The sequence below is a fragment of the Pseudarthrobacter sp. Hb11 genome (assembly GCF_059383655.1).
This window is the reverse complement of the sequence record NZ_JBWZCM010000003.1, coordinates 336,823-393,297: the sequence shown is the minus strand read 5'-3', so window position 1 is coordinate 393,297 and position 56,475 is coordinate 336,823. Positions and strand designations below refer to the sequence as shown.

Genomic DNA, 56,475 nt, shown 5'->3' with positions numbered 1-56,475 from the left:
ACCACCCGGACGCCATGGTGAAGGAGGTCCTGTCGGTGCTCGCCCGTAAAAGGCTCAGAAGCTGAGGAGTGGTGTCACTTTGATGGTGTCTCCGGTGACGTCCAGGCGGGTGGTGAAGCTGAAGTCCACTTCTTCGTCCAAGGGGTACCAGGCGCCGGTGAACAGGTTCTGCTGTAGCGCCTCCACTTTCGCCTTGCCGTCCAGCGGCGCCACCACCCAGCGCCCGTCAAAGGGCTCGATGGCCACGTTGGGATATTCAGTCACGGACCATTTGATGCTGCCGTCCTGGACCCGGTTGTTGCTGGCGTAGTAGAAGGGGCAGTCCGGCTGGAGCTTCTGCTCCTTGACAGCCTGGGCCGCACAGCCGTCCAGGAACTCCTTGACCTTCGCCGCCACGTCCGTCTTCAGGCTGTCCGTGGCCTGGGTCAGCAGATTGAGCGGCGCCACGGGGACGTCACGGGTGGTCACGGTGGCACGGCTGGCGGGCGCAGAGAAGTATTCCCCGTTCACCGTGGCCTCGTATTCGCCCGGGTAGAAAACAGCGAAGGAGTTCCGGCCATTCGGCATGTTGACGTCCACGCCGTTGACCGTGGCCTCGCTGGAATTGACCACCGTGACATCGACGGTAGGCAGCCGGGACGGAACAAACGCCCAGGTGTTGAAGAAGATCCACTCGGTTCCGGTCTTCTGCAGCGCGAACTCGGTGCGCAGCCGGCTGCCGTCGATGGTGTATTCCATCGGCACCATCACCTGGCCGCCGGGGCGCTCCTCAGCCTCTCCGATGCTCACATTGGTAAAGCGGGACGCGGCGGTCTGCAAGGCTGTACCGTCGAGCATTGCGGCGTTGCTGGGCGGCACCGTTGCCCGCAGAAGACCCAGCGCCTTGCCGCCGTCACCGCTCTGCAGCGCGTCCAGATACTCGCGTACCGGCTGCTGCGGGCTGGCCACAGTATTGTTCACGAGGTTAATGGCAACGATGGCGCCGGCCACAGCAAGCATGAGGCCCAGCAGCCATCCGGCCGCTATCCTCACCAACGCTTGACTCATTTGCACGTTCCATACGTTACCTGCCATGCGCCCGACGACGGCAGTTGAGTCAGCTGTGAGCGGTACCTGTCAGCGGCGGCGGCGCCGGGACGACGTGCCGAAAACACCTCTCAGCAGTTCGCGTCCCAGCTGCGTTCCTATGGACCTGGCCATGCTCTTCAACCCGCCTCCGAGGGCGCCGCCAAGAACGCCGCCGAGGTCGCCCATCATGCCGTCTCCCGGCTCCGGGCTGGTGGTGCGGGGTGCTTCTGCGCGGGCGCGGCCCGAACTCTGCCTGGTGGACGTTGGCTTGGGAGCAGGCCTGCTGCTGGGCCGGCCCAGGATCTCCTCTTCGATCCGCCGGGCCTCGGCATCAATGTCCGCACCACCGGCGGTTGCCAAGCCTGAATCGCCCCCAGGAGCACCAGCGCCGGCGGGAACAGGCGGTTGGCCAGGCGCGGCGGGTCCGGTGGGAGCCGCAGCCTTGCCCGTGAGCTTCTCGTACGCGGAGGGGTTGTCCACAGCGGTCCCGTACTTGCCGAGCAGGGCCGACCCGGCCACGGTGCTTCGAACCAGGGCCTCGTCGCTGGGCCCCATTACGGATTCAGGGGCGCGCAGCCGGGTCAGGGCCACGGGGGTGGGCGCGCCCTTCTCGTTCATCACGGTGATGACGGCCTCGCCAATGCCCGCCGACGTCAGCGTCTCTTCCAGGTCGTAGTCGCTCATCGGGAACGTGGAGACCGTCGCCTTGAGCGCCTTTGCGTCCTCCGGGGTAAACGCGCGCAGGGCATGCTGCACCCGGTTGGCGAGCTGGCCGAGAACGTCAGCGGGAACGTCCTTGGGGGTCTGGGTGACGAAGAAGATCCCCACACCCTTGGAGCGGATGAGCCGGATGGTGGTGGTGATGGCCTCAAGGAAGGCCTTGGACGCGTTACTGAAAAGGAGGTGGGCCTCGTCGAGGAAGAACACCAGTTTGGGTTTGTCCAGGTCGCCGGCCTCGGGCAGGTCCTCGAACAGGTCGGCCAGCAGCCACATCAGGAAGGTGGAAAACAGCATGGGCTTGGTCTGCAGGGTGGGCAGTTCCAGGCAGGTGACCACACCGCGCCCGTCCGGAGCGGTCCGCAGGAGCTCGGCGGTGTCAAACTCCGGTTCGCCGAAGAACTTCTCCAGCCCCTGGGCCTCGAGGTTCACCAGTTCGCGCAGGATCACGCCGGCGGTGGCCTTGGACAACCCGCCGAGCTCCTCCAGCTGGTCCTTGCCCTCAGCGGAGGTCAGGAACTGGATGACCGCCCGGAGGTCCTTCAGGTCGATCAGCTCCAGGCCGTTTTTGTCGGCGAAGTAGAACACGAGCTGCAGGCTGGATTCCTGCGTGTCGTTCAGCTCCATGATCCGCGCGAGCAGGATGGGGCCGAAGGACGTCACGGTGGCCCTGACCGGGATGCCGTTGCCGTCCCCGCCCAGTGCCAGGAACTCGACGGGGAAAGCTTTGCCCTGCCAGGCCTGGCCGATGCCTTCGGTGCGGGCCGCCAATTTCTCGCTGCCGGCGGCCGCAGTGGCCAGGCCTGAGAGATCGCCTTTGATGTCGGCCAGAAAGACCGGAACGCCCGCGGTGGACAGCTGTTCCGCCATCATGTGCAGCGTGACGGTTTTGCCGGTGCCGGTGGCGCCTGCCACCAGGCCGTGCCGGTTCATCATTGCCAGCGGCAGGCGGACCTGCGCCTCTTTATGGAGTTCACCGTCCACAATGGCGGCGCCCAGTTCGATGGCGGGCCCGTCCAGCGTGTACCCCTGCTGGATGGTGGCAAGCTTCTCTGCTGTGGTTTTGTTGGCCATGCCGCTAGCTTAGCGGCGGCAACGTCCAGCGGGCTGGGTAGGAATCGTCAGTTCGGCGGAACCTCTGGAAGCTCCTTGGTGAACGCCAGGAACTTCAACGTCTCCGGGTCCGCGTGCAGATCGAACTGCGGCTGGTAGCCGGTGGTGAGGTAAAGGTGCTTTGCCTCCGGTTGACGGGGACCGGTGGTGAGGTAGAGCCTGGTGTACCCTCGGCTGGCGGCGAGGGCTTCCAGCTCGGCGATGACCCGCTTTGCCAGGCCGCGGCGGCGGTGGCCCGAGTGGGTCCAGATCCGCTTGAGTTCGGCGGTGCTGGCGTCGTAGCGGCGGAAGGCTCCACCGGCAATTGACTCGCCGTTTTCCTGGATCACCAGGAGCGCGCCACCCGGGCCCGCGAACTCGTCAGCCGGGTAGCGGTTCAGCTCCTCCGCCGCCGCTTTCCGTCCGAAGAGGCCGCCATAGCGGGCGTCGTATTCGACGGCGAGTTCGTCCAGCAGCGGCTTGGCCCGCGGATCGTGCATGGGGAGTTTCAGGACCGTCAGCGCCGCCGGATCAAGCGGTTGGCGCGCGAGGTCAGGTTCTGCAGTCACGGTTCAATTCTTTCCGACGGCGGTTGGTTCTGTGGGCATGGCGGTGGACTCCTGGGCGGCGAGGTCACGGACAGCGGTAAGGATGTTCCGGGCCAGTGCATCGTTTTCGCGAAATGGCGCCGCGTTTGTGCAGGGGCGGGCGAAGGCTCCCGCGCCCCAGCCCGAGGTGGCGGGGCCGACTCCGAAGAGTGTCGGCTGCGGTCTTCCCTCGGCGCTGACCAGCTGGTGTTGGCTGGAGATCAGCAGCTTGCCCGTGGAATGGATCCCGTCGGCGGTCAGCAGTTGCTGCTCCGCACCGAGGCCGTTCCGGTGCAGGGATTCGAGGACCGGGTTGACCGACCGTGCCACAGTGGGCGAAGGCAGTCGGGCTTCGATCAGGGCCTTCGCCGCCACAGAAGTGCCGGATCGCAGCGAGCCGGCATGGAACAAACCGGTGGACTCGTCTGCCGTCACTTCCACGTCCGGGCCGAGGAACTGCAGCAGCCCGGCACGGTGCAGTGCCAGCATCTGGCGGAGGCGGTGCGGGGGAGGCCCGGAGTCAACGAAGCTGAAGAACCCGTGCCACCAGCCGTGAACCACCTGCTGGGACCGGGCATTGAGGCGCTCCGGCGGAACCACGCGCCCCACTTCCATGTACACGTGGAGCAGCGCAAGGAAAAGGGCGAGGGTTTCAGGGTGGTCGGGGCTGTCCCGCAGGACGAGATCGTGCTCGATGTACTCCACCACCGCATCCTGTACGTCCTGATGCCCGGCAAAGCGGTGGCCCGCGAAGGGCCGGTCCAGCCGCTCCAGTTCAAGGTGCAGGGCGGCGTCCGGCACGGCCGCGGCCACGAGTTCCTCGCGGGCGGTGCTGTACCAGTCCAGGTCCGAGTAGCAGGCGGCGAACTCGTCCCAGCCCATCGCGGCCCGGCCGGAGCTGCCGGTCAGCAGTTCCCGGTAGTAGCCGTACCCGGCCTCCTTCGCGATCAGCGGCCACAGGTGGCCGCGGAAATCCAGTTCCCCGTGCCGTTCCAGCAGGGCGCCCACGGCTGCGGCGGTCAGGAAACGCAGCGGCCCCGGCGCCTCGCCCTGGAGGGTGGCCGAGATCTTCGAGTGGTACGGCACTCCCCGCCGCGAACCGGCCCACAGCCTCGGTTCCCTGCCCGACGCAAGGTACTTCAGGCCGCCGTCGGGAGTTCCAACAAAGCGTCCGCCACGTCCTTCCATCAGGAGGACCAGGAGGTCAACGAAGGCCAGGCCCATGCCGGAAACGATCACGTCCTGCCCCGGGGCGATGGGTGAGTAGTCGACGTCGGTGGTGTAGCTGGGTGCCGCGTGGTAGCCGCCGTGCCGCCCGGCGAAACCGGCCCAGGCGGCTGAGGTGGCGTCTGGACGGGAGTCAGTGTGGCCCAGGGCGGTCACCACGACGTCGGCCAGCAGGGTCCGGCCGTTGGCCAGCTCCACGAGGTGCTTGCCCGGGCCCTCCGCAGGATCGGCAGGGAAAGCCTCCTCAACTGCCCGCGTGACCGCAATGGCCGTGGTCCGGTGAACCGTGACGTTACGGCCCAGGGACCTGGCCGTGCGGCGGAAGAACCATTCCAAGTACTGGCTCTGCAGCTGGCGCGTGGGAAAGGTGACGCCGGTGAGGGACCGGAGCTGATCCCACAAGGAGCGGGGGAAGTCCGGCACGTCGGTGATGGAGCCGTCCACCACTCCCGCGGCCCAGTCAACCAGGTTCGGGCCATGGCTCGCCGGTCCCTCGCAGGCCACCGACTCATCAGTGAACATGGTGATGTCCGCGGCGGTGGAATTCAGCAGGAGGCCCGGATCCTGGTCGTAGCGCCAGATACGGCCGGAACCCGGCACGTGCGGCTCTACGACGTGGATCTCCAGCGGCCCGCTGAAGACCTCGCGACGGTTTGCGGTGATCCGGTTGAGGACGCCGGCCGTGCGGGGTCCGCCGCCCACGAAGACGACGGCCGGGATGTGCGCTGGCATGGGGGCTCCTGGTGGCGGCGGTGGGGGGCGGTCGGAGTGCCATGCTAGGCAGCGTTTCCGACGGCGGTCGAGCGCCTGGTCACGCCCGTTAATTCCGCGTCACACCCCGTCAAAGGACGCAAAAAACCGACTCATGACGCAGTGCGAACTCCGGTGAAGTTATGCAACCTGCTGCCTTGCTGGGCCCTTCCGGCCGGTTCTAGATTTGCAGCCAGTTACCGGGGCAATCAGCTCCGGCCCAACCAGTGAAGCGGGGTGGCGCATGAGTTCAGCAGCAACTACGGCGGCGCAGTCAACACAATCAGCAACAGCACAGACAGCACAGCCGGCTGCCGGGCGGGCGCCGGACGTCACTGCAGCGGCGGCGGCTTTCGGGTCGGCCGGGGTTCCGCCGGAGGACGGGACGGCGCGGGTGGCCACTGACTATTCCTCTTACCGTGTGGTGGCCGCAAAGCATCCCTGGCGCTGGGTGGGTACCGCAGTGGTGGCGCTTGGCGTCCTTGCCGTCGCCTGGTCCCTGGCCACCAACCCCCGCTGGGAGTGGGGGGTCGTAGCGCAGTGGTTCACCGCCCAGTCCGTCATCAACGGGCTGATCGAGACCCTGAAGCTGACCGCGATCTCCGGCATCCTCGGCTTCGTGCTGGGCTTCATCCTCGCGCTGATGCGGCTGTCCGCCTCGCCGCTGCTGGTCTCCGTTTCCTGGACGTTCTCCTGGATCTTCCGGTCCACGCCGCTGCTGGTCCAGATGCTGCTCTGGTACAACCTGGGGTACCTGTACGAAAAGATCAGCCTGGGCATCCCGTTCACCGACGTCCGGTTCTTCGAGGTGCAGACCACCACACTCATCAGCCAGTTCGCCGCAGCAGTCCTGGGCCTGACCCTGAACCAGGCAGCGTATTCCGCGGAGATCATCCGCGGCGGCATCCTCTCCGTGGACCAGGGCCAGCTTGAGGCCGCCGCCGCGCTCGGCATCCCGGCGTGGCGGAGGTCCACCCGGATCGTCCTGCCACAGGCCATGCGGGCCATCCTGCCCACCGCCTTCAACGAGATCATCGGCCTGGTCAAAGGCACGTCCATTGTGTACGTCCTGGCCTACTCCGAGCTGTTCTACACCGTGCAGGTCATCTACAACCGCACCCAGCAGGTCCTCCCGCTGCTCCTCGTGGCAACCCTCTGGTACGTGGTGATCACCTCCGTGCTCAGCGTCTTCCAGTACTACATCGAACGGCACTACTCCAAGGGCGCGGTGCGTAACCTGCCCCTGACGCCCCTGCAGAAAGCCCGCAAATTCTTCGCCACCCACGCTGTCGCCAACAACCGGGCAAGGAGCCTCTGATGACCACCGCTGCAACTGCCACCAGGGGCCTGGTGGAAATCACCAAAGTCCGTAAATCCTTCGGTGCCACCGAGGTGCTCAAAGGCGTCAGCCTCACCGTTGAGCCGGGCGGCGTAGCCGTTATCGTCGGCCCTTCCGGATCAGGGAAATCCACGCTGCTGCGCACCATCAACCACCTGGAAAAGGTGGACGGCGGCTTCATCTCGACCGACGGCAAGCTCGTGGGCTACGAAATCCGCGGCGAACGCTTGCTCGAACTGCGCGAGAAGGAGATCCTGAAGCAGCGCACCGAGATCGGCATGGTGTTCCAGAACTTCAACCTGTTCCCGCACCTCACCGCACTCGAAAACGTTGCCGAAGCGCCCGTTGTCGCCCTGCAACCCGGCAAAGGGCGCCGCTCCAAGGAAGAGGCACGGCGCCGCGGCCTGGAACTGCTGGACCGGGTGGGCCTCAAGGACCGTGCCGGCGCCTACCCCCGCCAACTCTCCGGCGGCCAGCAGCAGCGCGTGGCCATCGCCCGCGCCCTTGCCCTCGATCCCAAGATCCTGCTGTTCGACGAACCCACTTCCGCCCTGGACCCGGAACTGGTCAACGAAGTGCTGGACGTCATCCGCGAACTCGCAAAATCCGGTACCACGCTGATCATCGTCACCCATGAGATGGGCTTCGCCCGCGACGTCGCGGACACCGTGGTGTTTATGGACGAAGGGCAAATCGTGGAACAGGGCAGCCCACAGCAGATTTTCACCAACCCGCAGGAACCACGCACCAGGAGCTTCTTCTCCAAAGTGCTCGAACCGGCTTTCAACATCTAAAGGATCTCCCCATGGCACTTTTCACTGGCCTCTCTCCCCGCTCCGGCCGCGCGGGCACCCTGGCGGCGCTGCCCGCCGTCGTCCTTCTCGGAACTGCGGCGCTCGCCGGCTGCGCTGATCCCGGCGCAACAGCCGGCGGTCCCGCCAGCGGCGGAGCCGGGACGACGGCGGCACGCAACGGCGTGGCCTACAACACCGCCCCGGACCAGCAGCGCCTCCGTGCAGAGAAGGATGCGGCACTCGCCGCCAAGGTTCCCGAACTGATCGGCAAGGACGGCAAGCTGACCATCGCCACCACTGCCGGGTCCATTCCTTTGTCCTTCCACGCCACGGATGACAAGACACCGATTGGATCCGAGCTGGATATTGCCCAGCTGGTGGCGGACGAGCTGGGCCTGGAGCTGGATGTCCAGGTGACGTCGTGGGAAAACTGGCCGCTGAAAACCCAGTCGGGCGACTTCGAGGCTGTTTTCTCCAACGTGGGCGTCAATAAGGACAGGGTGAAGCTGTTCGACTTCGCAAGCTACCGTGCGGCGTTTATGGGCTTCGAAGCCAAAAAATCTGCCACTTATGACATCAAGGGCGCGGACGACATCTCCGGATTGAAGGTTTCCGTGGGGTCCGGAACCAACCAGGAAAAGATCCTGCTGGCGTGGAACAAGGAGCTCGAGGACAAGGGCAAGGCGCCTGCCACCCTGCAGTACTACTCCTCGGACGCCGACACCATCCTGGCGCTGTCCTCCGGACGCACCGACCTCAACATCGCGCCCTACCCGTCCACCGTCTACCGCGAAAACACCCGTGACGACCTGAAGGTAGTGGGCAAGGTTAATGCCGGCTGGCCGTCCGAAACCCTCGTAGCCGCCACCACCCTTAGGGGCAACGGCCTGGCACCGGTGATCACGGAAGCCCTGAACTCGGCAATCAAGGACGGATCGTATGCCGAGGTCCTGGAGCGCTGGGGCCTGTCCGAAGAAGCGCTGCCTGAGTCCAACACCATCAACGAAGAAAACTTCGCGGCCTCCCGGGCTACCCCCACGCGAACGTCCAAAACCTCATGAAGTTCCAGGTCCCGGACCTCATCCCGCACGCATCCACCCACCCCAGCAGGAGCCACTATGCCTACGCACACTGAAACTGCCCGCCCGGAGGCCTTCACCGCTGCCTGGCAGGAGTGGCACACCGCCCACGAACGCCACCGCGCCCACGCGCACGGCTTCCTGGCCGTCACGCACCTGCACTGGCTGGGTTCGGAGCCCGTCGCCCTGGACGGTGTGCCCGGAACGTGGAGCGCCGCCAATGACGCCGTCACCGTGGTCCTCGAGCCCGGCGAGGTCCTGGAACTGGAGCAGCAGCCCCTCCCGGCAAGCGAAACGGTTATCGGCCCCATCGCCGAGCGCGGCGGCCTGAACCTCACCTCCGGGGAGACCGTCATTGAGGTGGCCAAGCGCGGCGGCGAGTACATCGTGCGGCCGCGCCACCCGGAGAACCGATTGCTGCGCGAATACCAGGGCACGCCGGATTACTCACCGGATGCGGCCTATGCCGTCCGCGGGACTTACGTGCCGTTCGAGGCGCCCCGCCCCACGACGGTGGGTGCCGCCGTCGAAGGCATTCAGCATGTCTACGAGGCGCCCGGCGAGATCCGCTTCAAGCTGGCCGGCCGGGAATTGGCGCTGACAGCGTTTAACGGCCACGCGCCCGGTTCGCTGTCGGTGCTGTTCACCGACCAGACCTCCGGCAAGACAACCTATGCGGCCAACCGCTCGCTGTCGGTGGTCCCTGCCGCGGACGGGTCCGTGGAGCTCGACTTCAACCGGGCCGTGAACTTGCCCTGCGCTTACACCGACTTGGCCACGTGCCCGCTGCCGCCTGCGGAAAACCGGCTGCCGGTGGCCATCGAAGCCGGCGAGAAGATCCCCTACGAACGTCAGGACCAGCAGTGAGTACAACCGAAGACCGCACCGAAGCGGGACAAGCCGGATTCCTGGCCATCGAGCTTGACGGAGCAGGCTGGGATGGCGGCGACTTCGCCAGCCTTACCGAAGCCGTCCTCGCCGCTGAATCCGCAGGGTTCCATGCGGCCACCTTTACCGATGCGCCGGTTGCGGGCCGTGCCAATGCACTGCAGCGTGCCGCCTACGCCGGGCCGGTCACGCGGACCATCGCCCTGGTTCCCGAGGTGGATACCGTTTACACCGAGCCGTTTCATGTCGCCACGCAGCTCGCGAGCCTGGACTACGTCTCCGGCGGACGGGCCGGGTGGATCGCAACCGCAGCGGAATCACCCGAGGCAGCAGCCGCCGTCGGGCGTTCTTCCGTCAGCGGCACTGCCCTTGCTCAGGAAGCCGCCGCGTCTATTGAGGTGTCACGCCGGCTCTGGGACTCCTGGGAGGACGACGCCGTGATCCGGGACGTCGCCACCGGCCGGTACATCGACGTGGACAAACTCCACTACGCAGACTTTGAAACTCCGGCCGATTTTGCCGGGCCCGGCTACTCGGTCAAGGGCCCGTCCATCATCCCCAGGCCCCTCCAGGGCCAGCTGCCGGTGCTCGCGCCCGCGGCGCTGTTAGGCGAGGGGCAGGTTCCAGCGGACGCCGTTGACGCCGTCCTCGTCACCGCGCCGACGCCCGAACTGCTCGCTGCCGAAATCAGCGACGTCCGGGCCCGGCTGGGAGCGTCCGTGGCAGTCATCGCCGAGCTCGACGTCGTCCTGGACTCCCGCGGGCAGGCTGCCGCCGAGCGCGTGGCCACTTCGGAACGTGGCCGCGCCCAGTACGCCGGCACTGCAGCCGGCCTCACGGACCTCCTCGAATCGCTGCTGGCGGAGGCCGACGGCGTCCGTCTCCACCCGGCGTCGCTCGCCTTGGAGCTGGACGAGCTTAGCCGGCTGGTCCTTCCTGAGCTTCGGCGCCGGGGCGCCCTCCGGCCGCCGGTGCAGGACGGTACCTTCCGCGACCTGCTGGGACTGACTCGCCCGGCCAGCCGCTACGCAGACTCAGCCGCGGCCGCAGCCGCAGCCGCCGGAAACTAAGGGGAAGACCATGACGCAGCACAGCAGTGCTAAATCCCACACGTTCACGCCGAGCGGCAAGATCCAGTTCGGGGTCTTTTTCCAGGGCGTCAACTCCGGCACCATCTGGAAGGCGGCCGAATCCGGCTCGCAAACCGACTTCGAATCGTTCCGCCGGATCGCGCAGACCGCTGAGCGCGGGCTGTTTGCGGCCTTCTTCCTGGGGGAAGGCCTGCGCCTGCGCGAGCACCTGGGACGCCCGCACGCGCTGGACGTAGTGGGAAGGCCGGACGCCCAGACCATGCTGGCCGCCCTGGCATCTGTCACCAAAAACATCGGCCTCGTGGCCACCCAGAACACCACCTACAACGATCCCGCGGACTTGGCGCACCGGCTCGCCTCCCTGGACCTCATCTCCGGTGGCCGTGCCGCCTGGAACATCGTGACCACGGACAACGCGTGGACCGGCGCCAACTTCCGGCGCGGGGGATACCTGGACCACGCCGACAGGTACAAGCACGCCGAAGCATTTGTTGAGACGGCCAAGCACATCTGGGATTCCTGGGAAACCGCGGAGGGACCCGCACGCCGGGTCCGCTACGAAGGCCAGCACTACACCGTGGACGTGACGCCGCGCCTGCCCCGGAGCGCCCAGTACCGGCCCGTGCTGTTCCAGGCGGGAGACTCCCCGGAAGGCCGCGATTTCGCCGCCCGCCAGGCGGATGTCATCTTCTCGGCCCACCCGAAGTTCGAAGCCGCCGTGGAATTCCGCAAGGATCTCGTGGCACGCTCACTGGCTGCCGGCCGCGGTGCCAACGCCGTGCAGATCATGCCTGCAAGCGAATTCATCCTGGCACCCACCGTGAAGGAAGCTGCCGCAAAGAAGGAGTGGGTGCGCAGCCTGCAGATCGGTCCGCAGCAGGCCGTGGCGTACCTGGAGCAGTTCTGGGGCCGCGAGCTGTCCGGGTACGACCCGGACGGGCCCCTCCCGGAGATAGATCCCGTGGTGGAGGAGACTTCCGAGACCCGGGGCAGCGGCTTCCACGGCGCGAAGGCCCGGCAGCTGGCGGACCAGTGGCGGGCCGAGGCCAAGGACAAAGCCCTCTCCATCCGCCAGTTCGTCACCTCCCGCACTGCCCGCGTGGACGCCACCTTCACCGGGTCCTACTCCGCAGTGGCAGACCAGCTGGCTGAATACGCCAAGGTCGGGGCGGTGGACGGCTTCAACATCTCGCCGTGGCTGGTTCCCTCCGGCCTGGATGACATCGTGAACCACCTGGTCCCGGAACTGCAGGAACGCGGCGTCTACTCCACGGAGTACCGGGGCAGTACCCTCCGGGAGAACCTCGGGCTGGAGGTCCCGGTGCGCTCTGCCGATGAATCAGCTGAGGCGGTCCGCGCGTCATGAGCGCGGACCGCCTCGGCGGGTGGTGGCAACGCCTGCTGGGGACAGTGCGCTGCCGCTTGGGTGGGGTGTTCGGCGGCGGCGGAGCGAGTGCCGCCGTCGAGCCTTCCGACGTCGGCCCTTTCGGGTCTGTGAGGCTCCAGCTGACCTTGTGGGACCAGAGGCTTTAGGGTGCTTTGGCGCCCGCCCCGTGCGGGCAATGCTTCTCTGGATGGATGCCTCGTCCACACCAAGCAGCGAGGTCAGCCACATGCCGTTCTGTACCACAACAATGTCGGCCGCCCGGTCCCTGCATTCCTGCCATGGGAGTTTGGGGTTGGCGTTGGACACGAGTGCCGCGAGCCCGTCAAGATACCGGTTGAAGGCTGCGGCATTGATCTCGGCATAGCCTTCATCGGCCTGCGCGAGGGCCCACAGGTGCAGGCGCAGGGTCCCCATCTGGCCACACTATGGCCAAATCCGGATGGGCGCACTTTCCAGGCCGGGGCTGCCCGGCATTGCCTCTTACTGTGGGTCTCGCCCGGCCTCAGCCGGAGTCCATCCCAGGGCGGGACCCAGTCTGCCGGCGATGTCGGTAAGGATCTGGATGTAATCCTCATGGTCAAAGCTGAAGGGCAGTGCGAACGCCACCTCGTCCACCTCCTGGAAACCTGCGTGTGCGTATAGTTGCCCGGCGATCTCATCGCTGGTGCCGATGAGATCCGGGGCGAACAGCATGCCCTTTGGCCCCTGGGGCGCCCGTGTGCGGGGAGTGCGTTCATCAACGTACCGCTGGTACTTCTCCCGCTGCCCCTGCGACGCCGAATCGGTCGGGATCACCACGAGGCCCTGTGACACACGGGCCGGTCCATGCGCCTGTGCTGACGTTGCTGCGGCCTCACGGAAGGCACGAATCTGCGATTTCTGAATTTGCGCGAAATCCGGGTCCTCATCAGTTTCGGGGAAGACCACACTGCTGGAGAGCAGATTGAACCCGTTTGCCCCGGCCCAGGCCGCCGACTTCCTGCTGCCTGCCCCATACCAAAGGCGATCCCGGAGCCCGGGAGAGTGCGGCTCGACGCGGTTTGAAAATTCCTCGACCACACCTTGCCTGCCGGAAAAGTCCCGCACCGCTTCCCCTGCGATCAAACGAGCAAGCCGATCCACACGGGCATAGCTGAAGTCCTCCAACTCTGCGGAGTCCGGGTACAGTTCGTGCTTTACGGTGCCGTAGTGCATCGGTTCCCCCACGCTCAGCCCCGGATTGATTCGTCCCCCGGCGAGGAGATCCAAGGTTGCCAGATCCTCGGCCAGACGCAATGGATTTTCCCAGCCCAGCGGGGTCACAGCGGTTCCAAGCTCAATCCGGGAGGTGCGCTGGCTGGCAGCGGCCATCACCGCGACGGGGGAGGAAATTCCAAACTGCAGATGGCGGTGGCGCAGCCAGGCACTGTCGAATCCAAGCCGCTCGCCCTGTTCGATGATCTGCAAAGTGGACTCGTGGCCCGAGGCAGGATCCGCCGGATCGAACAGGCCGATAGTGAGGAATCCGAGCTTCCTCAAGGGACGTGTGGAGTCGGGCATGGGGATCCTTGAAAGTCGGGGTGCGGCTCCGTCTTAGGATATGCGCACGGACGTGGCGGTTCTGTTGGCAAAAGCGTGATGAATCCCCGCCTTGCCGAAGCAAGGCAGGGATTCATTCGTCGGCAGGTGCGCTACTTCTTGGGCAGGCCTGCCGGGTTCAGTTCGGACTTCTGGATAGCCTCGGAAGACAGGCCCCAGCGGTCCAGGATCCTGGCGTAGGTGCCGTTCCCGATCAGCTCGTTCAGGGCAGCCTGGGCGGCAACGGCCAGTCCGTTGTCCTTCTTGGTGGTGAACGCGATCTCTGCCGTGAGTGGCCACCCGCCGTTGAGGGTCCCCACCTGCTTGCTCTTGCCGTCCTGGGCTGCCTTATAGGCGGATCCGGCGTTGGGCCCGAAGGTCAGGTCTGCACGGCCCGACTGAAGCGCCAGCGTGGAGGCGGAGTCGTCGTCGTAATACTGGAACTCAACCGGCTTCAAGCCGTTCTTTTTGTTCTCCTCGTCCCAGCGCACCAGGATGGCCTCCTGATTGGTGCCGGAGCCGACGATGATGCGTTTGCCGGCAACATCCTTGGCTTCCTTGATCTCGCCGATGCCTGAGTCGCTTTTGGCATAGAAGCCCAGAAGGTCGTTCCGGTAGGTGGCGAAATCGAACTTTTCCTTGCGCGCCTCGGTGACCGTGACGTTGGATAGCACGGCCTCGTACTTGCCCGATTCGACGCCCAGCGGCCAGTCGGCCCACGCCACCGGCAGGACTTCGACCTCCAGTCCCAAGGTCCCGCCCACAGCGTAGGCGATGTCCACTTCGCTGCCGATCACTGTCTTGTTGTCAGTTGCGAACAGGCTGAGCGGGGCGGTGCCGCCGGTGGATACTACAGTCAGCTTGCCATCGGCCTTGATGGCTTCGGGGACCAGCGCGGCAGCGGCGGAATCAATTTCCACCTTGAAACGGTCCTGCTCCGGGGACAGGTCGAAGGTCTTGCCTTCCGCCGTGGCAGCGGACGACGACGGTGCTGTCGCCGCCGTCGCCCCGGGATCTGCGCAGGCAGCGAGTCCCAACAGCGAGGTGATGGTGAAGGCTGCGACGGCGGCCGGTTGTGCCTTGATGAGGGCCATTTTTCCTCCTTGGTGGCGGTATCGGATGCAACGGAATGTGCTCGTTGCAGCAACTATCCGGCAGCGCGAGCAAGGGAATCAAAGGCCTTCGCAACCCGGGGATACAGGGAGTAACGGCGGTTAACCCGGCGACCGCGATGGTCACAATCGGGGCTGCAGTAACTACCCGAGCGCCTTGATCACTTCCTTGGCAACGTCCTCGCTGGACTGCGGGTTCTGCCCGGTGATGAGGTTGCCGTCGCTGACGACGTTGGACGTCCAGGCCGCCGCGTTGTCGATGACTGCGCCCTTCTCCCTCAGCGCATCCTCCACCAGCCACGGCGTGTTCTCGCCCGTGCCCCCGCCCAGCTCCTCCTCGTTGCTGAACACCGTGAGGCGGCGTCCGGCGAAAACGAAAGCGCCGTCGTCGTCCGTAGCGCTCAGCAGGCCTGCGGGGCCGTGGCAGAAGGGCGCTACAATCTTGCCCTCACGGTCCGCGGCCACCAGCAACCGGCCCAGGTCCGCGTCCTTGTACAGGTCTGCCATCGGGCCATGTCCGCCGGGCAGGACGACGGCGTCGTACGGGGAGATGTCGGCGTCGGCCAGCACCAGCGGGTGCGCGAGCTCGGCGTCGATGGACGCCAGGTAATCCCGGAAGCCTTTCGGCCGCTCCTCGCCGCCTGCGGATTCGGGAGCCAGGCTCACTTGGTCAACCGTGGGCCGGGCCCCACCCGGGGTTGCAAGGTGGACGGTATGTCCGGCGCCGATCAAAAGCTGGTGTGAAACCACCAGCTCCTCGGCCCAATAGCCGGTGGGGTGCTCGCTGCCGTCCTTCATGGTGAGCGAGTCTGCTGCTGAAACAACCATCAGTATGTTTGCCACGGTGCTGATCCTGTCTGTGCCGGTGGGTACTTAGGGGCGGCAACCTCATAAGGGTGCTGAGTATTCCGGAAGTCACAGAAATAAGACGGGCACCGCGGTGGTTATGCAATGAGTGCCCGCCGCGACCCGGCCGGCGAACTCTACGTAACGTTCTGAAAGGTCGGCTCCCACCGTGGCTCTTCCCCTCTCCATTCTTGACCTGGCAACCATCGGCAAGGGCCAGACGGCGGCAGAGAGTTTCGCGGGCAGCGTGGCCATGGCGCAGAGCGCCGAGAAGCTTGGGTACCGGCGGGTCTGGTACGCCGAACACCACAACATGTCCTCCATCGCCTCCTCCGCCACCAGCGTCCTGATCGCCCACGTCGCCGCCCAGACGGAGAGCATCCGGCTCGGCGCCGGCGGAGTTATGCTCCCCAACCACTCGCCGCTGACCATCGCGGAGCAGTTCGGCACCCTGGAGACCCTGCACCCCGGCCGGATCGACCTCGGCCTCGGCCGCGCCCCCGGCAGCGACCAGAACACCATGCGCGCCCTCCGGCGCGACCCCATGTCCGCCGACAGCTTCCCACAGGACGTCCTGGAACTTCAGGGCTACCTCACCGGCCCCACCCGGATCCAGGGGGTTGAAGCCACCCCGGGCAAAGGCACCAATGTCCCGCTCTACATCCTGGGATCTTCCCTGTTCGGCGCCCGCCTGGCCGCCCAGCTTGGCCTGCCGTACGCCTTCGCCTCCCACTTCGCCCCCAACGCGCTCCAGGATGCCGTGGCCATCTACCGCCGCGAATTCAAGCCCTCCGCACAGCTGGATGCGCCGCACGTCATCGCCGGCGTGAACGTGATCGCCGCGGATTCGGCCTCCAAAGCGCAGGCGATGATGCAGGCCACCAAGCGCGCCAGGGTCTCCCTTTTCTTCGGCAGCGGCCGTGAATTCACCGATGACGAAGCAGACATGATCCTCGACTCCCCGCAGGGCCAGCACGTCGCGCAGATGATGACCTACTCTGCGGTGGGAACGCCCGACGTCGTGATGGATTACCTGGAAGGCTTCGGCGCGCACGCCGATGCCGACGAACTCATCGTCGCCCACCAAAGCACCGGCACCGAGGCGCGGCTGCGTTCCGTGGAGCTCCTCGCTGAAGCCGCCGGACTGGCCCGGGTTTGATGGCCCCCACCAGCGAGGGCGTGGGGTTCCGCTCCAAACGCGGTCCCATCCTCATTGCACTGATGCTGTCCACCGGACTGGTGGCCATCGATTCCACCATCGTGGCCACCGCCGTTCCGTCAATCGTCCGCGATGTTGGCGGGTTTGAGTCATTCCCCTGGCTCTTCTCCGCCTACCTGCTGGCCCAGGCAGTCTCCGTTCCCATTTACGGCAAGCTTTCGGACATGGTTGGCCGCAAGCCGATCATCCTGGTTGGCATCGGGCTGTTCCTGCTCGGGTCAATCCTCTGCGGCATTGCCTGGAGCATGCCCGCCCTTATCGCTTTCCGGGCGCTCCAGGGACTCGGCGCGGGTGCCGTGCTGCCGGTGTCCATCACCATCGCCGGCGACATCTATTCGGTTGAGGAGCGTGCCAAGGTCCAGGGCTACCTGGCCAGTGTGTGGGCAATTTCCTCCGTGGTGGGGCCCAGCCTCGGCGGCATCTTCTCCTCGCTGGGGATCTGGCGCGGCATCTTCCTGGTCAACGTTCCGCTCTGCCTGCTGGCCGGGTGGATGCTGCTCCGGACCCTGCACGAGAACGTTGACCGCGCCAAGCACAAAGTGGACTACACCGGCGCGGCACTGCTGGCGGTTTCACTTGGCCTGCTGATCCTTGGCGCCCTCGAGGGCGGCCAGGGGTGGGAGTGGAATTCCCCTGTCAGCATTGGCATCTTTGCCGTCGGCGGCTTGCTGCTGGCGCTGTTCCTGGTGGTGGAGCGGGGCGCGGCGGAGCCTGTCCTGCCGTCCTGGGTTGTATCGCGGCGGCTTCTTGGCACCACTGCGCTGGTGTCCTTCGGAGTAGGGGCGGTAATGATCGGGCTGACCTCCTACGTGCCCACGTTCCTGGAAGGGGCGCTGTCCACGTCGCCCCTGATTGCCGGCCTGGCTCTCGCAGCGCTCACCCTCGGGTGGCCGATCAGCGCCTCGCAGGCCGGGCGCCTCTACCTGCGGATCGGGTTCAAACCCACAGCGCTCATCGGTATCTCCATCACCGTGGTTGGCCTCCTGGCCCTGGCACTCACTGCGGCCACTCCCAATGTAGTGCTGGTCGCTGCCAGCTGCTTCGTGGTGGGACTCGGCCTGGGCTTGGTTGCAACGCCAACGCTGATCGCTGCCCAGTCCAGCGTGGAGTGGAATGAACGCGGCGTTGTGACCAGCACCAACATGTTCGCGCGGTCCATCGGCAGCGCACTTGGTGTGGCCGTGTTTGGTGCCGTGGCCAACGCAATCTACGCGAACACGGCGGGGGAGGGTGACGCGCCCGCCGTCGTCGCCGCTTCAGGTGCCGTCTTTCTGGCGGCGCTGGCAGCAGGCATCCTCACCGTGGCGGCAGTGCTGGCAATGCCCGCGGTGAAGGCGGGGGAGTCAGGCCAGGCCGACGCCGAACCTGTCCCCAGCGATGCCGAAGGCAGCCCCCGGCGCTGAGCGTGGCGTGGGCTAGCGGGATGCGCGGAAAATTTCCGGGGCTGGCCGGTTGCCGGTAGCGAGGTCCGCGAGGATCCGCCCGACAACGGGAGTGAACTTGAACCCGTGCCCGGAGAACCCGGCGCCGATCACCACGGGCCCGATCCGGTCCAGGATGAAGTCCTCATCCGGGGTGGTGGTGTAGGTGCAGCTGATGGCCTCGAACGAGTCAGCGTCGACGCCGGGCAGCCACGTCCGCGCATAGTCCTGCAGGGCGGCAAGCTGGGCGGGCTCCGGCTGGAAGGAGCGCCGGTCCGGGTCCACCACCGGTCCCACGCCGTGCCAGCCGGCCTTGATGCCTTCACCCGGAGTCTGCATTCCGTACACGGGGGAGTACCAGTCCTTGTACTGCACGCCTGTGCCTGGCATGTGGTTGAACCCCGGCCACGCGGCGCCCTGGTCCACCACGCGGAAGTGCGCCGGCTGTTCCTGGGTGACCCGCAGCTTAGGAATCCGCAAGCCCGTGCTTCCGCCGGCGCCGGCCAGCAGCTTTTCGGTCCAGCCACCTGCGGTAACAACCACCTGCCCCGCAGTGACCACCTCGATGCCCGCGGCCGACTCCAAAGTGAGCCGGACGTCGTCGGCCATCACCTGGAGCTCAACCACTTTGGTGTGGTGTCGGATCTCGGCGCCCCGGGCTGTGGCGAGCCGCTGCAAGGCGGGCAAGGCAGCCTCCGGGTTGAGCTGGCCGCCGTCGGGCATATGCAGCACCTGCTGGTCGAAGCGGATGCCGCGCCAGCGCTCGCCAGCCTCCGCCGGGGACAGGAGCTCAGCCGGGATGCCCGCCTGGTTCAATGCCGCGGCAACTTCCGGCAGCCGGGGGTCCGGGCCGTGGTTGACGATTCCCGTCCGGGCCAGCAGCCGTTCGCCGCTCTCCTGCTCCAGGTCCTCCCACAGGCTCAGGCCTTCGGCCAGCATGGCCACGTATTCCGGCCGATGGTAGCCGGGGTTGAGGTTGCGGGTGCTGCCGTGCGAGGCCCCGATCTTGTGTCCCGGCCCGAACTGCTCCACCAGCGTCACCTGGCGGCCGCGGCTGGACAGCGCCCAGGCTGCGGCCGAACCCATGGCTCCGCCACCGATCACCACTGTGTCCAGCATTGTTCCCATCAATCTCCCATCACGTCAGCAGCAGCGCCACGCCAATCATCGCCGGAACCGCCACCACGGTAGTAATCAGCACGGTGTCCTTGGCGACGGTAAGGCCCGTTTTGTAACGGCTGGCGGCCACAAAAACATTCTGCGCCGTCGGCAGCGCCGCGGTGACCACAACGGCGAACAGGACATGGCCGTCCAGCCCCAGCGCGAACCGTGCGAAGAGATACGCCAGCGCCGGCTGGACTGCCAGTTTGAAGGCACTGGCCAGCAGGGTGTCCACCCGGCGGGCCGCGGAGGCCTGCAGCGGGCGGCTGCCGTTCAGGCTCATGCCAAAAGCGATCAGCATCGCCGGGATTGCCGCGCCGCCGATCAGGTGGATAGGCTCCATGACCAGCGGCGGAACCTGCCAGCCGGTGCCGGCTACCAGCAACCCCAGTGCGGAGCCCACGATCATGGGGTTCTTCAGGATCATCACCACAAAGCTGAGGGGCGTGGTGCGGTGCGAGCTGGTGCTTGAATCCAGGATCATCAGGAACAGCGGCGTGAAGAAGGCCAACTGAAAGATCAGCAGCGGCGCCACGTAGCTCGCATCGCCCAGGACGTAAACCGCGATGGGAATACCCAGGTTGGCCGAGTTGACCAGTGAGGCAGCCATCGAGGACATCAGGGACTCGGAAAGCGGGCGTTTCAACCCGAACCTGGCGATCGCGAAAAATATGGCGGCGGTGGCGATGGCCGAGACGGCAGCCACCAGCAGCGGAGCTGCGAAGACTTCGGCGAGGCGCGCCTTGCTCAGCGTTTCAAAAAGGAGCGCCGGGCTGGCCACAAAGAAGGTGAGGGAGCTGAGGACCTGGCGTGCGTTATCGCCCAGGATTTTTTGCCGGCCCACGAACCAGCCCACCAGGATGATGCACCAGACCACAAAGAAGCCTGCCAGTACCCCTAACAAGGGATAAGCCGCTGCGGATTAAACCACAGGGCGCGGCGGAGGCAGGTTCCGGGACGCACGCTCCGGGTTAGAGAGCAGCGTTGTTAAGGGCAAACGGGGGGCGCATCATCCCCGGAGTGAGGCCCTCGGCTGGATCGTTGCCCAGCTGGATCACCCGGTTGTTTTCGTCCACGTGGACCACCTTGGGCTCGTAGGCCTTGGCCTCTTCCGTGGTCATCTGGGCGTAGGTAATCAGGATGACAAGATCGTTTTCGTGCATCAGATGAGCGGCTGCACCGTTGATGCCGATGACACCGGAACCGCGCTCACCGGCAATGGTGTACGTTTCCAGCCGGGCGCCGTTGGTGATGTCCACGATGGACACAAGCTCGCCGGGAAGGATGTCGGCAGCATCGAGCAGGTCCAGGTCCACGGTGACGGAACCGACGTAGTGCAGGTCAGCATGCGTGACGGTGGCCCGGTGGATTTTGGACTTGAACATTGTTCGATTCATAACGGCATCAGTCTAGCGCCGGGGGCCCGCCCGCGCAGTGACGCAGGGAACACCAGGAAGTGCCTCGCTCAGGGAACGGAAGCGTACGACGGCGGCTGGTCACCCGGCGTCGTTCCCCGCCACGGCTTCTGCGGCGGCAGCGAGCGTTTCCCGGGCGGCGAGGATGGCGGGCCGTTTGGCGCTGGAACGGCGCACGGAGGTGAAGATGGTGCGGTGCGGTTTGCCCGCAAGTTCCAGCAGCCGGGCGGTGGTGCCGCGGCCGGTCCACACCAGGTCCGGCATCAGCGCCACAGCATTGCCGGACTCGATCAGGCGGATCTGCGCCTGCAGGTCAGCCGTTTCGTACCGGACGTCCGGCTCGAACCCCGCGCTGCGGCACGCCTGCTCCGCCCAATGGCGGGAGGCGGCACCCCGCGGTTCCATGACCCAGGCAAGTTCCGCGGTGTCTTCGAGCGAGCGGACCGCGGGTCCGCCGTCGGACTCCGCCGGGACTGCCAGCCGGATGGCGTCCGTGGTCAGCTTGATCCGGTCCAGCTCCGGATAACGCGGCGCCGCGTGCCCCGGATACTGCTCGGCGATCACCAGGTCGAAGTCGCGTGCCCACGTCTCATGCAGCGCTGTTTCAGGCTCGCGCTGGATCATCTCGATGCGGACCTCCGGGTAGGCCTTGGCCATCCTGGTCAGCGTGTCCGGCATCAGCGCAAGGGCCGCTGACTGGAAAACCGCGATCCGGACGGTCCCCGTGACGGTGGTCAGGGAAGCCGCCAGGTCCGCTTCCGCTTGTTCCATGGTTTCCAGCAGGCTCGCCGTGTGCGCTACCAGCACTTCTGCCTGGGGCGTGAGCTGCACCCGGCGCCCGGTCTTCCGGAGCAGCTCCACGCCCACTTCCTTCTCAAGCAGGGCAAGCTGCTGCGATACCGACGACGGGCTGTACTGAAGTGCGTCCGCCACCTCCGCGAGCGTCCCCCGGATGCTTAATTCACGGAGCAGCCGGAGACGGCGGACGTCGAGCATAGGGAATTCCTAACTGAAACTAACGAATATAGGTTAGAAGTAGTCACTTTATCTAATGCAAGCATGCTTGCATACTGTTGGGATCGAGTTACCCCCGTCACTGCGCCTGCGGGCGTGCCGCGGCGGGGTCGCACCCAAGCAGGAGTTCCTGATGAGCACTAGAGATATGAGCCAGTCGGTCCTGAGGCGCAAGCCCATCGACGACATTGAGGAAGAAAACAAACACAGTGGCCTCTTCAAGTCACTCGGGCTGTGGCAGCTTACGGCAATCGGCGTAGGCGGCATTATCGGCGTCGGCATCTTTTCCCTTGCGGGGCTGGTGGCAGCAGGCAGTGAAAGCACGCCCGGGGTGGGGCCCGCCGTGCTGATTTCCTTCCTGGTGGCAGGCCTTGCTTCGGCGGCCGCGGCGCTGTCCTACGCGGAGTTCGCGGGCATGATTCCCCGTGCGGGTTCTGCCTACACCTACGGATATGTGGCGCTGGGCGAAATCATCGGCTGGTTCATCGGCTGGGACCTCCTGCTGGAATACATCGCCATCGTGGCAGTGGTGGCCATCGGCATCTCCGGCTACCTTGAAGCGTTCCTCTCCGGCATCGGCGTCAACTTGCCGGTCTGGATGACTTCCACTGCGGACGAGGGCAAGGGCGGCATTGTCAACATCCCCGCCATCCTGGTCTGCCTCCTGGTGACCTGGATCCTTTCCCGCGGGACCAAGGCGTTCGGCCGGTTTGAGCTGGTGGCCGTGGCCATCAAGGTCATCCTGATCCTCTTTATCATCGGGCTCGGCGTCTTCTACATCGACACCAACAACTACAACCCGTTCATGCCCAGCGGCTTCGGGCCTGTCCTGGCCGGTGCCGCCACCGTCTTCTTCGCAGTCTTTGGCTACGACGCCATGAGCACTGCGGCGGAAGAGGCAACGGACGGCAAGAAGCACATGCCCAAGGCCATCATCCTGTCCCTGATTGTGGCGATGCTGCTGTACGTCGCAGCTACCTTGGTGCTGACCGGCATGCAGAACTACCGCGACATCGACCCGACTGCGGGCTTCGCGTCCGCCTTCACCGGTGTGGGCCTGCCGGTTATCGCCACCATTATTTCGGTCTTTGCGGTGCTGTCCATCCTCACCGTGATGCTGACCTTCCTCCTGGGCGTCACCCGCGTGTGGTTTGCCATGAGCCGCGACGGGCTGCTGCCCGGCTGGTTCGCCAAGACGGACCACCACGGCACGCCGCAACGCGTCACGTGGATCGCCGGCGTCGCTTCCGCCTTCCTGGCCGGCGTGTTCCCCATTAAGGAAGTGGCGGACCTGACCAACATCGGCATCCTGGCAGCGTTCGTCGTCGTCTGCCTGTCGGTGATCATCTTCCGGTACAAGCGCCCGGATGCCCCGCGCACCTTTCGCCTGCCGCTGATGCCGGTCATTCCGGCCTTCGGTGTGCTGGCCTCGGCATTCCTGATGTTCCAGCTGCACTGGGAAACCTGGGCGCGCTTCGGCGTCTGGCTCATCATCGGCCTGGCCATCTACTTCTTCTATGGCAAGAAGAACTCGCTGATGAACCCGAACAGCCCGCGGCACGAGGAGATTGTGGAGATGCACCGGCCCCTCCGCTGACCCCTCCTTTCGACGCGCGCATACTTTTTGCGGCTTTTCCGGGAACGCCCGCTCACTTGTGGCGGCTTTTCCGGGAACGCCCGCTCACTCCGGCGCTTGGCCAACCAGCCCTCCTGCACATCTGTGCGGGAGGGCTGCTCCTTTTAAGGGCTGTTGGGTGAGCGGGCGTTTGTGTTTTGAGCACTAAAAGAGAGCGCGGGCTGGCCTCCGAACCGCCATTAGTGAGCACGCGTTTGACGGTGCCGAGGACGTCATGAAAACTTCATCTTTTCTAACCTGTATTGCTTAGAAAAGATCGCTTTATCTTATGTGAGCGACAGTTCATACTGGGGGTAAGACCTCTCCGAACCACAGGAAAGAACGAGAAAAAGTCATGACCCACATTGCAATGGAGCCCGGAGTTGCGAAGGGAACAGCGCAGACCGTCGACGTCGATGTGCCGCAGGCGAAGGCATTGGCGAACGAAGCCGTCGCGCTGGTCCGCCACTGGCTGACTGAAGCGTCCAAGGTTCCCGTGGATGCGTCAGCACAGCAGCTCGCCGGTGTGCTGAAGGACCCTAACGGTCTCGAATTCACCGTCGGCTTCGTCGACGGCGTGGTCCGCCCCGAAGACCTGAACGTCGCCGCCCGCAACCTCGCTGCACTGGCCCCTAAGGTCCCTGCGTTCCTGCCCTGGTACATGCGTCGCGCGGTCCAGCTTGGCGGAACCATGGCTCCGGTCATGCCCCAGGTTGTTATCCCCATCGCCCGCAAGGTCCTGCGCGAAATGGTGGGCCACCTGATTGTGGACGCCACCGACGCCAAGCTGGGCCCGGCGATCGCCAGGATCCGCAAGGAGGGCATCAAGCTCAACGTCAACCTCCTCGGCGAGGCTGTCCTGGGTGAGCACGAGGCGTCCCGCCGGCTCGAAGGCACGCACACCCTGCTGGCCCGCCCTGACGTGGACTACGTTTCCATCAAGGTGTCCTCCACCGTGGCCCCGCACTCCGCCTGGGCCTTCGACGAAGCCGTGGAACATGTCGTCGAAAAGCTCACCCCGCTGTTCCAGCGCGCCAACTCCTTCGCCGCCGGCGGCGGCAAGGCCAAGTTCATCAACCTGGACATGGAGGAGTACAAGGACCTGGACATGACCATCGCGGTCTTCACCAGGATCCTGGACAAGCCCGAGTTCAAGGACCTGGAGGCCGGCATCGTGCTCCAGGCGTACCTCCCGGACGCCCTTTCAGCCATGATCCGCCTGCAGGACTGGGCCGCCGAGCGCCGCGCCAACGGCGGCGCCGCCATCAAGGTCCGCGTGGTCAAGGGCGCCAACCTGCCTATGGAACAGGTGGAATCCTCACTCCACGACTGGCCGCTGGCCACCTGGGGCACCAAGCAGGAATCCGACACCAGCTACAAGAGCGTCATCAACTACTCCCTGCACCCGGAGCGCATCAAGAACATCCGGATCGGCGTGGCCGGCCACAACCTGTTCGACATCGCCTTCGCCTGGCTCCTGGCCAAGCAGCGCGGCATCGCGGATACCGCACAGCAGAGCATCGAGTTCGAGATGCTGCTGGGCATGGCCCAGGGCCAGGCCGAAGCCGTCAAGAAGGACGTGGGCTCGCTGCTGCTCTATACCCCGGTGGTGCACCCGGCCGAGTTCGACGTCGCCATCGCCTACCTGATCCGGCGCCTCGAAGAGGGCGCCAGCCAGGACAACTTCATGTCGGCCGTCTTCGAGCTGAGCGAAAACGAAGTCCTGTTCGAACGCGAGAAGCAGCGCTTCCTTGCTTCACTGACAGCGCTGGACAGTGCGATTCCGCCGGCCAACCGGCAGCAGAACCGCAGCCTGCCGCCGGTCCCGATGGCCCACAGCGGCTTCGAAAACACCCCGGACACCGACCCGTCCCTGCCTGTCAACCGGGACTGGGGCCGCGCAATCCTGGGACGTGTTCCGTCCTCGACGCTGGGTAACGCTTCCGTTGCTGCAGCATCCATCAGTGACGAGGCCACCCTCAACACCGTGATTGCCGCCGCCGTCGAAAAGGGCAAAGCCTGGGGCGAGCTCTCCGGCGACGAGCGCGCCGAGATCCTCCACCGCGCCGGCGACGTCCTGGAGGCCCGCCGCGCGGACCTGCTCGAGGTCATGGCCAGCGAAACCGGCAAGACCATCGACCAGGGTGATCCCGAGATCAGCGAAGCCGTGGACTTTGCCCACTACTACGCCGAGTCGGCCCGTAAGCTGGACGAGGTCGACGGCGCCACGTTCGTCCCCGCTAAGCTCACCGTGGTCACTCCGCCGTGGAACTTCCCGGTTGCCATCCCGGCAGGATCCACCCTCGCAGCACTTGCCGCCGGCTCCGCCGTCGTCATCAAGCCCGCCAAGCAGGCCGCCCGCAGCGGTGCGGTGATGGTGGAGGCGCTCTGGGAAGCTGGCGTGCCCCGCGACGTGCTGACCATGGTCCAGCTCGGTGAGCGGGAACTCGGCAAGCAGCTGATTGCACACCCGGCCGTTGACCGCGTGATTCTCACCGGTGGCTATGAGACCGCTGAGCTGTTCCGGTCCTTCCGCCAGGACCTGCCGCTCCTGGCCGAGACCAGCGGCAAAAACGCCATCATCGTCACCCCCAGCGCCGACCTTGACCTCGCCGCCAAGGACGTTGCCTACTCCGCCTTCGGCCACGCCGGACAGAAGTGCTCCGCCGCCTCGCTGGTGATCCTGGTTGGCTCGGTGGCTAAATCCAAGCGGTTCCACAACCAGCTGATCGACGCCGTCACCTCCCTGAAGGTGGGCTACCCCGAGGATCCCACCAGCCAGATGGGCCCGATCATCGAGCCCGCGAACGGCAAGCTCCTCAACGCCCTCACCACCCTGGGCGACGGTGAAAACTGGGCCGTCGAACCGAAGAAGCTGGATGACACCGGCCGACTCTGGAGCCCCGGCGTTCGCAACGGCGTCAAGCGCGGTTCCTACTTCCACCTGACCGAATTCTTCGGACCGGTCCTGGGCGTGATGACCGCGGACACGCTGGAAGAGGCCATCGCCATTCAGAACCAGATCGAGTACGGCCTCACCGCTGGCCTGCACTCCCTGAACTCGGAGGAGCTGGGCGTCTGGCTGGAGACCATCCAGGCCGGAAACCTGTACGTGAACCGCGGCATCACCGGAGCCATCGTGCAGCGCCAGCCGTTCGGCGGCTGGAAGAAGTCGGCAGTGGGCGCCGGCACCAAGGCCGGCGGACCCAACTACCTGGTGGGCCTGGGCGACTGGACTGCCGCCACGAGCACCGCCACGGCTGCTGTCACCCACCCGGGTGTCCGCCGGATCATCAACGCCGCCGGCGCCGCCCTGGAGCCTGCCGAACTTGAGTCCGTCCAGCGCGCCCTGGCATCCGACGCGGAGGCCTGGGCTGAGGAGTTTGGCGCGGCCAAGGACGTTTCGGGCCTCAGCGCGGAGCGCAACATCTTCCGGTACCGCAGCCTGCCGGTGACGGTACGGCTGTCCGAGGGTGCACCGCTCGCGCACCTGGTCCGGACCGTAGCAGCCGGCGTGCTGGCGGGATCGGAGCTGACGGTGTCCACCGCCGTCGAGCTTCCCGCCCAGCTGCGCCCGGTCCTCACCGCGCTGGATATCGACGTCAAGGTTGAGTCCGACGGCGAGTGGCTGGCTGCCGCTGGCCACCTCGCTTCTGCGGGCAAGCTTTCCGGCGCACGCATCCGCCTGATCGGCGGGAACACCGCTGCCTTGGCGAAGGCGACGGGCGGCCGTCCTGACCTTGCTGTCTATGCTCACCCGGTCACGGAGGCGGGCCGAGTGGAACTGCTGCCGTTCCTGCATGAACAGGCCGTCAGCATCACCGCGCACCGGTTCGGCACCCCGAACCACCTCTCGGACGCCCTGATCTAGCTTCGTTCCCTGCATAACAAAACGGAAGGCCGGGCGGTCACCTTTATGGTGACCGCCCGGCCTTCTGTTACGGCCAGGTTGGCTGTCCGTCAGCCCAGGTACCAACCTGGCGGTGACCAGGTCACGGGCACGCTGTGGGCGGAAAACTGCTCGCAACGTGTGCAGGTGTAGGCGGCTTCGCCCAGGGTAGCGACGGAACCGTCCCGCCGGTATGTTGGCGGAATGAAGGACTCCAGGTAGATGAACTCGTCCGTCCGGCACTTGTCGCAGGTGGGCTTGCCCACGTATCCGGAGTCGGTCGTGGCCAGCCCGGAGCCAAGGTTGGAACGGCGGGTGGCTTGGGGCCGCGCAGTGTTATGCGGGCGGGCATGTGCAGAACTGAAATGGGTGTTCTTGGCTGTCGTCATTGGCTGCCTGTCCCGAGCGCGCAACTTGGCAGGCGGGGCGCACTCGTATTGAAGAACTGGCCAACTGCTTGACCATGGGAAAACCAGCATAGGTTACGCGTGCTTCCGGCATCAATGGAGAACGGGTTGTCTTTCCTGGCCACCAGCGCGACGGACCCTGAGGTGTGCTCCGGGCGTGGCCTCAGGCCGGCCGGTTGATGGTCCTGCCCACGATGGACTGCGTCAGAGCGTCGATCACCTCGGAGTTGGCCAAGGGGTTGCGGATCAGGGTGAAATCCACGTCGCCTACTGCCGGCAGGTCAAAGCGCCGCGTGATGATCTTCAGGTCGTCGGGGACCAGGGATGAGGGCATCACCGCTACCCCGATGCCCGCGCGGACGGCGGCCAGGACGCCGCTGATCTGCCGCGTGGTGCAGGTGATGCGCCAGGTCCTGCCGTGGGACTCCAACGCATCGATGGCGAGTTTGCGGCTCAGGCTGGGCGAGGGGTAGGCAATGAGCGGGACGGGCGCGCCTGGCTCCAGCACGGTCTGTTCCTGGCCCACCCAGGAGAAGGAGTCATGCTGGACCACCGTGCCGTCCTTGGCGCCGGCCACCCATTTCACGAACACAAGGTCCAGCTGGCCTGCATTGAGTTTCCGGTACAGCTGGTCACTCTGCCCGACCGTGAGCTCCAGGTTGATCTGCGGATAGATCTGGCGGAATTCGCGAAGGATGCGTGGGAGCCCGGTGATGGCGAGGTCATCAGCGGTGCCGAACCGTAGCCTCCCGCGCATGGCAGAGCCGGAGAAGTACCGCGCTGCGGCGTCGTGGGCGGAGAGGATGTTCCGCGCAAACCCGGCCATCGCATCGCCGTTGTCCGTCAGCCTGACGTCGCGGGTATCCCTGGTGATAAGCACCCGCTTCGCGGCCGTTTCCAGCTTGCGGACGTGCTGGCTGATGGTGGGCTGGGCCAGGCCCAACCGCTCCGCCGCCTTGGTGAAGCTCAGTGTTTCGGCGACCGCCAGGAAGGAGCGCAGCTGGGCTGGTTCAAACAATGTTGACTCCGGTGGCAAGGGGTTGGCGACGGGCAATGATCTCCCCGTATTGCGGTTTGCAATACGAGTTATAGAAACAATACGTCTCCATAATCACGTGCACCCAGCCTAGCGTTAACCCCATCCCGGACCGACCGCAATTTGAGGACACTCCTGTGGCACCCCCACCTCCATCATCGGCAACCGTCACCCAGCCCGCTATCGACTCAGCCGCCTCCGCACCGCCGGACCACCAGACCCAGCCCCTCGCCGTCGTGCCGGAACACCTTCCGTGGAAACACACCTTCATCTCGCTGAAGGTCCCCAACTTCCGGATCTTCGCGATCGGGCACTTCATAGCTGTCGTCGCCATCTGGATGCAGCGCATAGCCCAGGACTGGATGGTCCTGCAGCTTTCCGGATCGGTGACGGCCGTGGGGATCACCGTGGCGCTGCAGTTCCTGCCTTCCCTGCTGCTGGGACCCTGGGGCGGCATGGTGGCGGACAGGTTCGCCAAACGGAAGATCCTGATCCTCTGCCAGAGCATGGCCGCGATTCTGGCCGCCGCGCTCGCGGTTCTTGCGCTGACCGGCGCGGTTGAGGTCTGGCACGTCTACCTGATCGCCCTGGTCCTCGGTTTGGTGACCGTGCTGGATCAGCCGGCCCGGCAGGTGTTCGTGAACGAACTCGTGGGTCCGAAGTACCTGCGCAATGCGATCAGTGTCAACTCCACCACGTTCCAACTCGGCGGCCTGATCGGTCCCGCCCTCGCCGGCTGGCTGCTCACCGCGGTGGGGGCAGGGTGGGCATTCGCCGGCAACGCCGCCGCCTGTTGTTCAACGGTGGCCATGCTCCTGATCCTGCGGAAGGACCAATTGTTCGTCAGCGCCCCTGCCCCCAAGAGCAAGGGCATGCTCCGGGAGGGACTCCGCTACGCCCTCAGCAAGCCCACCATCTACTGGCCGTGGCTGATGGCCGGATTCATCGCGGTGTTTGCGATGAGCCTGCCGGTAGTGCTGGCTGCTTTCGCCGATCACGTCTTCGACGTCGGCGCCGGCGGCTACGGGCTGCTGAATGCCCTCGTGGCTCTCGGCGCGTTAGCGGGAGCGGTGGCGTCCACCCGGCGCCGCCAGTTGAGGCTCCGCTCCGTGGTGTTCTGCGCCGGTATGTACGGAGTCATGCTGTGCCTTGCGGCCCTGGCGCCGTCGATGCCGATGTTTGGAGCGGTGATGGTGCTGTCCGGATTCTGGTGCCTGATGTTCCTGACGGGTTCCAACCAGCTGGTCCAGGTGAGCTCGAACCTGCGTATTCGTGGCCGGGTCATGAGTCTGTACATCATGGTGCTGATCGGCGGCCAGGCGATCGGCGGGCCGATGCTCGGTTGGCTCTCGGAGCACGCCAGCCCGCACGTGGCCTTGCTGGTTGCCGGGGGAGTCCCGGCGCTCGCTGCCCTGACCGTCGCCGTCGTCCTGGCCCGGAAAGGCTCGCTGCTGCTCAGGGTGGATTTGAAGGACCGGCGCCACCCCGTGAGCATTGTTACCAAGGCGACGGCAACCTGAAGCGGGACTTGACCTACACCGCCAGGTGCGGGTAAACCTCTTGCCGTTTTTGGAACTCGAGTACATCCTTGTTGCGGACAACGCCGTCACGGATCTCGATAGCCCGGGTAATAGTGTCGTTTATGGCCCACGCGTTCGGGCCATCGATGACTGTTTCCAGGAACGGGAGCAATGCCTGGCTGATCTCCCAGGTGGAGGAGTTCCAGAGATAGGACGGGCTGTGGTCAACCGCGTAGTAATTGATGTGGTCACCGACGGTGAACATGGGATCTGCGAACGTCGTGGACCTCGCCCAGCTGAAACCCATTCCCTCGTCACAGGAGACGTCCACGATCAGGCTTCCCGGCTTGAAGGCAGCAAGATCATCCGTCTGCAAATAAGTCAGGGGATTATTCGGATCCTGCAGCGTGCAGTTGACTACGATGTCGCTCTCGGCCAGGAACGGCGCAAGCGGTACCCGGCCCCGCTCGGTGATGACCTGGCTCAGGAAGGGCGCTTCGTCGTCGTGATCAAACTGGACGATATTAACCGAATGAATGGGGGCGCCGACGGCGGCGACCCCGCGGTTGGTCAGCACCTGGACATCGTGGACACCGTGGGCGTTGAGTGCGGTGACGGCGCCTCGGGCTGTGGCGCCGAAACCGATCACCACAGCGCTGAGTCGGCGTCCGTAGTCCCCGGTTGAACCAGTCAGTGCCAGGGCGTGCAGTACCGAGCAGTACCCGGCGAGCTCGTTGTTCTTGTGAAAGACATGCAGGCCGAAACCGCCGTCACTGGCCCAGTGGTTCATGGCCTCGAAGGCGATAAGCGTCAGCTTCTTATCGATTGCCAGTTGAGTGATGGAGCGGTCCTGGACGCAGTGCGGCCAGCCCCAAAGGATTTGGCCGTCCTTTAGCTCAGCCAAATCCTCCGGTTGCGGCTTGGGTAGGAGTACGACGTCGGCCTCCGCCAGCAATTCCTTCCGGCTCACCATTCTGCCCACCAGGGCTGAGAGTTGCTTGTCCGAGACGCCGAAGCGTTCGCCGTAGCCCTGCTCAAGGATGATGTGCTGGCGGATTTCTGGCGCTATGCGCTCAAAATGCAGCGGGTGGATGGGGAGCCGGCGCTCGGCAGGCTTGCGGGTGGAGGCCAGGACTCCCAGAGTCAGTTTGTTCTCGGGGCGGGTCGCTTTTTCAGCCATAAATGCTCCTGTAGCGGAACCGAAGAGGTTCCTGACCTCTGACCCTACACGCCCGTACCTAAATGACCCGGCGGTGGTTGTTGCGTCTTTCCCGCTCCACGCGTGGAGCGGCTGACGGGAATCGAACCCGCGTATCAAGCTTGGGAAGCTAGCGCTCTACCATTGAGCTACAGCCGCATCGCCCCGTTTCAGGGGCAGAACATAGCTTAGCGCAGAAGTGGCAGCTGGCCGCCCAAGCGGAGGGGCGGGCTGGCCGTGTCCGGTCACCGGAGCGTCATCCAATAACTCTTCAATAACGTACCGGGTTTGGGCTAGGTAGGGGCGGGGGAGCGCGGGCTAACCTGTTCCGGGTAGCTGCAGAGCCGGGGGGTGCAGCTGCTGGCCGGTAGACGTCAACCAGGAAAGATCCCGATGGCATTCGCAGAGCATGAGGTCCTCATTCAGCGCGATGCCATGGCCGTCTACCTGTACTTGCTTGATGCCACGAACCTTCCGCTGTGGCGTGACGGGGTCCGCAGCGTCAAACTGATCAAAGGTTCTGCCGGAACCAAGGGCGCCGTGTACAGGAAAATGGTGGCAGGACGTTCCGGACTGAGCATTCCGGCCGATCTGGAGATCACGGAGGCAAGGCCAGGCGCCGAGATCCAGTTCCGGGTCACCTCCGGCCTGGGCCGACGCCTGGGCGGTTACTACCTCAGCTCCGAACCTTCGGGGACCCGCGTCCGCTTTGCCCTCGAAGTCTGGCCGGAGGGCCGCCTGGGCTTCCTGCACAGGCTCGGGTTCCTGAGCAGGATGGCCCAGCGGAACCTCAGCTCCGAGGTAGCCCAACTGGACCGCCTGGAGGACGTCATGGAACTCCAGCCGGCCATCTAGGCTCCTACTGTGCCAGCCGCTGGCCCGCCCACGGGCCGGGAATGTTCGACGGCGACGCAAGGCTTCCGGCGGTCAGGTCCCAGTACTGCACCACGTCAGACGCCCGGCGCAGCGCCACTCCGGTGGAGTTAAGCGCGGTGACGTCCCGCAGCGGCCGAACGCCCGTGACGTCGCCCCAGCCCGTGGCAACGGTAACCCTGGCCTCGGCGCGAAGGGCGGTGGTGCCCCAGCCGCGGTGGAGCTGGACTGACCCGTCCGTCCGTACCGCCAGAATGTCCTGGAATCCGTCGGCGTCGTAATCCACCATGGACAGCTTCCGGGCGGTGCCGATGTTGCCGATCGTTGCACGGGCGGAAAGGTCTCCCAGGCCGGTATTGGGATACAGGTACAGGTTTCCGGCGCCGTCAAGGGCCAGAAGCTGGGGGAGCCTGTTGTTGGCGCACCACCCGCCCACTGCGAGGGTCAAGGGCTGCCATCCGCTGCTTCCAAGCGTCGCCGGCACGTGGAATCCCCCGGCAGCAACCCCCCGGTGCAGGGTCAGCTTGCCGTCATTCCATTGCGTCAGGACGTCGTACGCGCCGTCGCGGTCCCAGTCAGTGGTGAAGACTTCCTTGGCACCTGCGAAGCCTGACCCGATCACCTTGCTCCCGGCATAAGTGCGTGCACCGGTGGATGCCCGCGAGAGCAACTGCCCTGCGGAGTCGATGGTCACCAGGTCGCCTGGCCCCTTGATGGCTGCGGCAGAAAGGTCCAAAGTGGGCGGCATGTGCTTGCCGGAAGCATCACACATGCTTGCTGCCGGTAGCGGGAACGCGCCGCCCGACCCTGCTCCGCCCGGGGAGTTAAGTGTGCCGGCCGGCAGCGTGGTGTAGCCAAAGAAGTTCACGACGCCCCAGATGGTGTACTGACTGTTGGTATACGAGATTCCGGCGCCCATGACGTTGAAACGCGGATCAATCAGCATGGCGTTGTGGCCGGGAGAACCCTTCCACCACTCCACCAGTTGTGCAGCGTCCCGGTCGGTGCGGATGGCAATGACCTCGCCGGCACCGTTGTTGGGACTCATGGCCCGGGGGTCAGTCCAAAAATTGGCTCGGTGTTCGATGACTTCCCGTGAGGCAATGCTGTTGGACCATTCCTGGGCCAGCCCTGCCACCGTGGGGTGATACTTCACCGGATTCAGGCCCTTGGACGCCCGGTATTCATTGATTCTGTTGAACACTGTGAGAACAGCGGCGGCGTTGCTGTCCTGAACCAGGGCCTCCGGCGCGGGCAGGGCAGCAGCAGACTCGGGGGCTGCAAGGCGCTGGGGCGAGGGGGCCGATTCCCCGTCCGGCCCCCAGAGCGGGGGAATCGACGGAACCTCGGGGGCGTGTGCTTCTTCTGCCGGGGCGGCCGGCGTTGGTGCAGGCGGGGCCACTGCCTCTGCCGCGGGAATCGCGGCTGCTGGGTCCGTGACGGCGCCCGCTGCTGCAGCAGATGATACCGGTGTTGCAGCGGGTGACGCCGGTGATGCCGGACGTATATCCGGTTCCACGGCGGGGTTGAGCCCGGACGCAACTGTGCTGTCGCCTGAGGAGGCACCGCCGTCGTCGTTCACACTGGCCGGGCCCAGGGTGACGCTGCGCGGGCTTGCCGCGCTCGCCGCCTGGCTCACAGCGACCGGCAAGGGGGCTGTACCAGCGGACGAGGAAACCAGCGCCAATGCGCAGAGCACGCCAATATAAGTGGGCGCGACCAATCTATTCACAACATCCCCAGCTCTGTTGGGCCATCCGGGAGACCATCCGGCGCCTGAATCACTGAGGCAACACTAGCCCCACCAGGCCACAGGAACAACGAAAGAATGTGGCTGTGGATAACCGATACGGTAATTTGGGACGGTGCTCATCTCTGACCGCGATATTCGTGCCGAAATAGACTCCCAGCGGATCGTCCTGGAACCGTACGATCCTGCGATGGTCCAGCCCTCGTCGGTGGATGTCCGGATCGACAAGTTCTTCCGTCTGTTCGACAACCACAAGTACGCGCACATCGATCCGGCGGAGGAGCAGCCGGAGCTCACACGCCTGGTGGAAGTGGAGCAGGACGAGCCCTTTATCCTGCACCCGGGCGAGTTCGTCCTCGGGTCCACCTATGAGACCGTCACACTCCCGGACGACATTGCCGCACGGCTGGAAGGCAAGTCTTCCCTCGGCCGCCTGGGGCTGCTGACGCACTCCACCGCGGGCTTCATCGATCCCGGCTTCTCAGGCCATGTCACCCTGGAACTCTCGAACATGGCAACGCTGCCGATCAAGCTGTGGCCAGGCATGAAGATCGGCCAGCTGTGCTTCTTCCGGCTCACGTCGGCGGCCGCGTACCCCTACGGGCAGGGCGAGTACGGCAACCGCTACCAGGGCCAGCGGGGGCCGACCGCCAGCCGCAGCCACCTGAACTTCCACCGCACATCGATTTAGGCTTTTGCCGCAACCGCTGTTTAGGCTTTCGCGGCCATTCCCGCGGGCGGCAGGACGGACTTCACCAGGGGTTCCACATAGCGTGCGGCGAGCGGACCCACAACGGCCATGATCAGCACATAGGCAGTGGCCAGAGCGGCAAGTTCGTCAGTAATCGCCCCTGAGGCCAGGGCCAACCCGGCGATGACGATGGAGAATTCGCCGCGGGCTATTAGGGTGGCTCCAGCACGAAACCGGCCGGGACGTGCAATTCCAACACGCTTTGCGGCCCAGATCCCGGTAGCCATCTTGGTGACTGCGGTAACCAGGGCGAGTACCAGCGCCCAGCCGAGCACCGGAGGAATGGACGAGGGATCCGTGTTGAGCCCGAACGCCACAAAGAAGATGGCGGCAAACAAGTCCCGCAATGGTTCCAGGATGCGGGTGGCGTTGTGGGCGGTGGCACCGGAGATGGCGATGCCGAGCATAAAGGCCCCCACCGCCGCGGATACCTGCATGGCCGAAGCCAGGCCTGCCACCAGCAAAGCGGCACCCAGGACGTTCAGCAGGAACACCTCGGAGTTCTCGCTGTGCACGGCCTTGGAGACCCGGTGGCCGTGGCGCAACGCCACCATAAGAACCAGGCTCACCACTGCCAGCGCGACACCCACGGTGGTCAGTCCGCCCAGGAAGCTCACGCCGGCCAGCACCGCAGTGAGGATGGGCAGGTAAACGGCCATCGCCAGGTCTTCAAAAACAAGGATGGACAGCACCACGGGGGTTTCGCGGTTGCCCAGCCGGCCCAGGTCCGTGATGACCTTCGCCGCGATGCCCGACGAGGAGATGTAGGTGACCCCGCCCATCACCATCGCACCCACCCCGCCCCATCCCAGCAGCAGCGCAAGGCCAGCGCCGGGGAGGAAGTTCAGGATGAGGTCCAGTACGCCGGCCTGCCAGGAGCGGCGCAGCCCAGTAAAAAGCTCGGCGGCGGTATATTCCAGTCCGAGCATAAGCAGCAGCAGGATAACGCCGATTTCCCCGGAGAGGTGTGCAAACTCGTGCATACCTTCGAGCTTGACGATCCCGCCGGCCCCGAAGGCGAGCCCGCCTAAGAGATACAGCGGGATGGGCGACATTCCGATCCGTCCGGCCAGCCTTGCCAAGAGGCCAAGGCAGAACACAACGGCCCCCAGTTCGATGAGGGTCAGGGCCAGCGGGTCCATTGCGTTTATCCGTTACGCAGGATATCGGCCGCCGAGTCGAGGCCTTCCTGGGTGCCGACAGCCACCAGCAGATCGCCAGTGTGAAGGACGACGTCGGGTCCCGGCGAGGGGAGTACTTCGCCTTCGCGCATGATGGCCACAATCGAAACGCCGCAGCGGGTGCGGATGCAGGCCTTCCCCATGGGCTGGTTCTGGAACGGGGAGTCGGGTGCGATCGAGAATTGCCGGGTGACGATGCCGGGAACATTTTTATGTTCTTCGGTCAGCTTCATGGCCAAGTGCTGTCCGCCCAGGAGGTTTCCGAGGGTTGCAGCTTCGTCACCGGTTAAGGGGATTGAGGCCTGGCAGGTATCGGGATCATCCCAAGTGGACACGATGAGTTCCGTCTGGCCTTCCCGCAGCTCCACGACGCCGATACGGCGGCCGGATGCTGTCATAAAATCCTTCCGCCGGCCGAGGCCTGGAAGGTCCGTCTCATCCACGTTCATGGCTTAAGCCTAGTCTGCCTCCGCCCACTTGGGGCGGGCCCTGAGGATTCCCGCAGGACCAGCCGCATCGCGGCGGGGCCGGGCTCTTGGGGAGCCGGGGCATCAGGATCGAGGGCTGCGAGCAGCTGGTGCATGGTGCTGCTTCCCTGGGCCTCCAGGTCCATCTGCACGGTGGTCAGCGAGGGCACCAGGAAGGCGGACTCCGGGTGGTCGTCCCACCCCACCACGCTGACGTCCGCCGGCACGCTAAGGCCAAGGTCGTGAATCGCGCGCAGGGCGCCGATGGCCAGTTGGTCGTTGGCGGCGAAGATGGCGGTGATGGAGGTGTCGGCCATCAGGCCTCTGGCTGCCGTGTAACCGGAAGCGGAGCTCCAGTCAGCGTCGGCCACGCCGCCGTCCTCGATGCCTGCCTGGCTGATGGCCTGCCGGTAAACGGCCAGGCGGTTGCGCGCAGCAGGCCACTCCTGTGGACCGGCGATGTGCGCAATCCGCCGGTGCCCCAGGCCGGCGAGGTGCGCCACGATGGCCTGAGCCGCGGAGCCGTCAGCGATCCGGCCCTGGCCGCGCATCTTGTCGTCGTACTCCCCGGCGACCACCACGGGGATGCGTTCCTGCGCCTGCAGGAGGTCGCTGCTCGAAATCGGTACGAAGGACAGGGCGCCGGCGAAGTGGCCGCCGTCGAGGATTCTGCGAAGCCCCGCTGTCCGCTCCGGCCCCGTTCCTTCAACGGCTACGACGTCGAGCTGGTAGCCGGCAGCGTGGGCGGTGGCGGCGGCACCGTTGAGCATCCGGGACGGGAAGTATGGCGAGGCGCCGGGCACCAGGGCCAGGAGCCGGTACGTGGCCTTGGTCCGCAGCGAACGCGCAGTGAGGTTGGGCGAGTACCTCAGCTCCGCCATGGCCTGCTCCACCTTCTCGGCGGTGGCCGCCCTCAGCTTGGAGCGGTCCGCCATGTACCGGGAGACCGTTTGGTGCGAGACACCGGCGAGCCGGGCCACCTCATAGATGGTGGCGGCGCGTGCGGGTTGCCGGGATCCGGCGGGGGTTTGCGTCACAGCCTGGAATCATCCCACGTGGTCAGGCGCCCGCACATTCCGTAGCCTTCACCCCTCCGCTGCCGGGCCCGGAACACTGCAGCTCCCGCCATGGAGGCGGGCGAGCCGTCCTCCAGATCCTGCAGGGCCTGTCCGGTTGCGGCCGCCTGGCTGCGGACACTTGCCGCCCAGATTTCCTTCCAACGCTCCACCTTTGGGCGGACCAGCGCCGCCGCGAGGCGATGGAACTCTGCAAGGGCCTCCGGTCCGCTGCGAAGGACCGATTGATGCAGCTCGGCGTATCCTTCCAGGGCCAGGTCCCGCCGCCGGCGTGCAGCAGCAGCAACTGATTGGTCCGAACCGGAGGGAAGGGCGGCGTACTCCGCATAAAGGTCCGGGTCCTGCAGGATGTGCTGTGGGAAGGTCAGCACGGAATCCCCCGCTTCGGGCAGGCCCGCGTTGGACATGATCACGTTGAGTGTGAGCCCATCCGTATTGACCAGGCGGTGCACTGTGCCCGGACTGAACCACAAGAGCGATCCGGCGGCGAGGTCGTGTTCCGCGGTGCCGTCCATCGCGATGGTGTGGACCTGGCCGGCGCCGGCGGTTACGAGGTAGGCCTCCGTGGAAACGGTATGCAGGTGCGGTGAGCCGCCGCAACGACCGTCGGCAGCCTCCCAGTCGTAGACGCGCAGGCCGGTCACGGCAGTGCCCCCGGGAAACCCTGAGGCCTGGGGCATTGTGCCGAGTGGGCCCTTCATCGTCCTGCCCGGGACGCAGCCCCACCCGCCAGGACACCGCGGGCGGCAGTGGCCAGTGCTTCAGCCCGGGCGGCGTCCGATTCGCCGTCCGCGATGACAACCCCGTACCGGTAGCGCAAGGTGGAACCTGCCTCGAACAAGACTTCCTGGCTGAAGAACGGCGCCGGACCCATGCAGGCGAAGGGCTCGGAGCGGGCAAACCACTCGGGCTGGGGGCGGTCGCTGTGGGGGTCGTCCACCATTACAACGGTAGAGAAGCGGCAGGTTTCATCGTGCTGGCCCACGAAGGAAAGCCAAGGCGCACGCCGGCCGCGCAGCTCTTCACCGGCCGCCCCGCCGGGTCCAATGATCGCTCCGCCGGCAAAGGACCGCGGTCCGCGCCAGAACAGGCCGCCGTACCCGGCGTTGTCCCGACCCTCGGTGGTGGGCGAGCCGATGTGGATGTCCGCCCCGGAGACGTTGGTCATGGCTGAGTCGAAGACCAGGGTGTAGCTGGCGTCCTCGCCCGGCACTACCTGGAAGGACCGCTCCTCCTCAACCACGAGGGACCCCGACTGCGTGATCCACTGCAGCGAATGGGTGAAACTGAACGTGCCGGCGTCGTCCGCTGCCTGGCGGACCCCGCCGTGCCGCATGGCACCGTTGTTGGGCAGCCATTGGTAATCGTGTCCGCGGCGGTAGCTGGGACCGCCCCAGAAGTTGTCCGGCCCCAGGTGCGGCAGCGACCAGGCGATCCCCTTGTGCCAGACGTGGTCATGCGGGCGGTATGCGCTCACGAGGTCGCCCGTCCGGGTCCGGACCGGATGGAAGTAGGGACGGGGCGATTCCACTTGGGGATCGTCGGCGGCGTAGGTGTACGTCAGGACGGGCACGCCGTCGAGGGAGACCGCGACGGCGGCGCCGTCGTCAGACCAGCTGAAGGGGCTGCGGGTCCCGGTGGCGGAGGAGGTGGGGGCGGCGGTGCTCATGCGTTGCTCTTTTCGAGTTTCCAGGGTTCGAGCCGGCCGTCGGCGCGCTCGAAAAACGGGTTTCCTTCACTGATCTCGCCGCGGCGGACGGTTTTGCCGGTGATGGCGGAGGCGTAGATTGCGGCGGCAAGCTCCATCGTGGGGTAGGCCTCCGCGAGGGTTACTGGCGGGACGGCGCCCGAGCTGATGGCTTCGACGATGTGCGCGTACTGGGCGGGATGCCCGCTGGGTGTGACGGCGGAGCTGTCGGCCCAAAGGTCAGCCAGGTGCTCCTGGCCCGGGGCCGGGGTGAAACGCCAGTGGGAGTCGTCGTAGCCGTAGAGGTGCTCAAGTTCCACGGTGGCGTTTTCGTAGTCAAACCGGAGTTGGGACGTTTCCCGCGGCGAAATGACCGAGTTGATCACGGTGCTCAGGGCGCCGGACTCGAAACGCACGAGTGCGGTGGAGACGTCCTCGGTTTCCGTGCGGCGCGCCAACCTCCCGGCGAAGGCGCTGACTTCCTGCCACGGGCCCCAGAGGTGGAGGAGCATGTCGAACTGGTGGATGCCGTGGCCCATGGTGGGGCCGCCGCCTTCCACGTCCCACAGGCCGCGCCACGGAACATCGAAATACTCCTGGTTGCGGAACCAGAGGGTGTTGCAGAAGCCGGTGAGTGCACTGCCCAGGACTCCGGACTCCTGCAGGGCCGCCAGCTTCCGGGCGCCGCTGCCGAAGCGGTGCTGGAAGACGCAACTGACGTGTTTGCCCGATGCGCACTCCGCCTCCTGCAGTTCCCGCATCTGCCGCAGTGAGAGTGCGGGAGGTTTTTCCAGTACCACGTTCAGGCCAAGGGAGAGCGCCTCGAGGGCAAGGGAAGCGTGCGACGACGGCGGCGTGCACACAGCGACGACGTCCAGGCCCGCCTCTGCGGCGGCGGCCAGGCTTGGCGCCGTACAGGCGAAGCCCGTCTTCGCCGCAAACGCTGCCGCGCGGTCTGCATCGATATCCACGGCCACGGCGAGTTCTGCGCCCGCGAGTTCGAGGGCTTCTGCATGTGCGTGGGCTATGCCGCCCGTACCGATGATTCCTGCGCGCGGGCGGTGTGGGGCCTGCTCCATAAGTGGTGCTCCTCGTTCGTCTTTGAAAGGATTCAATATTCTGATCACTAATATTATGTGATCGATAACAGGAGAGGTCAACAGCTGCTGACAGAAAATACTGCGGGAAAGTCAGGCTGCGGGAACCACCGCGAGGGGGGCCTTATCCGGTGACTTCACCGGCAGCAGTACCAGGAGCCCGGCCAGGAGCACCACCATGATTCCCAGGATGCCCCAGCGCTGGGCCTCGCCCGGCGCCACCAGCGGGGTGGCCAGGGTGATGCAAAGGGTGAAGAGCACCGGCGCCAGGAAACTGACGGCCCTGCCCGTGGTGGCATAGAGCCCAAAGAGTTCGCCCGATTCACCGTGCGGGGCAAGGCGGGCCAGGTATGCCCGGGACGAGGACTGGGCAGGCCCCACAAAAAGGCAGAGGAACAGCCCGAAGACCCAGAACGTGGTGCTGCCGGGCCATGCCATGCCGAAGAAGACGTAATTGCCGTTGCCCAGGACCAGGATGATGGTGCCGGCGATCAGCAGGCCCACCAGGGCCCCGATGATCACTGCCTTAGGCCCGATTTTGTCGTCAAGGAAACCGCCGATGATAGCGCCCACGGCAGCCACCACATTCCCGAAGATCGCGAAGAAGATGACCTGGGACAGTTCGAAGCCGAAGGTGCCTGCGGCGATGATTCCGCCGAACGTGAAGACAGCTGCAAGGCCGTCGCGGAAGACCGCGCTCGCCAGCAGGAAGTAGATGGTGTGCGGACTAGTGGCGTAGATTGCCTTGATCCGGCGGATCAGCAGCCCGTAGCTGGCCACGATTCCCAGCCTGCGGGCCTGCGGGGCCTTGGGCAGTTCGGGGACGGCGAACAGCACTGGCAGGGCGAAGACGAAGAACCACAGGGCGGAGAAGACCGCCACGAGCCGGATGTTCAGGCTGTCCTCCGTGGATGCCCCGAACCACTCGAAGCTGGGCTGGACGAACAGCTGCAGGACGATCAGCAGCGCGACGATGCCGCCCAGGTATCCCGCACCCCAGCCCAGCCCGCTGACCTTCCCGATGTTCCGCGGGGTTGAGACCTGGGCCAGCATGGCGTTGTAGTTCACGCCTGCGAACTCGAAAAACACGTTGCCCAGGGCGATCAGGGACACCCCGAGCAGGAGGAACTCGGGCCGGGGAAACACAAAGAAGCACAGCGCAGTAAGGATGGCGACGGCGGCTGTGTTGATTCCCAGCCACAGCTTGCGGCGTCCCCCGGCGTCCGAACGTTGCCCGGTGACCGGAGCCAGCAGCGCAATGGCGATGCCGGCAACGGCCAGCGCCCCGCCCAGAACCGCCGATGCCTGGTCTTCCCCGCCGAAGGCGTTGGAGGTGAGGTACACGGTGAACACGAACGTGGTCATCACGGCGTTGAAGGCTGCCGATCCCCAGTCCCAGGACGCCCAGGCGAGGACCCTGCCCTTGCTGGTGGCCTGATTCCCGGATTCAAGTTCCGAGGACGGCTGCGTGGTCCCGGGAGCGCTGGCGCTGTTCATACGATGCATCGTATCCGCCCGTGGCGAACAGGCGGCGGACCCGAATCACGTGACGGCGGGGAATGTGGCCGGAGGATACAACACGTACGGGGGAAGCGGCAGCAGAGCCTTGATAAACTGGGCCTTCCCGAACCTTACGAATGACCGCCTGCTCTAACTTTTGACAATCGAATCCCTGACGTTGCGGAGAAAACAGTGATCACAGTCCTTGCCGTGCACTTTACGGTGGCTGTGGTGGCTCCGTTGCTCTTCAGGGCCTGGGGCCGCAACGCTTTCTACGCACTCGCGGCTGTTCCCGCTGCCTCCTTCTTCTGGCTGCTGTTCCAGCACGGCCCCATCTATTCGGAGCTCGGGGCGGTGGCCGAAGTGGTCCCCTGGATTCCGGGCCTCCAGCTTGAGTTCGCCTTCCGCATGGATGCCCTGGCGTGGGTCATGTCCCTGCTGGTGCTGGGCGTCGGCTCGCTGGTCCTCGTCTACTGCGCACGGTACTTCAAGCGGAAGGACCAGGACCTCGGCGCCTTCGGAGCCCAGCTCCTGGCTTTCGCAGGGGCCATGTTCGGCCTGGTGGTGGCGGACGATCTCCTGCTGCTGTTCATTTTCTGGGAACTCACCACCATCCTGTCCTACCTCCTGATCGGGTTTGCCCGGACCAGGCTGGCGGCACGGCGGTCGGCACTCCAGGCTTTGATGGTCACCACCGCCGGCGGCCTGGCCATGCTGGTGGGCCTGATCATGCTTGGCTATGCGGCAGGCACCTACCGTATCTCGGACATCCTCCAGCAGGCGCCGGCACTCATGGCCGGACCTTTGGGCGCCATGGTGAGCGCCGCCGTCGTACTTATTCTGGCCGGCGCCATCACCAAATCGGCGCTGGTCCCGTTCCATTTCTGGCTCCCGGGTGCCATGGCGGCCCCCACCCCGGTCAGCGCCTACCTGCACGCCGCAGCGATGGTCAAAGCAGGCATTTACCTCGTTGCGCGGCTGGCCCCGGGCTTCTCCGAGACGTCTTTCTGGCAGCCGGTGGTGCTGGGCCTCGGCCTGGCGACCATGCTCGTGGGCGGGTACCGCGCGCTGCGGCAGACCGACATCAAGCTCATTCTCGCTTACGGTACGGTGAGCCAGCTGGGCTTCCTCACCATGGTGGTGGGGCTTGGCACACCGGACGCAGCCCTCGCCGGACTCGCAATGCTGTTGGCCCACGGCCTGTTCAAGGCCACGCTGTTCCTGGTGGTGGGCATCATCGACCACCAGTCCGGCACCCGCGATGTCCGAAAGCTGTCAGGGGTCTTTCGGTCCTCGCGCGCCCTGGGACTCGTGGCCGGAATCGGCGCTGCCTCCATGGCAGGCGTACCCTTCCTGGGCGGCTTCGTGGCCAAGGAATCGGTGCTGGAGGCTTTTGTCCACCACGCAAATGACCCCGCCGCAGGCCCCTGGGGGATGGTTGTTCTGGCCGGGCTGGTCCTGGGATCCGTCCTTACCTTCGCGTACAGCGCACGGTTTATGTGGGGCGCGTTTGCCGTAAAACCGGGAGTGGAGCGCACACCCTTCAAGGCCATCAGCCCCTCGTTCCTGGCCGCACCGGCCATCCTCAGCCTCCTCACCATTGCCTACGGCCTCTGGCCGGTCCCCGTGGACGCCTGGATCCAGCCGTACGCCGCCCTGTTTGCGTCTTCCGCTCCCGACGCCGGCACGCCCGCTGAGCAGGCAGGCCATCTCGCGCTGTGGCATGGCTTCACGCCCGCGCTTGGCCTCACGGCCGTTACCTTCGCGCTTGGTGTGGCTATGTATTTGGGCCGCAACGCCGTTTCGAGGGCCCAGTCCCTGGTGCCGGCATGGGTGGACGCGGACAAGGCCTACCAGTACACGGTTGGCGGACTGGATGATGTGGCGGTGTGGGTCACCGGACGTACACAGCGCGGTTCGCTGTACTACTACCTGGCCGTTATCCTCAGCGTCGCCTTTGTGCTGCCGCTAGCGGCCATCCTGCTGGCGGGCAAGCCACTGCCGGACGGCATCTACCTTGTAGATCCCGGTTCCCCGCTCCAGCTCGTGGTGGGCGTGGGCATTGTGATCGGTGCCCTGGCCGCAGTCAAGGCCAACAAGCGGTTCCTGGCGGTCCTGATGGTTTCCGTCACCGGCTACGGAATCGCCCTGATGTTTGCCCTCCAGGGCGCTCCGGACCTGGCACTGACCCAGATGCTCGTGGAAACCATCGTCCTGGTGGCCTTCGTCCTGGCGCTGCGCAGCCTGCCGCCTGAACTCCGTGACCGCACCGGCGGCAAATACCGCGTGGTGCGGGTCATCATCGGCCTGTGCTTCGGCGTCACCATGGTTTTCGCCGCGATCTACGCCATGGGCGCGCGGACTGCGATCCCCGTCTCGCTGGAGTTTCCGCGCCTCGCCTACGAGGGCGGCGGGGGATTGAACATCGTCAACGTGACCCTGGTGGACATCCGGGCGTGGGACACCTTCGGCGAAATTACCGTCCTTGCCCTTGCCGCCACAGGTGTCGCAAGCCTTATCTTCATCCGTGGCCGCGGCGACCGGATCAGGAACTCCGCCACCGTTGCAGCGGGCACCGTGGGCCGCTACCGTGCGGTCAACCCGAGCACACGGGACGCCGCCGCGCTCGCGGTCAGCCGGAAGTTTGCTGCGGCAGCAAGGGACGCTTGGATCGTGGCAGGGCGGACCCTGGCGCCGGAACGCCGCTCGATCATCTTCGAAGTGGTTACCCGGCTGATTTTCCACTCCATGATCATCTTCTCGCTGTACCTCCTGCTGGCCGGCCATAACCTTCCGGGCGGAGGGTTTGCAGGCGGCCTCACCGCAGGCCTTGCCCTGACCATCCGCTACCTCGCGGGCGGGCGCTTCGAACTCAGCGAGGCCACGCCCGTGAGCGCGGGCGCCCTCCTGGGCGTCGGGCTGGCGGTCGCTGCAACCTCCGGTGTGGCGCCGCTCCTGCTGGGCGGCCAAGTGTTCCAGACAGCCATCATCGAACTCTGGCTGCCGGTGTTCGGTGACATCAAGTTCGTCACCTCCACCATCTTCGATATCGGCGTGTACATCGTGGTGGTGGGCCTGGTGCTGGACGTTCTGCGGAGCCTAGGCGCCGAAATTGATGAGCACCTTGAAGAGCGGTCCGCCGCTCCCGCCGGGAGTGACGCCGATGACGAGCCGGAAAGCCTGTCCTCCGAAACCACCGCAAAGGGCCAAGCATGAGCGTAAACCTGACCCTCCTGATTGTGATGGGTGCCCTGTACGCCTGCGGAATCTACCTGGTCCTGGAACGCAGCCTCACGCGGGTGCTCCTGGGATTGATGCTCCTGGCAAATGCCACCAACCTGCTGATCCTGGCCACCGGCGGATACTCCGGGCTCGCCCCGCTGTATTCAAAGGACATCGCGGCGCAGGACTACAACGATCCGTTGCCCCAGGCGCTGATCCTGACGTCCATCGTGATTTCTTTTGCGGTCACGGCCTTTATGCTCGGCATCATCTACCGCACCTGGGTACTGGCCCGCCAGGATGAAATCCAGGATGACGTGGAAGACCTCCGCGTGGCGGTAACGCCAAGCTTTGACGCCGAGGATGACGCCGAAATTCCAGCGGAAACGTCTGAATTCCCGGTGGCGACGGTCGTCGCCGGCGGCCGCGAAATGCCCGCCGAGCGGGCAGCCGCAGAAGAAAAACCCGGCTCCAACAACGTGGCCCGTGGCCCGGAAGGAGGCGGATAGTGAACATCGCAAGCTTTGCCCCGCTCGCCGTCGTACTTCCCATCCTGGGCGCCGCCCTGACCTTCCTGCTGATCCGGCACTCCCGGGCCCAGCGCGCGGTAAGCATCGCGCTGCTGTCCCTCACGCTCCTGCTCGAATGCTTCCTGTTGGCCTCGGTGTGGGACGGCGGGACGGCGGCCGTGACCATCGGAGGCTGGCTGCCGCCCTGGGGCATTGTGATGGTGGTGGACCAGTTCTCCTCCCTGATGCTGGTGGTCTCCTCGGCAGTGAGCCTCGCCGTGCTGGTGTACGCCACCGGGCAGGGCATGGCCGACGGCGACCAGGACGCCCCGGTCTCGATCTTCCACCCCACATACCTGATCCTGGTGGCGGGCGTTTCCAACGCCTTCCTCTCCGGTGACCTCTTCAACCTCTACGTGGGCTTCGAGATCCTGCTGACGGCAAGCTATGTCCTGATGACCCTCGGCGGAACCGGGCCGAGGATCCGGGCGGGCGTCACCTACGTGGTGGTCTCGGTGGTGTCGTCCGTTCTGTTCCTGATCTCCATCGCCATGATTTACGGGGCCACCGGGACCGTCAACATGGCCGATCTCGCGATCAAGCTCGGCGAGCTGGACCAGGGCACCAAAACCCTCCTGCACGTGATGCTGCTGGTGGCGTTCGGCATCAAGGCCGCTGTCTTCCCGCTGTCCTTCTGGCTGCCGGACTCCTACCCCACGGCTCCCGCGCCGGTCACCGCCGTGTTCGCGGGCCTGCTCACCAAGGTGGGTGTCTACGCCATGGTGCGCACCGAGACCCTCCTCTTTCCGGGGGACACGCTCAACACACCCCTGATGGTGGCCGCGCTGCTGACCATGGTGGTGGGAATCCTTGGCGCCCTGGCGCAGAACGACATCAAGCGTCTGCTCTCGTTCACGCTGGTCAGCCACATCGGCTACATGGTGTTCGGCCTGGCAATGTCCTCCACCGCAGGGCTGGGGGCAGCGGTGTTCTACGTGGCCCACCACATCACCATCCAGACCAGCCTCTTCCTGGTGACCGGCCTGATCGAACGCCGTGGCGGCAGCTCGTCAGTGGACCGCCTGGGCGGCCTCGCCAAACTTTCCCCGCTGCTGGCCTTGCTGTTCTTCGTTCCCGCCATGAACCTGGCCGGCATCCCGCCGTTCTCCGGGTTCCTGGGGAAGGTGGGACTGATGCAGGCCGGCATTGAGCTGGGCACGCCGCTGGCCTACGCCCTGGTGATCGGCGGGGTCCTCACCAGCCTCCTTACGCTGCTTGCCATCGCCAGGGTCTGGAACCGCGCCTTTTGGCGGAGCCCGGCCGACGCCGAACATCCCGATCCGGTCCTGCTTGCCCCGACTCTGGCGAGGGTGGCCGGCCCGGGCGCCAAGCGGAACACGGCAACGCTCCTGCCGCGCACCATGGTGGGTTCCACGCTGGGGCTGGTGGTTCTCGGCGTCGCGCTTACAGTCTTTGCCGGTCCGCTGTTTACGGTTTCGGACCAGGCTGCAGAGGACATGCTGGACAGGTCCTCCTATATCCAGGCCGTCCTGGGCGAGGACACCGTTGTTCCAATGGTCCTTACGTCCGGAGGAGGAAAATGAGCCGCCGGCGGATTTCCCTTCGCCAGGAGCTTCCCCTCCTGGTGTGGCTGGTCATTGTCTGGGGAGCCCTGTGGCAGGACTTCAGCCCCGGAAATCTCCTGTTCGGTGCACTGCTGGCCGTTGCCGTTGCCAGGTTGTTCTATCTCCCACCGGTGGAACTAAGCGGCCGTTTCAATGTTCTCTACGCCGTACCGTTTGCGCTCGTGTTCCTGGCCAAGGTGGTGGTTGCCAGTGCCCAGGTCCTGTACCTGGCCGTGGTGCGCGGGCCCAGGGTGAAAAACGCAGTGGTGGCCGTGACGCTGCGGAGCCACCAGGATCTGCTGGTCACGGCAACGGGGCACGTGATTTCCCTGATCCCGGGCTCCCTGGTGGTTGAGGTGGACAGGTCCACGTCAACCCTCTACCTGCATGCGCTGAACATCAGCTCCGCTGCGGACGTTGAAAAGCTGAAGAAAGAGGTGCGTTCCATCGAAGCCGGACTGATCAGGATCATGGGCACCAAGGAAGAACTCGACGCCGTCCGGCTGGAGGCAGCCGCATGATGCAGACAGTCCTGGTCCTCACGGCCGTCATTTTCTCGCTCGCCGCAGCCGGTGCCATCATCAGGATCGCCCGCGGGCCCTCGCTGCTGGACCGCGTGCTCGCAGCGGACGTCCTGCTGGCCATCCTCGGCGGCGCCCTGTGCGTGGACATGGCCGTGAACCGGCACCTGAACAACCTGATGCTGGTGGTGGCCATCTCCATTATCGGCTTCCTGGGGTCCGTGACGGTTGCCCGGTTCGTGGCCGACCGAAGGGAGGTGCCGGGTGAGTCCTGACGCTACCGGTATGGACTTCTGGATCGACCTGGTGTCCGCCGTGTTTATGGTGGTGGGTGCCGTTATGTCCCTGGGGGCCGCGATCGGCCTGCTCCGCTTCCCGGACCTCCTTAGCCGCATGCACGCCGCCACCAAGCCGCAGGTGCTGGGACTGTTCCTGCTGCTGGCGGCCATCGGTCTGCAGATGCGGACCTGGTGGGTGTGGCCCGTCCTGGTGGTGGCCTGGATCTTCCAGCTTCTGACGGTGCCGGTGTCCGCCCACATGGTTGGCCGGGCGGGTTACCGCACAAAGCACCTGCACCGCGAGCTGCTGACGTCCGATGAACTGGAGGCAGTAGTGCAAAAAGCCGCCGCCAAAACCGCCCGTGAGGACGATTCCGGCGACGGCCCTGCAAAGTAACTGCTGAACGGTCCCGTTTGGTCAGACGATGTCCTGGCTCTTCGCGAACCGGGTGATGGCCCGCTGCGTGCCGCGGTTGGCCAGGACCTGGATGATGGTGCTGACCGAGGCCGAAATCAGCGCGAACGTCAGCGCCGACTGAAGGCTCGTGGGAATGTCCTCGTCCTTGCCGGTAGGCGGCTTCCGTCCGGTGGTTTTTTCCCAGATGGTGTTAACCAGCTTGGTCCCGGCGAAACCGGCGCCGAGGCTCACACCGGTGCCGAGCAGCTTGATGAAGAAATTCATTCTTAGTACTCCTTGCGGGCGGAAAACAGGCTGTACCCAGCCTAACTGCCCTCTGCCGTTCAAGAGCACAGGCCCGCCAGCCATGCACGCCCGGCTCAGCGGCGGCGAGCAGTCCCCAGGACCAGGCAGCGGCGCTACGGGGCCTTTACCAGGCCTTCCCAAGCCACAATCCAGTGCGGCGGGAAGCCCGGGGCGTGCCGGTCCGGTCCGCCGGCCCAGCCGGCAGCCATCAGGGCGACGGCGGCCAGCAGCCCGCCGTTGCCCGGCAGATACAGGGGCAGGGAACCGGTTTGCCGGTTGTGCCCGTTCGGCAGCACGGTGTTCTTGGCGGCGTCCAGCAGCAGGGCGTCGACGGCGGCTTCCGGATCTTCCAACCGCGCCGCGGTCATGGCCATCACCGGGTAGTCCCAGCCCCAGGTGCTGTCCCAGTCCCAGTCCGTGAAGACTCCGGCTAAAGTGGCCCGCATCATTTCCGGATCGATGAGGTCGGTCAGCGGCAGGACGCCGAGGGCGCAGAGCATGGACGGGTGGTCGGCGCGGATGGTGAAAGGCTCGACATCGATCGCGGCGTAGGTGCCGTCGATGACCTTTGGCCGGACCATGCCGTCCGCCACCGCTTGCCAGTGCTCCCGCGGTTCCAGGCCAAGGCGTTCCCGCCAGGTACTGGCAATGCGCAGGGCCCATTGCCAGTAGGCGAGTTCGAAGGTGGGGTTGGTGACAGCGCCCCTCATTGCCTCGTAGCTTTCCTGCGCCGGGACCAGGGGCGGGCCCAGTTCGAACCCCCGTGCCGTGGGGTGCGCGAAGCTGGCCATAAACTCCGCTGTTTCAAACACAATCCCTGCGAACTCCTCGAGCAGCTCCCTTGACGGCTCGGCCCGGTAAGCCAGTTCAGCAAGGTGAATCGGGTGCGGCTGCTGCCAGATCAGGAAGGTGCCGATGGTGCTTGGGCTCTCCCGCCCGTCCGGCCCCACCTGCTTGGGCCAGCGGACGCCGTCGAACCCTTGGCTTTTGGCTGTTTGACGCCCCCGTTCCAGGACGGAGCCGTACCAGCGCAGCGCCGGGAGCAGGAGCGGGGTGCGGTTCCAGTGCGCGAAGTGGGCTGCGTGCCACCAGTGCATTTCAAGGTGGAAGCGGCCGCGCCAGGAGTTGCACACGAGCCCGGTCTCCTGCGGTGGCAGGGAACCCGAGCAGTTGATGGCCGTGAGGTACTGGGAGAGAACTATCCTGCGTTCCAGTTCCGCTGCCCGGGGATCGTCAGTGCCACCGAGTTCGACGGCGCCTCCTGACTTCCAGAAGTCCGGCCAGCAGGCCCGGGATGCCTCCACCACGGCGGTGCCTGGCAGGGCGGTGGCCGGCGTGCCGGTTCCGGACCCGCCCTTGCCGATTCCAGCGCTGCCACGAAGCAGGCAGTCACCTTGACCGGTGCTGATGAAATGGACTGCGACGTCCAGGACGTCGTGTCCGCCTACGGCCCGCAGCACAAGCTCGTGCGGGCCCGTGGAACTGAGTTCCACCCCGGCCCCTGTGACCGCCACCTGGTAGCCGGATGAGTCCAGCTCCCGGTGTATCAGCCAGCGCCGGCAAATGCGGTTTCCGGGCAACTCTTCGAGCGAGGTGGTGTGGGCTTCAGGGTGGGACCAGTCGGCGGCGTCATGCCAGGCATTCGAGCCGTAGGGGAAAGCAAAGGAGATGCCCAGGCCCTGGCGGAGCGCGGAGGACTCCACACGGATCCCCAGTTCGTCCCGGTCCGGATGGCACGCCGTCGTCACGCTCACCGGATGGCCACGGAGGGTGAAGCTGCTGGTGACCGTGCCGGTCCAGAGGTCGAGTGCTTGGCAGGGGGTTGAAATGTCTTCAACATCCAAAGGGCCTGCATTGCTGCCGGAAAGGGTGAATCCGATCCTGCCCAGGTCGAGGCGGTGCGGGTTGGCTCGCAGCCAGGCCTCCGAAGGGGACGTCCGGGTTTCCTCTCCGTCCACCATGCCGCTTGCCATGTCCACGTACGGCACCGGTCCCCGCGGCGAGTCGTAGAGGATGCTGGAATCCTCCAGCCGGTAGTTCCCGTCCGGCGGAACGCAGTGCCAGCCCCACTGGGACTGCGTGCCCAGCAGCGTGCCCGGTGGCAGTTCGCTTCGGGCGCCCACCGGGTACGCCGCGGGGAAGGTTTGCAGGCCGGTGAGGTCCACGGTGAAGCAGAACTCCCCGTTTCCTACTGAGACGGGACTGCGCGGATCAAGGCTTTGTTGCTCCACGTTGTGACGGCGGACCAGCGACTTCCGGTCGATGGCGCTGTGCAGGCTGTGCAAGACGCGCGCCCTCCTGCTGAGAAAGCGTTTTCAGGATGTCGTCCATCCTTCTTGACCAGCCCCGGGCTGTCAACAGCGGGACTTACATTGATCCTCGGCACCGGCCTTGTCAGTCCGCCGGCGGTTCCGTCCTGAACTTGATCATTTTGTGCGTGCCGTCGCAGTAGGGCTTGATGGCCGATGCGCCGCAGCGGCACAGCGCCACGGTCTGGCGCTGCCGGGGGACCGGGTCCCCGGAGGGCGTCACGATTTCAAAGTCGCCCCGGACAATCAGCGGCCCGTCGGGGCACACCACGATTGAGCTTTCGGCGGGTTCCTGGTTCATGGCTGCTCCTGGTGGGGTTTGCGGGCGGAAGTCTGTGGGTGCTGTTGGTGCATGGCGCCCAGCATTCCGGAGTGCCGGCGCTGGAGTTCGGCTTCGGAGTGGGCTGCAGTCTTCAGCTGGGTCCCGGCGTAGGGGACACCCCCGCCCAAGCGGTAGGCAAGGGCGATCCAAATGCAGACCGCCCGCTCCAGGACCCACAGCGGTGCGCACCACACTGCGCGGAAGGGGAAGACCGTTGTCCCGTTGTGCCGCCGCCGCCCGATTCCGGCAATGATGACCGGTGCCGCCGCCAGTGCCAGGAAGGCTCTACCGCGGTGCCTCGAGGGAAGGCAGGCTGCTGCGGCAATCACCGGAAGCAGGGAAAGTTCCGCGGCGAGGCGGAGTGGCTGGGCGAAGTCGTCGTATGCCTGGCGCGTGCGCTGCTTGAGGAAGTGGCGCGGCCCGGGCGGCTTCCGGGCCACAAACAGGTCCGGCAGGATCTTCTCCCGGCCGCCGGCAGCCTTGACGGTCCTGATCAGCTCGAGGTTTTCGAAGAGGACCGGCTCGTAGCCGCCGGTAACCAGCAACGCGCTCCGGCGCACGGCCAGCGTGCCCGGAAAGTCTGCGGACCAGGCCCGGTTGATCAGGGTCCTGGACGTGTCCCACCAAGCGTGCCACGGCAGGGGGTCGAAGTAGTTCTGCGGCCGCACAACCTCCGCCGACTCAAGGTGATTGACGACGGCGGCGAGCGATTCGCGCGTGTAGCGCACGTCGTCGTCGGCTATTACCAGCAGCTCCGCCCCGGCCGCCCGGACGCCGGTCATCACACCGGCCACCTTGCCGTTGCCGCCGTTGCCGCCCTGCTCCGGACGGATGTGGCGGATGGCAGGCGGGAAGGCGGCCCGATGCCGCTCGAACAGCTCCGGAGCGGAGCCGTCCACCACGGTCACGGGTATCCACCCGGAGAGGCGCCCGAGGTAGGCAGCCAGGTCCGGAAGGTCCGAATCCCCGGTCCAGCGCAGCGGCAGGATGTATTCGGCAGACTGCTTGATGGCTGTTGTGCTCACGCTGCTGCCGGCACTGCCGCCCTCAGCGAAGTCTCGCCGTTTTCCCAGCAGGCTAAAAGGTGTGTCGAAAGCCGGCCATCGATCGCCATGACAGCCGTCGCCCCGAAAAGAACGTCCCCCAGCAGTTCGGGTTCCGCTTCTACGAGACCTCCGGCGAGGTCGCGGCCGGCGATCTGCTCGTGGACCGCGTCGGCTTCCACGTGCTCGTCGAAGTAATGGGTCACCTCGGCGTCGAAGCCGTGCCGGCGGAAACCGTTGCCGTACAGGCGGTTGGGCTGTGAGGAGGTCATCTCGTAGATGGCAAGGTGTCCGGTGATGGCGCCGCGGAGCCGCCGGTTGAGCCCGAACAGGGACATCATGTTCACCGCTGCAAGGGACACGGCCGGGACTGCGTCGAGGTAGGCGCCGTAGTGGTCGTCCATTCCCAGGCCCCGCATGGTGCGGGCAAAGAGCGCACTGTGCATGCGTTCCGGGCGCCCTCCGCCGTACTCGTCGGCCTGGATCTCCACCAGTGCAGCCTTCGGCCTGCCAGTGAGCCGGGGGATGGCCCAGGTGTGTGGGTCCGCTTCCTTGAGCTGGTAGACCGACTTGTGGACCAGGAACTCCTTGAGCTGCTCCAGGGTCGCCTTTTTGGACACATAGCGGGACACGCTGGGTCCGGTGTCGGCGGCGGCAAGGCCGAACAGGACGTCGGCCACGGCGTCACTGGTCAACTCTGCCGCAGGCGGCAGGTCCAGCTCCCCTGCTGCTGATTCGGCTGCTGCCCGCAGCGCTGCTTCGAATGGCCTTTCAAGCAGGTGGCGGACCTGGATGAGGCCCGGCTCCCATTCCCAGTCGTCCCCCACGCCTTCAAGGCCGGAGTAGTGAAGCTCGTAGAGGCAGAAAAGTGCCAGCTGGACGTCGTCGTCCCCGATGATGTCGGCGGCTGCCTGCAGCTGTGCCGTGACCTGCCGGCGCAGTTCCTCGACGCCTGCGGCGGCGTCGTCGGTCCCGGCGGTAACTGCCAGGGCACTGAACAGGGCGGTACTGATGGGACCTCTGGGTTCCGGGATCTTCATGATGCTCCTTTGGGCGGCAGGGGTGCTGCCGGTGCTGCGCCGTCGACGGTGGCGGCTTCGGTCAAGGCTGTGATTTCAGGTCACGTTTGCGGCTGCGCCGTGGGGTGGTGCGCGGGGAAAGCAGGATGGCGAGGATGATCATGGCAAGGCCCAGGGCAAGGTGCAGCCAGTTGTCGGCGCCGTTAAGGGGGACAAAGTTTGCGGGGGTCTCATCGCCCACCAGGAGGCCGTACAGCCACAGGACAAGGTAGATGACGCCCCCGTAGATGAGGAAGCTCCTTGCCTGTTGGTGGGTCCTCGCCAGCAGCAGTCCGGCCGCGCCGAAGGCCAGGTGCACGATGTTGTGCAGGACCGACACCTGGAAGACACCCATAAGCAGGGCTCCCGAACCGTGTCCGGCCATGCCCAGTGCTTCGTAATCACTGGTGATCCCGGGGATGAACCCCAGGACACCCACCAGCAGGAAGAGGGTACCCGTTGCAAGGGCCGCCTTTTGCAGGCCTGTCCTCGCTCCGGTGGCGCGGGTGCTGACTGTCATGACCTGTCTCCTCAAAAGCCTGGAGACAACATAGTAAGCATGATTACTAATATAAGCTAAGTAAGGCCATCCTGCTGTTGGAACCCGCGCAGCTGCCGGCCGCCCTGCCAGCCACAATTTCCGCGGCCGCTGGTGGCCTTAATCCTCCGGGGTGCTCCACACATAGGGGTTTGGATGGTGCCCGCCGCGGCGGCCGTGCTCATACCCCTGCTGCCAGGCATTCCCGACGGCGGACACCAGTTCCGCCAGCAGGGGATAGTAAGGGTGGTCCGGGCCGATGTAGATCATTTCCTCCGCGGCCTTGTCCACGGCCGCCCGCACCTGGTTGTCGGCTGCATTACCGAGCATGGCGCCCCTCCTTTGGAACTTTCCCGCCACCCGCTTTGAATGTACTCCGGGCGTTCCCGGGGGTCCATTGCGCCCGTTGAGGCCCGGCGTCAGTCCGTGCGCATGGAGCTGAGGACCTCGCGCAGGGCCTGTACCACCAGGTTGTGGTCCTGCACTTGGGGAAGCCCTGAAACAGTTACCGTGGCCACTGCCCCCACGCCAGTGACGTACACGGGGAACGAGCCGCCGTGGGCGGCATACCGGCTCTGATCGAACCAGCCTTGGTCCTCAATCCGTCCGCCGCCGAGCCGGGCGCGCAGCCCCACCAGCAGGGAGGGCGCCTCGTACCGGGCGGCGGTGCGCTGTTTGGCCCGGATCCAGTGCTCATTGTCCGGGGTGGCACCGGTCAGGGCCACATGGAACAGGACCTGCTCGCCCCTGGTGATGTCAATCGCGATGGGGAACTGGCCCTCCTTGCCCAGCTCGACGAGCAGCAGCCCCAGATTCAGTGCATCGTCCATGGAGAAGCCAGGAAACTGAAGCTCCCGGATTTCGCCCTCAATCCGGGCGATAAGCGCTTGCAGCGAACCTTCCGGCTGGGTGGCATCGGAATCCGGATCGAACTCAGTCACATGGGGGGAATTGGCAGTCATGGCCCACAATCTACCCCTCCTCCGGTGTAAACTGGACCCCGCCCACCAGGGCAAATATTTACCAACAGAAACATTCAACGACAGGGGAGCGCCGCCGTCGGGCATCACTGGCCAAGCCAGGATCCGCAGGTGGGCGCTGAGAGTGCGGACAGCCGCAGACCCTCGAACCTGATCCGGTTAGTACCGGCGCAAGGGAGTCGAGTTCTCGAAGCACCGCAGCGGCGTGCCGTTGCCGTGCTTTCCCCTCCTGTTCCTCAGGAGGAATCGCATGGCAACTACAGCAATCAAGAAGACCACCAGCAGGTCCTGGCGCGTCGTGGACATCGTGGTGGCGGCGTTGATCGCCATCGCCGGCGGCGTCATTTTCTGGGCCTGGTCCCAGGGGGCGGCCGCAGTCTCGGCGCCCATGAACGCCCTTTACCCTCCGCTCACCGGCTTATTGGCCGGCGGCTGGATGATCCCCGCGGTACTGGGCATGCTCATCATCCGCAAGCCTGGGGCCGCACTCTTCTGCGAGACCGTTGCAGCCACCGGCGAACTGCTCATGGGCTCGCAGTACGGCGCCTCCGTGCTGTTCTCCGGGTTTGTCCAGGGTTTGGGTGCCGAAATCATCTTCGCGATTTTTGTGTACCGGAAGTTCAACCTGCCGGTTTCCCTGCTCGCCGGCGCTGCTGCCGGGCTGTTCTGCGGCCTGAATGACTCCTTCGCGCCCTGGGGCTGGAACATCGCCTATTCCGGCGGGGACAAGCTTGCCTACATTATCTTCACCGCGGTCTCCGGTGCCGTCATCGCAGGCACGCTGTCCTGGCTCGCCACCCGCGGCCTGGCGAAGACCGGAGTCCTGAGCTCCTTTGCGTCGCGCAAGGCAGCTACGGAGCCAGTCCTCTCCTGATGACAGCTCCTTCCCTCCACGGCGCGTCGGTGGCGTCGCAGCCGGCTGCCGTCACCGCCCGCGGCTGGGGCTGGCGGCATGCCGGGCGGTCCAGGCCTGCTGTCCGTGCCCTTGACCTGGACATCCGGCCGGGGGAGCGCGTGCTCCTGCTGGGCCCGTCCGGGGCAGGCAAGTCGACCCTCCTCCATGCCTTGGCCGGGGTGCTGGGGGACGCTGAGGACACCGACGACGGCGGCGCGGCCGGGGATTCCGACGAGTCGGGTTCGCTGCTGATTGACGGCGCCTCCCCCCGCGGGCAGCGCGGCAGGGCCGGACTGATGCAGCAGGACCCGGAGACGCAGGTGGTCCTCTCGCGGGTAGGTGACGACGTCGCCTTCGGCGCCGAGAACCTCGCCGTGCCCCGCGCCGATATCTGGGCCCGCGTGCATGAGGCCCTGGACGACGTCGGGCTCTCCCACCTGCCGCTGGACCACCCGACGTCGGCCCTGTCCGGCGGGCAGAAACAGCGGCTGGCGCTCGCGGGCATCCTTGCCATGCGGCCGGGGCTGCTCCTCCTCGATGAGCCGACGGCCAACCTGGATCCCGCCGGGGTGGTGGAGGTGCGTGACGCCGTTGGCCGTTGCCTCGACAAAACCGGGGCAACACTGGTGGTGGTGGAACACCGCGTGTCTGTCTGGAAGGA

General features: G+C 65.7%; 52 protein-coding genes, 1 tRNA gene, 1 pseudogene and 1 riboswitch (2 of these 55 cut by a window edge). Of the genes and pseudogenes, 22 read left to right on the top strand and 32 right to left on the bottom strand.

Translation table 11 applies throughout. The features are described from left to right. Positions 1–65: the final stretch of a hypothetical protein gene (locus AC50X7_RS08435; RefSeq protein ID WP_494978589.1), read on the top strand. Its footprint begins 85 nt before the window's first position; only the last 65 of its 150 coding nucleotides appear in the window; its start codon lies off the left edge, out of view; its stop codon occupies positions 63–65. Here the strand turns inward: AC50X7_RS08435 and AC50X7_RS08430 are convergent. From AC50X7_RS08430 to AC50X7_RS08415, 4 genes are all read right to left on the bottom strand, one after another. Beyond that, entirely contained in the window at positions 55–1,047 is a 993-nt protein-coding gene (locus AC50X7_RS08430) for a hypothetical protein (RefSeq protein ID WP_494978588.1), read from the bottom strand. The genes AC50X7_RS08435 and AC50X7_RS08430 overlap by 11 nt on opposite strands. A gap of 69 nt (positions 1,048–1,116) precedes the next feature. Beyond that, positions 1,117–2,859: a helicase HerA-like domain-containing protein gene (locus AC50X7_RS08425; protein ID WP_494978587.1), complete on the bottom strand. Its 1,743-nt coding sequence runs from the start codon at positions 2,857–2,859 to the stop codon at positions 1,117–1,119. Between the two features lie 47 nt (positions 2,860–2,906). Further along, positions 2,907–3,446, bottom strand: a complete 540-nt coding sequence (locus tag AC50X7_RS08420) for a GNAT family N-acetyltransferase (RefSeq protein WP_494978586.1) — start codon at positions 3,444–3,446, stop codon at positions 2,907–2,909. A 3-nt stretch (positions 3,447–3,449) separates the two neighbouring features. After that, positions 3,450–5,423, bottom strand: coding sequence for an FAD/NAD(P)-binding protein (locus tag AC50X7_RS08415; protein WP_494978585.1), 1,974 nt, complete (start codon positions 5,421–5,423; stop codon positions 3,450–3,452). 262 nt (positions 5,424–5,685) lie between these two features. Between AC50X7_RS08415 and AC50X7_RS08410 the strand changes: the two genes are divergently transcribed. Genes AC50X7_RS08410 through AC50X7_RS08385 form a run of 6 tightly spaced genes read left to right on the top strand, consistent with a single transcriptional unit; the run spans position 5,686 to position 11,998 of the window. Then, a complete protein-coding gene (locus tag AC50X7_RS08410; RefSeq protein WP_494978584.1) occupies positions 5,686–6,759 on the top strand; it encodes an amino acid ABC transporter permease in 1,074 nt (357 codons plus the stop codon). Then, positions 6,759–7,574, top strand: coding sequence for an amino acid ABC transporter ATP-binding protein (locus tag AC50X7_RS08405; protein ID WP_494978583.1), 816 nt, complete (start codon positions 6,759–6,761; stop codon positions 7,572–7,574). The genes AC50X7_RS08410 and AC50X7_RS08405 overlap by 1 nt, the downstream gene beginning before the upstream one ends. Before the next feature lie 11 nt (positions 7,575–7,585). Continuing rightward, positions 7,586–8,635, top strand: a complete 1,050-nt coding sequence (locus AC50X7_RS08400) for a transporter substrate-binding domain-containing protein (protein WP_494978582.1) — start codon at positions 7,586–7,588, stop codon at positions 8,633–8,635. A 57-nt stretch (positions 8,636–8,692) separates the two neighbouring features. Then, positions 8,693–9,520 (top strand): DUF1684 domain-containing protein, encoded by an 828-nt coding sequence (locus AC50X7_RS08395; RefSeq protein ID WP_494978581.1) that lies wholly within the window; start codon positions 8,693–8,695, stop codon positions 9,518–9,520. Further along, a complete protein-coding gene (locus AC50X7_RS08390) occupies positions 9,517–10,611 on the top strand; it encodes an LLM class flavin-dependent oxidoreductase (protein WP_494978580.1) in 1,095 nt (364 codons plus the stop codon). Before AC50X7_RS08395 ends, AC50X7_RS08390 begins: the two co-directional genes overlap by 4 nt. 10 nt (positions 10,612–10,621) lie before the next feature. After that, positions 10,622–11,998 (top strand): NtaA/DmoA family FMN-dependent monooxygenase, encoded by a 1,377-nt coding sequence (locus AC50X7_RS08385; RefSeq protein ID WP_494978579.1) that lies wholly within the window; start codon positions 10,622–10,624, stop codon positions 11,996–11,998. Positions 11,999–12,184: 186 nt separating this feature from the next. Here AC50X7_RS08385 and AC50X7_RS08380 read toward each other — a convergent pair. The 4 genes and pseudogenes from AC50X7_RS08380 to AC50X7_RS08365 form a co-directional block, all read right to left on the bottom strand. After that, a pseudogene (locus tag AC50X7_RS08380) lies at positions 12,185–12,427 on the bottom strand (TetR/AcrR family transcriptional regulator); the annotation flags it as partial. Positions 12,428–12,499: 72 nt separating this feature from the next. Then, positions 12,500–13,558 (bottom strand): LLM class flavin-dependent oxidoreductase, encoded by a 1,059-nt coding sequence (locus AC50X7_RS08375; RefSeq protein WP_494978578.1) that lies wholly within the window; start codon positions 13,556–13,558, stop codon positions 12,500–12,502. Between the two features lie 131 nt (positions 13,559–13,689). After that, positions 13,690–14,670 (bottom strand): ABC transporter substrate-binding protein, encoded by a 981-nt coding sequence (locus AC50X7_RS08370; RefSeq protein WP_494978577.1) that lies wholly within the window; start codon positions 14,668–14,670, stop codon positions 13,690–13,692. Between the two features lie 162 nt (positions 14,671–14,832). Beyond that, positions 14,833–15,531, bottom strand: a complete 699-nt coding sequence (locus AC50X7_RS08365) for a type 1 glutamine amidotransferase domain-containing protein (protein ID WP_494978576.1) — start codon at positions 15,529–15,531, stop codon at positions 14,833–14,835. A 172-nt stretch (positions 15,532–15,703) separates the two neighbouring features. Here AC50X7_RS08365 and AC50X7_RS08360 point away from each other — a divergent pair, with 172 nt between their 5' ends. After that, a complete protein-coding gene (locus AC50X7_RS08360; RefSeq protein WP_494978575.1) occupies positions 15,704–16,693 on the top strand; it encodes an LLM class flavin-dependent oxidoreductase in 990 nt (329 codons plus the stop codon). Beyond that, positions 16,693–18,156: an MFS transporter gene (locus tag AC50X7_RS08355; protein WP_494978574.1), complete on the top strand. Its 1,464-nt coding sequence runs from the start codon at positions 16,693–16,695 to the stop codon at positions 18,154–18,156. The genes AC50X7_RS08360 and AC50X7_RS08355 overlap by 1 nt, the downstream gene beginning before the upstream one ends. A gap of 12 nt (positions 18,157–18,168) precedes the next feature. Here the strand turns inward: AC50X7_RS08355 and AC50X7_RS08350 are convergent, their stop codons facing one another. The 4 genes from AC50X7_RS08350 to AC50X7_RS08335 form a co-directional block, all read right to left on the bottom strand. Next, a complete protein-coding gene (locus AC50X7_RS08350; protein WP_494978573.1) occupies positions 18,169–19,302 on the bottom strand; it encodes an FAD-dependent oxidoreductase in 1,134 nt (377 codons plus the stop codon). Positions 19,303–19,312: 10 nt separating this feature from the next. Beyond that, positions 19,313–20,239, bottom strand: coding sequence for an AEC family transporter (locus tag AC50X7_RS08345; protein ID WP_494978572.1), 927 nt, complete (start codon positions 20,237–20,239; stop codon positions 19,313–19,315). 67 nt (positions 20,240–20,306) lie between these two features. Next, the gene (gene panD, locus AC50X7_RS08340; protein WP_307093515.1) at positions 20,307–20,732 is read right to left on the bottom strand and encodes an aspartate 1-decarboxylase; all 426 of its coding nucleotides are present in this window, start codon (positions 20,730–20,732) and stop codon (positions 20,307–20,309) included. A gap of 99 nt (positions 20,733–20,831) precedes the next feature. After that, positions 20,832–21,746 (bottom strand): LysR substrate-binding domain-containing protein, encoded by a 915-nt coding sequence (locus AC50X7_RS08335; RefSeq protein WP_494978571.1) that lies wholly within the window; start codon positions 21,744–21,746, stop codon positions 20,832–20,834. Between the two features lie 151 nt (positions 21,747–21,897). Between AC50X7_RS08335 and AC50X7_RS08330 the strand changes: the two genes are divergently transcribed. Together AC50X7_RS08330 and AC50X7_RS08325 are read left to right on the top strand one after the other, a co-directional pair. Then, positions 21,898–23,361 (top strand): amino acid permease, encoded by a 1,464-nt coding sequence (locus tag AC50X7_RS08330; RefSeq protein WP_494978570.1) that lies wholly within the window; start codon positions 21,898–21,900, stop codon positions 23,359–23,361. Positions 23,362–23,734: 373 nt separating this feature from the next. Next, a complete protein-coding gene (locus AC50X7_RS08325) occupies positions 23,735–27,250 on the top strand; it encodes a proline dehydrogenase family protein (RefSeq protein WP_494978569.1) in 3,516 nt (1,171 codons plus the stop codon). Between the two features lie 89 nt (positions 27,251–27,339). Here the strand turns inward: AC50X7_RS08325 and AC50X7_RS08320 are convergent, their stop codons facing one another. Together AC50X7_RS08320 and AC50X7_RS08315 are read right to left on the bottom strand one after the other, a co-directional pair. Beyond that, a complete protein-coding gene (locus AC50X7_RS08320) occupies positions 27,340–27,657 on the bottom strand; it encodes a hypothetical protein (RefSeq protein WP_494978568.1) in 318 nt (105 codons plus the stop codon). A 181-nt stretch (positions 27,658–27,838) separates the two neighbouring features. Continuing rightward, positions 27,839–28,693, bottom strand: a complete 855-nt coding sequence (locus tag AC50X7_RS08315) for a LysR family transcriptional regulator (protein WP_307093520.1) — start codon at positions 28,691–28,693, stop codon at positions 27,839–27,841. A 155-nt stretch (positions 28,694–28,848) separates the two neighbouring features. Here AC50X7_RS08315 and AC50X7_RS08310 point away from each other — a divergent pair, with 155 nt between their 5' ends. Continuing rightward, complete coding sequence (locus AC50X7_RS08310; RefSeq protein ID WP_494978567.1) at positions 28,849–30,231, top strand: MFS transporter; 1,383 nt, start codon at positions 28,849–28,851, stop codon at positions 30,229–30,231. 13 nt (positions 30,232–30,244) lie between these two features. On the opposite strand, the gene AC50X7_RS08305 is transcribed toward AC50X7_RS08310, so the two are convergent. Beyond that, positions 30,245–31,411, bottom strand: coding sequence for a N(5)-(carboxyethyl)ornithine synthase (locus tag AC50X7_RS08305; protein WP_494978566.1), 1,167 nt, complete (start codon positions 31,409–31,411; stop codon positions 30,245–30,247). A gap of 103 nt (positions 31,412–31,514) precedes the next feature. Further along, a tRNA-Gly gene (locus tag AC50X7_RS08300) sits at positions 31,515–31,588 on the bottom strand. 234 nt (positions 31,589–31,822) lie between these two features. On the opposite strand from AC50X7_RS08300, the gene AC50X7_RS08295 reads away from it, so the two are divergent. After that, complete coding sequence (locus AC50X7_RS08295; protein ID WP_494978565.1) at positions 31,823–32,284, top strand: SRPBCC family protein; 462 nt, start codon at positions 31,823–31,825, stop codon at positions 32,282–32,284. A 4-nt stretch (positions 32,285–32,288) separates the two neighbouring features. Here the strand turns inward: AC50X7_RS08295 and AC50X7_RS08290 are convergent, their stop codons facing one another. Further along, a complete protein-coding gene (locus tag AC50X7_RS08290) occupies positions 32,289–33,953 on the bottom strand; it encodes a CAP domain-containing protein (protein WP_494978564.1) in 1,665 nt (554 codons plus the stop codon). Positions 33,954–34,167: 214 nt separating this feature from the next. Between AC50X7_RS08290 and dcd the strand changes: the two genes are divergently transcribed. Then, on the top strand, positions 34,168–34,743 hold the full coding sequence (dcd, locus tag AC50X7_RS08285) for a dCTP deaminase (RefSeq protein ID WP_307093524.1): 576 nt from the start codon (positions 34,168–34,170) through the stop codon (positions 34,741–34,743). Between the two features lie 20 nt (positions 34,744–34,763). On the opposite strand, the gene AC50X7_RS08280 is transcribed toward dcd, so the two are convergent. The 7 genes from AC50X7_RS08280 to AC50X7_RS08250 form a co-directional block, all read right to left on the bottom strand. Continuing rightward, the gene (locus AC50X7_RS08280) at positions 34,764–35,945 is read right to left on the bottom strand and encodes a cation:proton antiporter (RefSeq protein ID WP_494978563.1); all 1,182 of its coding nucleotides are present in this window, start codon (positions 35,943–35,945) and stop codon (positions 34,764–34,766) included. Positions 35,946–35,950: 5 nt separating this feature from the next. After that, a complete protein-coding gene (locus AC50X7_RS08275; RefSeq protein ID WP_307093526.1) occupies positions 35,951–36,433 on the bottom strand; it encodes a cation:proton antiporter regulatory subunit in 483 nt (160 codons plus the stop codon). After that, positions 36,430–37,488 carry a LacI family DNA-binding transcriptional regulator gene (locus AC50X7_RS08270; RefSeq protein WP_494978562.1) on the bottom strand — a complete coding sequence of 353 codons (1,059 nt, stop codon included), beginning with the start codon at positions 37,486–37,488 and terminating at the stop codon, positions 36,430–36,432. The genes AC50X7_RS08275 and AC50X7_RS08270 overlap by 4 nt, the downstream gene beginning before the upstream one ends. Beyond that, positions 37,485–38,207, bottom strand: coding sequence for a cupin domain-containing protein (locus AC50X7_RS08265; RefSeq protein WP_494978561.1), 723 nt, complete (start codon positions 38,205–38,207; stop codon positions 37,485–37,487). The genes AC50X7_RS08270 and AC50X7_RS08265 overlap by 4 nt, the downstream gene beginning before the upstream one ends. A gap of 17 nt (positions 38,208–38,224) precedes the next feature. Continuing rightward, positions 38,225–39,196 (bottom strand): DUF6807 domain-containing protein, encoded by a 972-nt coding sequence (locus tag AC50X7_RS08260; RefSeq protein ID WP_494978560.1) that lies wholly within the window; start codon positions 39,194–39,196, stop codon positions 38,225–38,227. After that, positions 39,193–40,293: a Gfo/Idh/MocA family protein gene (locus tag AC50X7_RS08255; protein WP_494978559.1), complete on the bottom strand. Its 1,101-nt coding sequence runs from the start codon at positions 40,291–40,293 to the stop codon at positions 39,193–39,195. The genes AC50X7_RS08260 and AC50X7_RS08255 overlap by 4 nt, the downstream gene beginning before the upstream one ends. Positions 40,294–40,404: 111 nt before the next feature. Beyond that, on the bottom strand, positions 40,405–41,808 hold the full coding sequence (locus AC50X7_RS08250) for an MFS transporter (protein WP_494978558.1): 1,404 nt from the start codon (positions 41,806–41,808) through the stop codon (positions 40,405–40,407). Positions 41,809–42,003: 195 nt separating this feature from the next. Here AC50X7_RS08250 and AC50X7_RS08245 point away from each other — a divergent pair, with 195 nt between their 5' ends. The 6 genes from AC50X7_RS08245 to mnhG are packed head-to-tail and all read left to right on the top strand — an operon-like array spanning position 42,004 to position 48,363. Next, the gene (locus AC50X7_RS08245) at positions 42,004–45,027 is read left to right on the top strand and encodes a Na+/H+ antiporter subunit A (RefSeq protein ID WP_494978557.1); all 3,024 of its coding nucleotides are present in this window, start codon (positions 42,004–42,006) and stop codon (positions 45,025–45,027) included. Continuing rightward, complete coding sequence (locus tag AC50X7_RS08240) at positions 45,024–45,542, top strand: Na(+)/H(+) antiporter subunit C (RefSeq protein WP_494978556.1); 519 nt, start codon at positions 45,024–45,026, stop codon at positions 45,540–45,542. Before AC50X7_RS08245 ends, AC50X7_RS08240 begins: the two co-directional genes overlap by 4 nt. Beyond that, positions 45,542–47,146, top strand: a complete 1,605-nt coding sequence (locus tag AC50X7_RS08235; protein ID WP_494978555.1) for a Na+/H+ antiporter subunit D — start codon at positions 45,542–45,544, stop codon at positions 47,144–47,146. Before AC50X7_RS08240 ends, AC50X7_RS08235 begins: the two co-directional genes overlap by 1 nt. Continuing rightward, on the top strand, positions 47,143–47,688 hold the full coding sequence (locus AC50X7_RS08230; protein WP_494978554.1) for a Na+/H+ antiporter subunit E: 546 nt from the start codon (positions 47,143–47,145) through the stop codon (positions 47,686–47,688). Before AC50X7_RS08235 ends, AC50X7_RS08230 begins: the two co-directional genes overlap by 4 nt. Then, complete coding sequence (locus tag AC50X7_RS08225; RefSeq protein WP_104043633.1) at positions 47,685–47,963, top strand: MrpF/PhaF family protein; 279 nt, start codon at positions 47,685–47,687, stop codon at positions 47,961–47,963. The genes AC50X7_RS08230 and AC50X7_RS08225 overlap by 4 nt, the downstream gene beginning before the upstream one ends. Beyond that, positions 47,953–48,363 carry a monovalent cation/H(+) antiporter subunit G gene (gene mnhG / locus AC50X7_RS08220; RefSeq protein ID WP_494978553.1) on the top strand — a complete coding sequence of 137 codons (411 nt, stop codon included), beginning with the start codon at positions 47,953–47,955 and terminating at the stop codon, positions 48,361–48,363. Before AC50X7_RS08225 ends, mnhG begins: the two co-directional genes overlap by 11 nt. Before the next feature lie 21 nt (positions 48,364–48,384). On the opposite strand, the gene AC50X7_RS08215 is transcribed toward mnhG, so the two are convergent. From AC50X7_RS08215 to AC50X7_RS08180, 8 genes are all read right to left on the bottom strand, one after another. Continuing rightward, a complete protein-coding gene (locus AC50X7_RS08215) occupies positions 48,385–48,648 on the bottom strand; it encodes a DUF4235 domain-containing protein (RefSeq protein WP_494978552.1) in 264 nt (87 codons plus the stop codon). A 134-nt stretch (positions 48,649–48,782) separates the two neighbouring features. Next, a complete protein-coding gene (locus AC50X7_RS08210) occupies positions 48,783–50,954 on the bottom strand; it encodes a hypothetical protein (protein ID WP_494978551.1) in 2,172 nt (723 codons plus the stop codon). Between the two features lie 109 nt (positions 50,955–51,063). Next, positions 51,064–51,279 carry a CDGSH iron-sulfur domain-containing protein gene (locus tag AC50X7_RS08205; protein ID WP_307093539.1) on the bottom strand — a complete coding sequence of 72 codons (216 nt, stop codon included), beginning with the start codon at positions 51,277–51,279 and terminating at the stop codon, positions 51,064–51,066. After that, positions 51,276–52,325 (bottom strand): glycosyltransferase family 2 protein, encoded by a 1,050-nt coding sequence (locus tag AC50X7_RS08200; RefSeq protein WP_494978550.1) that lies wholly within the window; start codon positions 52,323–52,325, stop codon positions 51,276–51,278. The genes AC50X7_RS08205 and AC50X7_RS08200 overlap by 4 nt, the downstream gene beginning before the upstream one ends. Further along, positions 52,322–53,383, bottom strand: a complete 1,062-nt coding sequence (locus tag AC50X7_RS08195) for an iron-containing redox enzyme family protein (RefSeq protein WP_494978549.1) — start codon at positions 53,381–53,383, stop codon at positions 52,322–52,324. Before AC50X7_RS08195 ends, AC50X7_RS08200 begins: the two co-directional genes overlap by 4 nt. Before the next feature lie 61 nt (positions 53,384–53,444). Beyond that, positions 53,445–53,921 (bottom strand): DUF4383 domain-containing protein, encoded by a 477-nt coding sequence (locus tag AC50X7_RS08190; RefSeq protein ID WP_494978548.1) that lies wholly within the window; start codon positions 53,919–53,921, stop codon positions 53,445–53,447. A 138-nt stretch (positions 53,922–54,059) separates the two neighbouring features. Beyond that, on the bottom strand, positions 54,060–54,269 hold the full coding sequence (locus tag AC50X7_RS08185; protein WP_494978547.1) for a hypothetical protein: 210 nt from the start codon (positions 54,267–54,269) through the stop codon (positions 54,060–54,062). An 89-nt stretch (positions 54,270–54,358) separates the two neighbouring features. Further along, entirely contained in the window at positions 54,359–54,901 is a 543-nt protein-coding gene (locus AC50X7_RS08180; protein WP_494978546.1) for a heme-degrading domain-containing protein, read from the bottom strand. A 72-nt stretch (positions 54,902–54,973) separates the two neighbouring features. Further along, positions 54,974–55,114, top strand: a riboswitch (TPP riboswitch). A 55-nt stretch (positions 55,115–55,169) separates the two neighbouring features. Here AC50X7_RS08180 and AC50X7_RS08175 point away from each other — a divergent pair. Both AC50X7_RS08175 and AC50X7_RS08170 read left to right on the top strand, forming a co-directional pair. Beyond that, positions 55,170–55,793 (top strand): ECF transporter S component, encoded by a 624-nt coding sequence (locus AC50X7_RS08175; protein WP_494978545.1) that lies wholly within the window; start codon positions 55,170–55,172, stop codon positions 55,791–55,793. Further along, positions 55,793–56,475: the start of an ABC transporter ATP-binding protein gene (locus AC50X7_RS08170; protein WP_494978544.1), read on the top strand. It continues 877 nt past the right edge of the window; 683 of the gene's 1,560 nt are visible here — the first part of the coding sequence; it begins with the start codon at positions 55,793–55,795; its stop codon lies beyond the right edge, outside the window. Before AC50X7_RS08175 ends, AC50X7_RS08170 begins: the two co-directional genes overlap by 1 nt.

What these genes read in the sequence shown, in the direction of transcription:
- AC50X7_RS08430 (WP_494978588.1), bottom strand. Translation starts at nt 1,047, where the DNA reads ATGAGTCAAGCGTTGGTGAGGATAGCGGCCGGATGGCTGCTGGGCCTC.
- AC50X7_RS08425 (WP_494978587.1), bottom strand. Translation starts at nt 2,859, where the DNA reads ATGGCCAACAAAACCACAGCAGAGAAGCTTGCCACCATCCAGCAGGGG.
- AC50X7_RS08415 (WP_494978585.1), bottom strand. Translation starts at nt 5,423, where the DNA reads ATGCCAGCGCACATCCCGGCCGTCGTCTTCGTGGGCGGCGGACCCCGC.
- AC50X7_RS08410 (WP_494978584.1), top strand. Translation starts at nt 5,686, where the DNA reads ATGAGTTCAGCAGCAACTACGGCGGCGCAGTCAACACAATCAGCAACA.
- AC50X7_RS08405 (WP_494978583.1), top strand. Translation starts at nt 6,759, where the DNA reads ATGACCACCGCTGCAACTGCCACCAGGGGCCTGGTGGAAATCACCAAA.
- AC50X7_RS08400 (WP_494978582.1), top strand. Translation starts at nt 7,586, where the DNA reads ATGGCACTTTTCACTGGCCTCTCTCCCCGCTCCGGCCGCGCGGGCACC.
- AC50X7_RS08395 (WP_494978581.1), top strand. Translation starts at nt 8,693, where the DNA reads ATGCCTACGCACACTGAAACTGCCCGCCCGGAGGCCTTCACCGCTGCC.
- AC50X7_RS08385 (WP_494978579.1), top strand. Translation starts at nt 10,622, where the DNA reads ATGACGCAGCACAGCAGTGCTAAATCCCACACGTTCACGCCGAGCGGC.
- AC50X7_RS08375 (WP_494978578.1), bottom strand. Translation starts at nt 13,558, where the DNA reads ATGCCCGACTCCACACGTCCCTTGAGGAAGCTCGGATTCCTCACTATC.
- AC50X7_RS08370 (WP_494978577.1), bottom strand. Translation starts at nt 14,670, where the DNA reads ATGGCCCTCATCAAGGCACAACCGGCCGCCGTCGCAGCCTTCACCATC.
- AC50X7_RS08355 (WP_494978574.1), top strand. Translation starts at nt 16,693, where the DNA reads ATGGCCCCCACCAGCGAGGGCGTGGGGTTCCGCTCCAAACGCGGTCCC.
- AC50X7_RS08350 (WP_494978573.1), bottom strand. Translation starts at nt 19,302, where the DNA reads ATGGGAACAATGCTGGACACAGTGGTGATCGGTGGCGGAGCCATGGGT.
- panD (WP_307093515.1), bottom strand. Translation starts at nt 20,732, where the DNA reads ATGAATCGAACAATGTTCAAGTCCAAAATCCACCGGGCCACCGTCACG.
- AC50X7_RS08335 (WP_494978571.1), bottom strand. Translation starts at nt 21,746, where the DNA reads ATGCTCGACGTCCGCCGTCTCCGGCTGCTCCGTGAATTAAGCATCCGG.
- AC50X7_RS08330 (WP_494978570.1), top strand. Translation starts at nt 21,898, where the DNA reads ATGAGCACTAGAGATATGAGCCAGTCGGTCCTGAGGCGCAAGCCCATC.
- AC50X7_RS08325 (WP_494978569.1), top strand. Translation starts at nt 23,735, where the DNA reads ATGACCCACATTGCAATGGAGCCCGGAGTTGCGAAGGGAACAGCGCAG.
- AC50X7_RS08320 (WP_494978568.1), bottom strand. Translation starts at nt 27,657, where the DNA reads ATGACGACAGCCAAGAACACCCATTTCAGTTCTGCACATGCCCGCCCG.
- AC50X7_RS08305 (WP_494978566.1), bottom strand. Translation starts at nt 31,411, where the DNA reads ATGGCTGAAAAAGCGACCCGCCCCGAGAACAAACTGACTCTGGGAGTC.
- AC50X7_RS08295 (WP_494978565.1), top strand. Translation starts at nt 31,823, where the DNA reads ATGGCATTCGCAGAGCATGAGGTCCTCATTCAGCGCGATGCCATGGCC.
- AC50X7_RS08280 (WP_494978563.1), bottom strand. Translation starts at nt 35,945, where the DNA reads ATGGACCCGCTGGCCCTGACCCTCATCGAACTGGGGGCCGTTGTGTTC.
- AC50X7_RS08275 (WP_307093526.1), bottom strand. Translation starts at nt 36,433, where the DNA reads ATGAACGTGGATGAGACGGACCTTCCAGGCCTCGGCCGGCGGAAGGAT.
- AC50X7_RS08265 (WP_494978561.1), bottom strand. Translation starts at nt 38,207, where the DNA reads ATGCCCCAGGCCTCAGGGTTTCCCGGGGGCACTGCCGTGACCGGCCTG.
- AC50X7_RS08260 (WP_494978560.1), bottom strand. Translation starts at nt 39,196, where the DNA reads ATGAGCACCGCCGCCCCCACCTCCTCCGCCACCGGGACCCGCAGCCCC.
- AC50X7_RS08255 (WP_494978559.1), bottom strand. Translation starts at nt 40,293, where the DNA reads ATGGAGCAGGCCCCACACCGCCCGCGCGCAGGAATCATCGGTACGGGC.
- AC50X7_RS08250 (WP_494978558.1), bottom strand. Translation starts at nt 41,808, where the DNA reads ATGAACAGCGCCAGCGCTCCCGGGACCACGCAGCCGTCCTCGGAACTT.
- AC50X7_RS08240 (WP_494978556.1), top strand. Translation starts at nt 45,024, where the DNA reads ATGAGCGTAAACCTGACCCTCCTGATTGTGATGGGTGCCCTGTACGCC.
- AC50X7_RS08230 (WP_494978554.1), top strand. Translation starts at nt 47,143, where the DNA reads ATGAGCCGCCGGCGGATTTCCCTTCGCCAGGAGCTTCCCCTCCTGGTG.
- AC50X7_RS08225 (WP_104043633.1), top strand. Translation starts at nt 47,685, where the DNA reads ATGATGCAGACAGTCCTGGTCCTCACGGCCGTCATTTTCTCGCTCGCC.
- AC50X7_RS08215 (WP_494978552.1), bottom strand. Translation starts at nt 48,648, where the DNA reads ATGAATTTCTTCATCAAGCTGCTCGGCACCGGTGTGAGCCTCGGCGCC.
- AC50X7_RS08205 (WP_307093539.1), bottom strand. Translation starts at nt 51,279, where the DNA reads ATGAACCAGGAACCCGCCGAAAGCTCAATCGTGGTGTGCCCCGACGGG.
- AC50X7_RS08195 (WP_494978549.1), bottom strand. Translation starts at nt 53,383, where the DNA reads ATGAAGATCCCGGAACCCAGAGGTCCCATCAGTACCGCCCTGTTCAGT.
- AC50X7_RS08190 (WP_494978548.1), bottom strand. Translation starts at nt 53,921, where the DNA reads ATGACAGTCAGCACCCGCGCCACCGGAGCGAGGACAGGCCTGCAAAAG.
- AC50X7_RS08185 (WP_494978547.1), bottom strand. Translation starts at nt 54,269, where the DNA reads ATGCTCGGTAATGCAGCCGACAACCAGGTGCGGGCGGCCGTGGACAAG.
- AC50X7_RS08180 (WP_494978546.1), bottom strand. Translation starts at nt 54,901, where the DNA reads ATGACTGCCAATTCCCCCCATGTGACTGAGTTCGATCCGGATTCCGAT.
- AC50X7_RS08175 (WP_494978545.1), top strand. Translation starts at nt 55,170, where the DNA reads ATGGCAACTACAGCAATCAAGAAGACCACCAGCAGGTCCTGGCGCGTC.